Genomic DNA, 54,616 nt, shown 5'->3' with positions numbered 1-54,616 from the left:
TCAGCCGGGCGGTGCAGGCATGAGCCGGCTGCTGCGATCCACCGCCGTATTCAGTGCGATGACCTTCGTGTCCCGCGTGTCCGGGCTGGTGCGCGACCAGATCTACGCCATCGTGTTCGGGGCGAACCCGGCAATGGACGTGTTCGTCGCCGCCTTCCGCATCCCCAACTTCATGCGCCGGCTGTCCGCCGAGGGCTCGTTCTCGATGGCCTTCGTGCCGGTGCTGGCCGAATACAAGGAAAAGCACGGGCCGGCGGCGGTGCGCGAACTGATCGACCGGGTGACCGGCACCCTGCTGGCCGGGCTGCTGGTAGTCACCGCCGTGGTGCTGCTGGCGGCACCATGGTTGGGGCAGTTGATCGCGCCGGGTTTCGTCGCTGGCAGCGCGAAATACGACTTGTTCGTCGAGATGCTGCGGATCACCTTCCCGTATGCGCTGTTCATCTCGCTGGCGTCGCTGGCTGGCAGCATTCTCAACAGTTACCAGCGCTTCGCGGTGCCGGCGCTGTCGCCGGTGCTGTTGAACCTCGCGATGATTTCGGCGGCACTGGTGGCTGGGACGTGGTTCGATGGCTCGGTCAAGGTGCTGGGCTGGGGCGTGTTCGCCGCCGGCATCCTGCAACTGGTGTTCCAGTTGCCGTTCCTGTCACGGCTTGGCCTGCTGCCGCGCCCACGGCTGGATCTTGCCCATGCCGGGGTGCGCAAGATCCTGAAGCTGATGGTGCCAACGCTGTTCGGCTCGTCGGTGGTGCAGTTCAACCTGCTGTTCAACACGATGGCGGCATCGTTCCTGATCGGCGGCAGCATGACCTGGCTGTACTACAGCGACCGCCTGCTGGAGTTCCCGCTGGGCATGTTCGGGGTGGCGATCGGCTCGGTGATCCTGCCGCACCTGTCCAGCCGGCATGCGGCCAGCGATCCCGATGGGTTTTCGAAAGGGCTGGATTGGGGCTTCCGGCTATGCCTGCTGGTCGGCTTGCCGGCCTGCGCGGGATTGGTGCTGTGCGCTGAACCGCTGATCGCCACGTTGTTCCAGTACCGCAACTTCGGCGAGCTGGACGCGCGCATGGCCAGCTGGAGCCTGATCGCGCAGTCCACGGCGGTACCGGCCTTCCTGCTGGTCAAGGTGCTGGCACCGGCGTTCTATGCGCGGCAGGACACGCGCACGCCGGTGCGTGCTGCAGTGGTGGCGGTACTGACCAATGCGCTGTGTACGGTCGGGCTGTTCGCCGGCCTGCTGTATGCCTCGTCCACGGGGCAGGCGGCGCTGGCGGCAGCGGGTGGCGGGTGGCGGCAGGCATTGGCCAGCATCCACGGCACGCATGCCTTGCTGGCGCTGGCGATCGCCATTGCCGGTTGGGTCAATGCACTGCAATTGGCCTGGTTGCTGCGCCGGGCCGGTGTGTATCGCCGCCAGCCGGGCTGGGGCCGTTTTCTCGTGCAGTTGATGGCGGCAATGCTGGCACTGGTGCTGGTGGTGCTGGCATTGCGCTTTGCCTGGCCGGAATGGAGTCAATGGGACTGGTGGGAGCGCGGCTGGCGGCTTGCCGGCACGGTGGGTGCGGGCGCGGTGGCGTATGCCGGCGTGTTGCTGGCGATGGGCATGCGCCTGCGCGACCTGCGCCATTGAGAACGGCCTGGTTGCTGCGCCGCCGCTATACTTCATGCCATCGTCCCTGATGAAGAGCCCGGCCATCCGTGGCCGGACTTTCCAATTGTCATGAATCTCCTGTTCCGCGATGCCGGCTCCTCATCGGAGCGTAGTGGGGTGCTCTACCCCGAAGGCAGCGTGGTCTGCATCGGTGCCTTCGACGGCCTGCACCTGGGTCATCGCGCGCTGGTGGGCCGCGCGGTCGCGCGTGCGCGTGAACTCGGCGTGCCAGCGGTGGCGCTCAGCTTCGAGCCGCTGCCGCGCGAGTTCTTCGCGAAGGATGCCAAGCCGCCGCGCCTGATGCTGCCGCGCGGCAAGCTGGAAGGGCTGCGCGGTCTTGGCGTTGATGGCGTGGGCCTGCTGCGCTTCGATGCGAAGCTGGCCGCGATGCCGGCGGAAGATTTCATCCGCAAGCTGCTGGTGCAGCGCCTGCATGCGCGTGAGGTCTGGGTTGGCCCGGATTTCCGCTACGGCAAGGGTCGCACCGGCGACATCGCGTTGTTGCAGGCGATGGGCGAAACCCTGGGCTTCGCTGCGCACGCCATTGATCCGGTGCATTGCCCGGATGGCGAGCGCGTGTCCAGCACCCGCATCCGCGCCGCGCTGGTCGAGGGTGACTTCGCCCATGCCGCGCGCCTGCTGGGCCGTCCCTATGCCATCGCCGGCCACGTTGTGCACGGCAAGCAACTGGGCCGCACGCTGGGTTTCCCCACTGCCAACCTGCGTTTCGGCGGCAAGACGCCTGCACTGCGCGGCATCTATGCAACATGGGTACACGGTGTGGCAGACGCACCATGGCCGTCGGTGTCCAGCTTCGGCACCCGGCCCACGGTGGCCGGCGTGGAGCCGTTGCTGGAAGCCCATCTGTTCGACTTCGAAGGCGATCTGTACGGGCGTCGCATTGAAGTCGAGTTCGTCGCCCGCCTGCGCGACGAGGAAAAGTTCCCCGACCTGCCGTCACTCGTTGCACAAATGCAGCGTGATGATGCGCAGGCGCGTGCCATTCTTCATCAACACGAACCACAGCGAGCCATCGCGTGAGCGACAAGACTGACAACCCTTACAAGTCCACCATCCTGCTGCCGGAAACCGCGTTTCCGATGCGCGGCGACCTGCCCAAGCGCGAGCCGGATACGCTGGCGCGCTGGGAGTCAGAAGGGCTGTATGCGCAGATTCGCGAGGTCGCGCAGGGCCGCCCGCAGTTCGTGCTGCACGATGGCCCGCCGTATGCGAATGGCGCGATCCATCTGGGTCACGCGGTCAACAAGATCCTCAAGGACATCATCGTCAAGTCGAAGACGGTGGCTGGTTTCGATGCGCCCTACATCCCGGGCTGGGACTGCCACGGCCTGCCGATCGAGATCGCCATCGAAAAGAAATGGGGCAAGGTTGGCGTGAAGCTGGACGCGGCGGCGTTCCGGCAGAAATGCCGCGAATACGCGCTGGAGCAGATCGACGTGCAGCGCCGCGACTTCAAGCGGCTCGGCGTGCTCGGTGACTGGGAGCGTCCGTACCGCACGCTGGACTTCCGCTTCGAGGCCGATGAAATCCGCGCACTGGCGAAGGTGGTGGAAAACGGCCACCTGCTGCGCGGCGTGAAGCCGGTCTATTGGTGCTTCGACTGCGGCAGTGCGCTGGCCGAGGCCGAAATCGAATATCAGGACAAGGTCAGCCCTGCGGTCGATGTGGCCTATGCCGCGCGCAATCCGCAACAGGTCAGCCGCGCGTTCGGCAGCGAGTTGCCGGAAGAGGTTGAAGTCGCGTTGCCGATCTGGACGACCACGCCGTGGACGCTGCCGGCATCGCTCGCTATTTCGCTGGGGCCGGAACTCGAATACGTGTTGGTCGAAGGCCCGGCCAAGGCCGACGGTACGCGCCGATGGCTGGTGCTGGCCGAAGCGCTGGCCGAGAAGGCACTGAAGCGCTATGGCGTGGATGAAGTGACTGTTCTTGGTCGCGCGCAGGGCGAAAAACTCGAAGGCATGTTGTTCGCGCATCCGTTCTATGCGGAGCGCGACATCCCGATCCTGCTGGGCGATCACGTCAGTGCCGAGGATGGTACCGGCGCGGTGCATACCGCGCCCGGTCATGGTCAGGAAGACTTCGTGGTGGGCCAGAAGTACGGCCTTGTCGAGAAGTACACGGCGGCGCAACTCAACCCGGTAGATGGTCGCGGCGTGTATCTGCCTTCGACGCCGCCAGCGGGCGAAGTCGATCTGACCCAGTTGCACGTGTGGAAGGCCAACGACGCCATCGTCGAAGTGCTGCGCGGCAACGGCGCGCTGCTGGCGTTTGCGCCGCTCAAGCACAGCTATCCGCACTGCTGGCGGCACAAGACGCCGATCGCGTTCCGCGCCACGCCGCAGTGGTTCATTTCGATGGAACAGGCTGGCCTGCGCCGTGATGCGCTGGACGCGATCAAGGGCGTGAAGTGGTACCCGGAATGGGGTGAGGCGCGCATCGCCGGCATGATCGAAGGCCGCCCGGACTGGACGATTTCGCGCCAGCGCACCTGGGGCGTGCCGATTGCGTTGTTCGTTCATCGCGAAACCGGCGATATCCATCCGCGCAGCGTGGAACTGATGCGCGCGGTTGCCGACAAGGTGGAGCAGGGCGGCATTGACGTCTGGTATGCGCTGGATGCCGCCGAGTTGCTGGGCGATGAGGCATCGCAGTACGAGAAGATCACCGACATCCTCGATGTCTGGTTCGACTCCGGCGTGACACACGAGGGCGTGCTGCTGGAGCGGGCCTTAAGCAAGCCGGCCGACCTGTATCTGGAAGGTTCCGACCAGCATCGCGGCTGGTTCCAGAGCTCGCTGCTTACCGGCGTTGCCATCGACAAGGCTGCGCCGTATCGCCAGTGCCTGACGCACGGTTTCACGGTCGATGAGCATGGCCGCAAGATGTCGAAGTCGCTGGGCAACGGCATCGAACCGCAGGACATCATGAAGACCTTGGGCGCGGACATCCTGCGCCTGTGGATCGCCAGCGCCGACTACAGCAACGAGATGTCGCTGTCGCAGGAAATCCTGAAGCGCAATGCCGATGCCTACCGCCGCATCCGCAACACCGCGCGCTTCCTGCTGGGCAACCTGCACGGCTTCGACCCGGCGCGTGACCTGCTGCCGCTGGATGAGATGGTGGCGCTGGATCGTTGGGCCGTGCATCGCGCATGGCAGGTGCAGGAGCAGATCGCCGCCGCGTATGCGAATTACGACTTCGCCGCCGTGGTGCAGGCGCTGATGAACTTCTGCAGCGTTGACCTTGGTTCGCTGTATCTCGATGTCACCAAGGATCGCCTCTACACCATGCGCGAGGATTCGCGCGGGCGGCGCAGCGCACAGGGCGCGATGTTCCGCATCGCCGAAGCCTTCGTGCGCTGGATCGCGCCGATCCTGAGCTTCACCGCAGACGAGATGTGGGGTTATCTCCCCGGCGAACGTGCAGGCAACGTGCTGTTCACCGTCTGGTACGACGGTCTTGCGCCGCTGCCGGACGATGCACCGCTGTCGGTTACCGATTTCGACGGCCTGCTGCAACTGCGCGAGCAGGTGGCGAAGGCGCTGGAACCGATGCGCGCCGCAGGGCAGATCGGTGCGGCGCTGGAAGCCGAAATCGAACTGCGTTGCAACGTGGCCGACCAGAACTGGCTGCTGCCGGTTGTCGATGAACTGCGCTTCCTGCTGATAAGCGGTGACGTGCGCATCGTGCCGGATGCGCAGGCCAGCTTCATCGGCGTGTTCGCGCAGCCGACTGCCAAACCCAAGTGCGTGCGCTGCTGGCACCATCGCAGTGATGTGGGCATGCACGCCACGCATCCGCTGCTGTGCGGGCGCTGCGTGGGCAATGTGGACGGGCCGGGCGAGGAACGGAAGTACTTCTGATGGCAACCGTGAAGCCCAATGCACTGCCGTGGCTCGGCGTTTCCGCGCTGGTGCTCGTCCTCGATCAATGGACGAAGGCATGGGTGCTGAAATCACTGCCGGAATACACCGCAGTTCCCGTCATCGATGGTTTCTGGAACTGGTACCGCACCTACAACACCGGCGCGGCCTTCAGCTTCCTGGCTGATGCCGGCGGCTGGCAGAAGTGGTTCTTCATGGCGCTGGCCTTCGGCATCAGCGGGCTGATGGCGTGGATGCTGTCACGCATTGCGCGCGGCGACTGCAAGCAGGCGCTGCCGCTGGCGCTGGTGATCGGCGGCGCGCTGGGCAATCTCATCGACCGCTTCGCGCATGGCCATGTCGTCGATTTCATCCAGTGGTACGTCGGCGAACACTACTGGCCGTCCTTCAACCTCGCCGATTGCGCGGTGGTCGGTGGTGCCATCGGCATCGGCCTGTTCGGCCTGCTGTCCGGAAAGTCGAAGAAGGCGGGATAATCACGGCATGGATGTGTTGCTCGCCAATCCCCGTGGTTTCTGTGCCGGCGTGGATCGCGCCATCGAAATCGTCAAGCGCGCCATCGAGACGCTGGGCGCGCCGATCTACGTGCGTCACGAAGTCGTCCACAACCGCTTCGTGGTGGATGACCTGAAGGCGCGCGGCGCGATCTTTGTCGAAGAACTGGATGAAGTGCCGGACGGCAACACGGTGATCTTCAGCGCCCACGGTGTGTCCAAGGCCGTGCGCGAGGAAGCCGACCGGCGCGGCCTGAAAGTATTCGACGCCACCTGCCCGCTGGTGACAAAAGTCCATCTGGAAGTCGCGCGCCAATGCCGTCATGGCCGCGACATGGTGTTGATCGGCCACGCCGGCCATCCGGAAGTGGAAGGCACGATGGGGCAATGGAGCCGTGAAGGCGGCACCGGTACGATCCATCTGGTCGAAGACATCGACGATGTCGCCACGCTGGCACTGGCGCAGCCCGAAAACTGCACGTTCACGACCCAGACCACGCTCAGCGTGGATGACACCCGCGACATCATCGCCGCGCTGAAGGCGAAGTTCCCGGCCATCCAGGGCCCGAAGAACGACGACATCTGCTACGCCACCCAGAACCGACAGGACGCCGTGCGCGAACTGGTGGGCGAGGGCTGCGACGCCGTGCTGGTGGTCGGCTCGCCCAATTCCTCCAATTCCAACCGCCTGCGCGAACTGGCGCAGCGCGAAGGTGCCGCCGCATGGTTGATCGACGGTGCAGACGAAATCGACCCCGCTTGGATCGCAGGCCGTCGCCGCATCGGCGTGACCGCCGGCGCCTCCGCCCCGGACGTGCTGGTGCGCGGCGTGCTGGAGCGCCTGCACGACCTTGGCGCGGCCAGTGTCCGCGAGCTGCACGGTGAGCCGGAGGACATGGTGTTCGCCCTGCCCAAGGAACTGCGCCTGCGGCTGGTGGACTGACCCGGTTGCCGTTAGAATGGCAGCCCCGCCGAAGTAGCTCAGTCGGTAGAGCAACTGATTCGTAATCAGTAGGTCGGAGGTTCGATTCCTCTCTTCGGCACCAGTGTTGCAGGAAGCCCCGCGAAAGCGGGGCTTTTCGTTTGCGGTCTCGGCAAATGCGACGGTCGGCGGCTACAGTGTCGCTTTCCGCAGCACGCATCCTTCGCATGTCGAAAAGCAGCAAAACTCGTACCACCTACGTCTGTTCCGACTGCGGGGCCGATCACGCCAAGTGGCAGGGCCAGTGCGAGGCCTGCGGCGCATGGAACACGCTGGCGGAGATCGCGCTGGAAAGCGCCGTGCAGGCCAAGTCCCCGGCTTCGCGTCGCAGTGGCTGGGCGGGCAAGTTGGATGCGCCGAAGATCACTGCGCTGGCCGATGTACGCATCGACGCGCAGGCGCGCGCGTCCACCGGCATCGGCGAGTTCGACCGCGTGCTGGGTGGCGGCTTGGCCGAAGGTGCGGTGGTGCTGGTCGGCGGTGATCCCGGCATCGGCAAATCGACCTTGCTGTTGCAGGCGCTGGCGAAGATGGCACCGGCCTTGCCCGGTCTTTATGTCACTGGTGAGGAATCGCTGGCGCAGGTCGCTGGCCGCGCGCAGCGGCTGGGCCTGCCGCTGGAGGGCTTGAACGCGCTTGCGGAAACCTGCGTCGAACGCATCCTTGAGCAGGCGATTGCATCGAAGCCGCGCTTGCTGGTCGCCGATTCCATCCAGACCCTTTGGACGGATACGCTGACCGCCGCGCCCGGTTCGGTGAGTCAGGTGCGCGAGGCGGCAGCGCGGCTGGTGCGCTACGCCAAGGAAACCGGCACCGCAGTGTTCCTTGTTGGTCATGTGACGAAGGAGGGCGGCATCGCCGGTCCGCGCGTGCTGGAGCACATGGTTGATGCGGTGCTGTATTTCGAGGGCGATGCCGGCAGCCGCTTCCGCGTGCTGCGCGCGTTCAAGAACCGCTTCGGCGCGGTCAACGAACTGGGCGTGTTCGCGATGTCCGACGGCGGTCTGCGCGAAGTGTCGAATCCTTCGGCGATCTTCCTGTCCGGCACCGGCGCGCCGCAGCCCGGTAGTTGCGTGATGGTCACGCGCGAGGGCACGCGCCCGCTGCTGGTGGAAGTGCAGGCGCTGGTGGATGCCTCGCCGCTGTCCAATCCGCGCCGGGTCGTCGTCGGGCTGGAAGGCAACCGGCTGGCGATGCTGCTGGCGGTGCTGCATCGCCACGGCGGGGTGATGGTGGGCGACCAGGACGTGTTCGTGAACGTGGTCGGCGGTATCCGCGTGCAGGAAACCGCCGCCGACCTGCCGGTGCTGCTGGCGGTGCTGTCCTCGTTGCGCGATGCGCCGTTGCCCGAGAAAACCATCGCGTTCGGCGAAGTCGGTTTGTCCGGTGAAATCCGCCCGGTGCCGAACGGCGAGGAACGGTTGAAGGAAGCGGCGACGCATGGCTTCAAGCGCGCCATCGTGCCGAAAGCGAATGCCCCGAAGTCGGGCAGCTACAAGGGCATGGAGGTGATCGCGGTGGAGCGACTGGCGGACGCGCTGGAACAGGCCTGAGCGTTCTGCCTCAATGCCCGCCACCAGCGGCACCACCGATCTTCGCCGAAAATGGCGGCTTCGCCAGCCACACGAACAGGATCACGCCGAGGAAGATGATCCCGAGCAGGTGGAAGATTTCATTGAAGCCGATCTGCGCGGCCTGATTGGAAATCATCCGTTCCAGTACTGCCGCGCCGCGTTGCAGGTCGCCGCCGCCCAGCTGCATCACCTTTTCCATCGTGGCCGGATCCTGGGCGGAAATCCTTTCGGTCATGTGCGCGTGGTGTACCGCGCCGCGTTCGGTCCACGCATAGGTGGTCAGCGATGCGGCGAAGCTGCCGCCCAGCGTGCGCACGAAGGTGGCAAGGCCGGAGCCGGCGGCGATTTCGTGCGGTTCAAGATCGGACAGCAGGATTTGCAGCACCGGCATGAAGAACAGCGCCACGCCGATGCCCTGGAACAACTGCACCCATGCCACATGGGCGAAATCCACGTCGAGGTTGAAGTGCGAGCGGGTGAAGCTGGTCAGCGACATCGCGATGAAGGCGAAGCTGGCGAGCACGCGCAGGTCGAAGCGGTTGGCGTACTTGCCCACGAACGGCGTCAGCAGCACCGGCAGGATGCCGATGGGCGCGGTGGCAAAGCCGGCCCAGATCGCGGTGTAGCCAAGATTGCGTTGCAGCCACAGCGGCACCAGGATGCCGACGCTGAAGAACGCGCCGTAGGCCACGGTCATCGCGATGGTGCCGGCGCGGAAGTTGCGATGGCGGAACAGGCGCAGGTTGACGATGGGATCCTTGTCGGTCAGTTCCCAGATCACGAACACCGCCAGCGAAATCGCGGAGACGATGGACAGCGACACGATCGTGGTGGAGGCGAACCAGTCCTCGTCATTGCCCAGGTCCAGCAGGATCTGCAATGCGCCCACGCCCAGCACCAGCGTGGCAAGGCCGATGTAGTCCATCTTCGGCTTTTCCAGCCGCTCGGGCCGGCCCTTCAACTGCCGGCCCACTACCATGCTGGCGAAGATGCCGATGGGGATGTTGATGAAGAAAATCCATTCCCAGCTGTAGTTGTCGGTGATCCAGCCGCCGAGGATCGGCCCGGCAATCGGCGCGACCACGGTCACCATCGCCAGCAAGGCGATGGCCTGCCCACGCCGCGCGGGCGGGTAGATCGACAGCAGCAGCGCCTGCGTGATCGGGTACATCGGCCCGGCCACGAAGCCCTGCAGTGCGCGCGCCACCACCAGCAGGCCCATGCTGTGGGCGATGCCGCACAGGAACGAGGCAAACACGAAGGCCAGTGTGGACCACATGAACAGCTTGCGTTCGCCGAAACGGCGCGCCAGCCAGCCGGTCAGCGGCAGGGCAATCGCGGTGCTGACCGCGAACGAGGTGATGACCCAGGTCGCCTGATTGGCGCTGCCGCCGAGGTTGCCGCTGATGGTGGGCAGCGAGACGTTGGCGATGGTGGTGTCCAGCACCTGCATGAACGAGGCCAGCGCCAGCCCCAACGTGGTCAGTGCCACGCTGGGCGGGCGGAAGTCTGCCGGCTTCGCCGCGGCTGCCGGGCCGGATGCTGCGTCTTGCGCGATGGTGGACATGCGGCGTCAGGTTTCGATGAAGGTGCAGGAGCGGCAGCGCGATGGCTGCCGGCTGGCGGTACCCGTCGCCACGAGGAGAGGGGGAGGGAACGGTGCGCCGCCAGCGCGACTCCTGCGTAAGGGGGTCAGGACTTGCGGCCCTGCGGCAGGTTGTCGCCGATGACTTTTTCGATCAGCGCATCGGCGTCGTGCAGTTGTTTTGCATACGCCTGCGTGGCGTGAACCGGCTGCGCGGGCAATGCGGCAGGCAATACGCCGCCATCCTGCTCGCGGATGCTCACATCGACAGACATGCTCATGCCAAGGCGCAATGGATGCTCGGCCAGTTGCTTCGGGTCCAGTTCGATGCGCACCGGCACGCGCTGCACGATCTTGATCCAGTTGCCGCTGGCGTTCTGCGCCGGCAGCAGGGCGAACGCGCTGCCGGTGCCCAGCCCGAGGCTGACCAGCTTGCCGTCGTATTCCACATCGCTGCCATAGACATCGGCGGTCAGTTTCACCGGCTGGCCCAGACGCATGTTGCGCAGCTGGGTTTCCTTGAAATTGGCATCGACCCACACCTGATCCAGCGGCACCACCGCCATCAATGCAGCGCCGGGCTGCACGCGCTGGCCAAGTTGCACCGCGCGCTTGGCGATGAAGCCATCGATCGGCGCGACGATCTGCGCGCGTTGCAGCGCCAGATACGCCTGCCGCAACTGCGCGGCGGCTGCCTGCACCTGCGGCTGGTTGGCAACGGTGGTGGCATCGATCAGTGCGCGGCTGCGCGACAACTGCCCGTGCGATGACGACAGCGCGGCTTCTGCTGCCTGCAATTGCGCGCGTGCATGCGCGAGTTCTTCCGATGACACCGCGCCGCTTGCCACCAATCCGCTGCGGCGGGCCACGTCGGCACGCGCCTGCGTAACGGCGACTTCGCGCGCGGCGATGTCGGCCTGCGCGGCATCCACGCTGCTGTACAGGCCGCGCACCTGACGCACGGTGCCGGCAAGATTGGCAACCGCCTGTTCGTAGGCGACCTTGGCGTCGTTCGGATCAAGTTGCACCAGCACTTGCCCGGCCTGCACCCGCATGCCGTCTTCAGCATTGATTGCCACCACCGTGCCCGGCGTCTGCGGGGTGATGCTGACGATGTTGCCCTGCACGTAGGCGTCGTCGGTGTCCTGATGCCAGCGCGCGACCAGCAGGTAATACGCCAGCCATGCGATGCCGGCCAGCAGCACGGCAAGAAGCAGGATCAGCAGCGCGCGCTTGCGCTTGCTGGTGGGTGGCTGGAGTGCGCTTTGCGAAGCCGGCAGCGAAGCAGCCGGGCCGGCGGATGTATTGGGCGTGGTTTCGGTGGTCATGGCTGCGACGGATTGGATGCGGTGATGGCGGGCGCTTCGACGGCAAGGCCACCGCCGAGTGCGCGATTCAGGTCGATGGCGGCGACGTAGCGCTGTGCGCGCACGCCGGCGATTTGCTGTTCAAGCTGCAGCAGCGGTTTCTGCGCGGCGAGCACATCGAGTTGGGTGCCAAGGCCGGCGCGATGGCGCTGGCCGGCAAGTTCATATGCGGATGCTGCGGCAGCGCGCGCCTGTTCCAGTGACGTGGCCTGCGCATCCAGCGCGCGGATCGCCTGCACGGCATCGGTGGTTTCGTGCAGGCCGGCAATCACGGTGCTGTTGTAATCGGCAACGGCGAGGTCGTAGTCAGCATCGCGCGCGGCAAGGTTGTTGCGCAACTGGCCGCCATCGAAGATCGGCAGGCTGATGGCCGGGCCACCGAAGCCCAGCAGCGAATCGCTGCGGAACAGATCATCGAAGTTCACTGCGGCAAGCCCCACCAGCGCGCTGATGTCGATGCTGGGCTTGAACTTTGCCTGCGCGGACTTGATGCCCTGCGCGGCGGCTTCCACCCGCCAGCGCGCGGCCACCACGTCGGGGCGATGACCCAGCAGTTCACTGGGCAGCGCGGCGGGCAGTGCCGGCGCGGGTGCCTGCAACAACTGCGGGCGCTGGATGGACAGGCCGCGATCCGGGCCCTGGCCGACCAGTGCCGCAAGCGCATTGCGCAATGCGTCGATCTGTTGCTGCGCAGCGTGTTGCTGCGCCTTGGCGGTGGCGATCAGTGTCTCGGCATTGCGCAGTGAGATGCGGTTGTCGATGCCGGCATCGACGCGCTGCTTGCCAAGCGCGTGCAGGCGTTCGCTGCGCGCCTGTTCGCGCTGGGCGATGTCGAGTGCGTCGAAGGCCTGTGCGAGTGCGACATAGCCGCGTGCCACGTTCGCCGCCAGCGCCAGCCGTGCGGCATGTGCATCGACCTCGCTGGCGCGGGCCTGGCCCAGCGCGGCTCTGTAATCGGCACGCTTGCCGCCCCAGATGTCCAGCGGCAGGGCGAAGTTCGCCATCAGCATCGCGTTGTGCATCAGCTTGCCGCCGATCTCCTCGCCGGCCAGTCCTTCGGGCAGTTGTGCCGTCGCGTACTGCCCACTTGCGCCCAGCGTCGGCTTGCGCGCGGCATCGGCCAGCCCGGCCTGTGCCTGCGCCTTGCGCACGCGCGCATCGGCGGCATCCAGCGAAGGCGCGCTGGCCAGTGCTTCGTCGATCAGCGCATCCAGTTGCGGGTCGCCCAGGGCTTTCCACCATTGCGCGTCGGGCCAGGCGGCATCGGAGATGCGTGCATCGGCCAGCGCGCGGCTGGCCTGCAGGGATGCGGTATCGCGCAGTTGTCCTTGCGGTGCGATGCCGCCGGTGGAGGCGCAGCCTGCCAGCAGCAGGCCAGCGGCCACGGCGAGCGCGAGGGGAAGGAATCTGGACATGGGTCAGTCCGTCGAAAGAAGGTTGTCGCGGGCCTGCTCCAGCAGGCGGGTCAGTTGCGCGCGGGTGGCATCGTCCATGCCGCGCAGCGCACGTTCGCGCACGCGCTGGCCGCATTGGTCAACGTCGCGCCACATCTCGCGCCCGGCATCGGTCAGGTGGATGTGCAGGGCGCGACGGTCGTCGGGATCGGCCACCCGCACCAGCAGGCCGCGCGCTTCCAGCTTGTCCAGCAGGCGGGTCATCGCGCCGGGGTTGAGGTCGGCGGCGCGGGCGAGCTCGGTGACGCTGGCGGTGCCTGCGGCCAGCCGCTTGATCGCGATGAACTGGCTGAAGGTCAGGTCATGGCCGGCGTCGGCCAGTTCCTGCGCCATCCGCGCCCACATGGCATCGCGCACTTGCCGGAACAGCAGGCCGAGGGCGGAGCCGGTGCAGGCTTCAGTTGGCGTGGCGGGCGTGTTCATGGGGCGGCATCTTGCTCGCCCATGCAATAGTTGTCAATGCAAATATTTTGCCTGCAAACGTATTCGAGCAGGCTCAACGCCAACAACGAAACCCAACGGCGGTGGTAGATGCGGAGCTTGCTCCGCATTCGGCTCAGCCCGTGCGATGCAGCACCAGTTCCAGCACGATCTTGCTGCCGAAGAAGGCCAGGATCAGCAGCGCCATCGCCGCCAGCGTCAATCGCACGGCGGTGGCACCACGCCAGCCGCGCCGCCACCTGCCCAGCAGTAGCGCGCCAAACACCAGCCACGACAGCACGCTGAGCACGGTCTTGTGGACGAGGTGCTGGCCCAGCAGGTCATCGACGAACAGCACGCCGGTGAGCAGGGTGGCGGTCAGCAGCACGAAGCCCACGGCAATGCTGCGGAACAGCAGGCTTTCAAGCTCGGTCAGCGGCGGCAGGGCGCGCAGCCAGCGGTGGAACTGGCGCTGGCGCAGCGCACGCTCCTGCGCCCACAGGAAGATCGCCAGCAGGGCAGACACCGCCAGCGTGGCATAGGCCAGCAGGGCCAGCCATGCGTGCAGTTGCAGCCGCCAGCCAAGTTCATTGGCGTTATCGGAATGTCCCTGCGCGTGATAGGCCAGCAGGCTGAGCGCCGCCAGCGGGAACACCACCACGCCGAGAGCCTGCATGCGCCCGAATGCGCCGTAGGCGGTGGTCAGCGCGGCCATGCCCAGCCCGACCAGCGACAGCGCGGCGAAGAGGTGCATGTCCGGCCCCTGCAGCAGACGCCAGGCTTCCGCGTGGGTTTCGGCATGGAACAGGACGGCCAGCACCGCCAGCGGAATCCAGCCCCGGTGCTGGACGGCATCGCGCGCGCTGGCGTGCCAGAGCAGCACGGCTGCGGCCGCATACAGTGCAGTGGCGATGAGAACCATTGTCATCCCGGAAGTGTCGCACAAAGCCCGGGTTTTGCGGCTGCGGCTATACTTCCCGGCCCCGCACGCACGCATCCCAGCAAGGTTTCACCAGCATGTTCGAATCCCTGACCCAGCGCCTGTCCGGCACCATCGAACGCCTGCGTGGCCGTGGCCGGCTGACCGAGTCCAACATCAGCGAAGCCGTGCGCGAGGTGCGCATCGCCCTGCTGGAAGCGGACGTGGCGCTGCCGGTGGTGCAGGCGCTGGTGCAGCGGATCAAGGTGCGCGCGGTCGGCCAGGAGGTCATGCGTTCGCTGACCCCAGGCCAGGTGCTGGTGCGCATCGTCCGCGACGAACTGGCGGCGGTGATGGGCGCGCAGGCGTCCGACCTCAATCTCAACGTGCCGGCACCCGCCGTCATCCTGATGGCCGGCCTGCAGGGCGCGGGCAAGACCACCACGGTTGGCAAGCTCGCCAAGCACCTCAAGGAAAAGCGCAAGAAAAAGGTGATGGTGGTCAGCGCGGACGTGTATCGCCCCGCCGCCATCGAGCAGTTGCAGACGCTGGCCGCGCAGGTCGGCGCGGTGTTTTTCCCGTCGGATGCGTCGCAGAAGCCGCAAGACATCGTGAACGCCGCCATCATCGAGGCGCGCAAGGTCTTCGCCGACGTGCTGATCGTCGATACCGCAGGCCGCACCAGCATCGACGACGCGATGATGACCGAGATCAAGGCGCTGCACGCCGCGGTCAACCCGGTCGAAACCCTGTTCGTGGTCGATGCCATGACCGGTCAGGACGCCGCGGTGACGGCCAAGCACTTCGGCGAAGCGCTGCCGCTGACCGGTGTGGTGCTGACCAAGACCGATGGTGATGCACGCGGCGGCGCGGCGCTGTCCGTGCGCTACATCACCGGCAAGCCGATCAAGTTCGTTGGCGTGGGCGAAAAGCCCGATGGCCTTGACGTGTTCCATCCCGACCGCGCCGCAGGCCGCATCCTCGACATGGGCGACGTGCTCTCGCTGGTGGAGCAGGTCGAGGCGCAGGTCGATCAGGACAAGGCCAGGAAGCTTGCCGAGAAGGTCGCCAAGGGCAAGAAGTTCGACCTCAACGACATGCGCGACCAGCTGGAGCAGATGCAGAACATGGGTGGCCTGCACGGGCTGATGGACAAGCTGCCCGGCGTCGGCCAACTGCCGGAGGCAGTGAAGCAGCAGGTCACCGGCAAGGAAGTGCCGCGCATGATCGCCATCATCAATTCGATGACCAAGAAGGAACGCCGCAACCCCGACCTGCTCAACGGCTCGCGCCGCGCCCGCGTCGCCCGTGGTTCCGGCCTGACGCCTGCCGATGTCAACAAGGTCATGAAGCAGTATCAGCAGATGGAAAAGATGATGGGCAAGCTGGGCCGCGGCGGCATGAAGGGGATGATGCGCGGCCTGTCCGGGATGATGGGCGGGCGCAGCGGCATGCCGATGAGGTGACGCAGGGCAGCAAGTCCCGCTATACTTGCCGGCTTACCCGGCCATTCCGGCCGCTGGGCAATACCGAGAAACTGCAATGGTCAAGATTCGCCTTACCCGTGGCGGCGCCAAGAAGCGCCCCTTCTACCACATCATCGTCACCGACAGCCGCAGCGCCCGCGACGGCCGCAACATCGAGCGCGTCGGTTTCTACAACCCGGTGGCGCAGGGCGCGGAGAAGCGCGTCGAGCTGAACGTCGAGCGCGTGAAGCACTGGGTGGACAACGGTGCGCAGCTGACCGACAAGGTGGCTGACCTGTACAAGGCCGCCGCCAAGGCAGCCTGACGAAACGAGCTGCGCTCGGCGCTTCGCTGACGCAGCTTGCTTGAGATTCGCATGAACGCACCGGACGCCGGTCAACGGACGACTTCCGAAAGGATGATCCCCGTGGGCCGGTTGCACGGTGCGTTCGGTGTGCGCGGTGAAGTGAAGCTGGAAAGTTTCACCGATCCCGCCCGCGCCATCGCCAAATACCAGCCATGGACACTGCGTGATGCACGCGGCGTCGAGCGCGTGTGCGATGGCGCGAAGCTGCGCGAAGGCGTCAAGGGCCTGATCGCCATGCTGCCCGGCATCGCCGACAAGGACGCCGCCGATGCGCTGCGTGGCACCGACGTGCTGGTGCCGCGTTCCGCGCTGCCGCCGCCCGCGCCCGGCGAGTACTACTGGGTCGATCTGGAAGGGCTGCGGGTGGTGAATGTCGAAGGCATCGACTTCGGCACCGTCTCGCATCTGTTTTCCACCGGTGCCAACGACGTGCTGGTGGCGCAGGGTGAGCGTGAGCGCATGATTCCGTTCGTGCAGCCGGATTACATCCGCAGCGTCGATTTCGATGTCGGCATCGTCACCGTCGATTGGGATGCCGACTTTTAAGCCCTCCCCTTCAAGGGGAGGGTTTGGGTGGGGATGGTGTTCAATGACGGGATCACGACAAACCCCATCCCCATCCCGGCCTTCCCCTTGAAGGGGAAGGAGAACACCATGCGCTTCGACATCATCAGCCTGTTCCCCGAATTCGTCGCCCAGCTTGCCGCGCATGGCGTGGTGGGGCGCGCCGGCGAGCGCGGCCTGCTGTCGATCCACGGCTGGAACCCGCGTGACCATGCCGAAGGCAATTACCGCCGCGTCGATGATCGCCCGTTCGGTGGCGGCCCCGGCATGGTGATGATGATCGAGCCGCTGCGCGCCGCCCTGTGTGCCGCGCGCGAGGCTGATCCGAGGACTGCTAGGACGATCTACCTCAGCCCGCAGGGGCAGCGTCTTGACCAGCGCAAGGTGCGCGAACTGGCAGCGGAGCCGCGCCTGATCCTGCTCTGCGGCCGCTACGAGGGCGTGGATGAGCGCCTGCTGCAGGCCGAGGTGGATGAGGAAATCTCCATCGGCGACTATGTGCTGTCTGGCGGCGAACTGGCGGCGGCGGTGCTGGTCGATGCCGTGGCCCGGCTGCAGGACGGCGCGCTGAATGATGCCGAATCCGCCGTGCAGGACAGTTTCGAGGGCGATGGCCTGCTCGATTGCCCGCATTACACCCGCCCGGTCGAGCACCCGCTGGGCGCGGTGCCGGACGTGCTGCTGTCCGGCAATCACGCAGAAATCGCCCGCTGGCGCAGGCAGCAGTCGCTGGGCCGGACGTGGCTGCGACGCCCGGACTTGCTGGATGAGGCGGCGCTGTCGAAGCAGGACAGGGCGCTGCTGGAGGCGTTCCGGGCCCGCTACCTGCAGGCGCCGACCGCACTGGACGATGACACCTAAGCCTCTGGCGCCGCAAGGAAAAATGCCGCTATAATGCGCGGCTTCGCTCCGCCCGGCCTTGCCGGTTCGCTCCAGTTCCAGGCTTCACCAGTGCCATGACGCGGGTCCACGTGCACTCGCGCAACAACGACTCCAACAGGCGCGTGCAATGCACGCAACATAATTTCCCAAGGTTGATACTCCAATGAGCAAGCCCTCGATCCATACCCTCGTCCAGGACTTCGAAGCCGCCCAGGTTTCGCGCAAGCTGCCTGACTTCGGCCCAGGCGACACCGTCGTCGTCAACGTCAAGGTCAAGGAAGGCAATCGCGAGCGCGTGCAGGCCTACGAAGGCGTGGTCATCGGCAAGAAGAACGCCGGCCTGAACTCCGCGTTCACCGTGCGCAAGATTTCCCACGGCTTCGGCGTGGAGCGCGTGTTCCAGACCCACAGCGCCACCATCGACTCGGTGACGGTGAAGCGTCGCGGTGACGTGCGCGCCAGCAAGCTGTACTACCTGCGCGGCTTGGAAGGCAAGAAGGCGCGCATCAAGGAAGACCTGGCCGGCAACGCCAAGGCGCGCGCCAAGGCCGCTGCCGAAGCCGCCGAAGCTGCTGCCGAGTAAGGCAGGCGATCTTCCGCACGACGGCCACCTTCGGGTGGCCGTTTGCGTTTGGGGATAGTGATCGTGTCGATGCCGATGCAAACCGAAACCACCGCCTGCGTGCGCCTTGACCTGTGGCTGTGGGCCGCGCGCTTCTTCAAGACCCGCGCGCTTGCGAAGCAGGCCATCGAAACCGGCAAGGTCGAAGTCGGCGGACAGCGCGCGAAACCCTCCCGCAGCGTGCGCGTGGGCGATGCGCTCATCGTGCAGCGGCTGGATGAGCGTTTCGAAATCGAAGTGCTGGCACTGCGCGACGTGCGCGGCCCGGCCAGCGTCGCGCAGACGCTTTATCGCGAATCCGCTGCGTCAAAGCTCGTGCGCGAACAGGGCAGGGCGCTGCGTGCCGCAGAACGCGCGGGCTTCAAGCCACCGGAAACCAAACCCGACAAGCGCGCGCGGCGGTTGATCCGCGCGCTGGGTGATCTCGACGCGCTTTGATTGCGATGGGCGGACTCACCCGAGCCGCCGCATAAAACGCGGCGACCGGGATGATCGATCAGGGCTTGTCTGCAGGAATCCCGAGTTTTTCCTGAAGCGCTTTGGCGTCAAGGAGTTTGTAGAAATCCTGCGCTCCCTCGAGCACTTCCTTCGATGCGAAAAGTTGCTGCCCCGCAACTTGCCCGAAAAGCTGGAACGCAGTTTCGAATGCACTCGCGCCTTCATATTTGAGTGCTTCCGATGCTTCTTTCTGGCAGGCCTCTCCGACCAGTCTTTCGAAGAGAGAGGCCATCTTTTGGTCGATTGCCGAACGCTGTTCCGGGGAAATGTTGGCGTAGGGCATGATTGTGGGATTGAGTGCTATGGCGGAAAAAATCCACTCCATCAACTGCTGTCTGTCCTGGTCATTGGATGCGTTGACGAGGCATTTCCCGAACGCATCACCAAAGACGCCTGCATGGGCAGCAGGCATGACGGCGAGCAGCCCGAGGAGCATGAGTTTCCTTGCCGCGCCGGCCGCCTGCATATCAGCGCTTGCCACCCAGCAGGCCACCACCGATCTTCAATAGATCGCCGAGGCCGAGTTCACCATCACCGTCCTGATCCAGCACCGCACCGAGCAGGCCACCGCCGAGGCCTCCCTGCTGGCGCACCTGCTGCTGTTCCTGGCCGAGGATGCCGCCCAGCACCTGCGGCGAGGCTTGCTGCTGCTGGCCGCCGAACATCTGCTTGGCCAGATACGCCATCACGATGGGGGCAAGGATCTTCAGCAGCATCTGCGCCTTGTCATTGCCAAGGCCGGTGGCTTGGCCGAGACCTGCTTCCGCGCGCGGCAGCTGGCTGCCGAAGATGTGGCCAAGCTGGCCCAAGCCGTCGGTCTGCCGGCTCTGCTGACCGCCGAGCACCGCGCCGAGGATGTCGCCGAGGCCGCCGCCGGTGTTGTGGTCGCGGCCCAGCGCGCCGAACAGTGCTTCCGCGCCCTGCGGCTGGCTGGCGTTGCGGCCCATCGCGCCGAGGATCATCGGCAGCGCGGCGGAAATTGCGCCGGCGGTCTGTGCCTGCCCGGTGCCGAGTTGCTGGCTGATCTGTTGCAGGGCGGGGCCGGACAGCTGGGAGAAGATTTCGTCGGTGAGCGAAGACATGGAATCGGAATCCTGCGTGGGTGCCGTAACGGCGGGTGCGGGCAACATAGCAAACCCGGACGGTGCGTGCGGGGTTTCCCGCAGCGCCCGCCCGGGCCTTCAACCGCGCTTCAGCCGGCGAGCTTCTTCAGTGCGGCGGCAACGCCTGCGCCATAGGCCGGGTCGGCCTTGGTGCAGTTGTCGATGTGGCGCTGCTTGATGAAGTCCGGCGCATCGCCCATCGCGCGGGCGGTGTTGTCGAACAGCGCCTGCTGTTCCGATGGCGTCATCAGCCGGAACAGGTCGCCGGGCTGCTTGTAGTAGTCGGCATCGTCCTGCCGGAAGTCCCAGTGATCGGCGTTGCCGTTGATCTTCAGCGGTGGTTCGCGGTACTGCGGCTGCTGCTGCCACTGGTGGAAGCTGTTGGGCTCGTAGTGGGGCAGGCCGCCGTAATTGCCATCGACGCGGCCAATGCCGTCGCGATGGTTGCTGTGTACCGGGCAACGCGCGGCGTTGACCGGGATCTGCTGGTAGTTGGTGCCAAGGCGGTAGCGCTGCGCATCGGCATAGTTGAACAGCCGCGCCTGCAACATGCGGTCGGGCGACACGCCGATGCCCGGCACTAGGTTGCCCGGTGCGAACGCGCTCTGTTCCACATCGGCATGGAAGTTTTCCGGGTTGCGGTTCAACTCGAACTCACCGACTTCGATCAGCGGGTAATCCGCATGCGGCCACACCTTGGTCAGGTCGAACGGGTGATAGGGCACCTTTTCGGCATCGGCTTCCGGCATCACCTGCACGTACATCGTCCACTTCGGGAAGTCGCCGCGTTCGATGGCCTCGAACAGGTCGCGCTGGTGGCTCTCGCGATCCTTGCCGATCAACGCGCCAGCTTCGGCATCGGTCAGGTTCTTGATGCCCTGCTGGGTGTGGAAATGGAACTTCACCCAGAAGCGCTCGCCGGCCTCGTTCCAGAAACTGTAGGTATGCGAGCCGAAGCCGTGCATGTGGCGGTAACTGGCGGGAATGCCGCGGTCGCTCATCACGATGGTGACCTGATGCAGCGCTTCCGGCAGCAGCGTCCAGTAATCCCAGTTGTAGGTGGCGCTGCGCATGTTGGTATGCGGGCAGCGCTTCACCGCCTTGTTGAGGTCGGGGAACTTCAGCGGGTCGCGGATGAAGAACACCGGTGTGTTGTTGCCCACCATGTCCCAGTTGCCTTCCTCGGTGTAGAACTTCAGCGCGAAGCCGCGGATGTCGCGCTCGGCGTCCGCCGCGCCGCGCTCACCGGCCACGGTGGTGAAGCGGGCGAACATTTCGGTTTTCTTGCCGACTTCCGAAAAAATCTTCGCGCGGGTGTACCTGGTGATGTCGTGGGTGACGGTGAAGGTGCCGAACGCGCCGGAACCCTTCGCGTGCATGCGCCGCTCCGGGATCACCTCGCGCACGAAGTTGGCGAGCTTTTCGTGCAGCCACACGTCCTGCGCCAGCAACGGGCCGCGCGGGCCAGCGGTCAGGCTGTTCTGGTTGTCCGGCACGGGCGCGCCGAAGTCGGTGGTGAGGTGGGTCGGCGGCAGGTCGGTGGGCTTGCGCATCGCGGGCTCCAGTTGGCGGGGATGGGCCAACATTAGGGGCCTTGATCGATCAATGGAAATCGATTGATGGGATCGGATTGATAGTCGATGACTATGTCAGCGCCTTCAATCGATACAAGGCTTCCAGCGCCTGCTTCGGCGTGAGGTCATCCGGGTCGATGCCAGCCAGCGCGTCCAGTGCGGCGGATTGCGGCGAGAACAAACCGATCTGTTGCGGTTGATCCAGCGCAGGTGCGCTCATCGGCACGCTGGGCGCGTCGCGGTTCTGCGATTCCAGTTCCGCAAGCCGCGCGCGCGCCTGTTGCAGCGCAGGCTTAGGCAGGCCGGCCAGCGCCGCCACCTGCAAGCCGAAGCTGCGGTTGGCCGGGCCGGGGCGCACCGCGTGCATGAATACCAGTGCCTCGCCGTGCTCGATGGCGTCGAGATGCAGATTGGCGATGCCGCTTCCCGGTTCCGCCAGCGCGGTCAGTTCGAAGTAATGGGTGGCGAACAGCGTGTAGCTGCGATTGCTCGATGCCAATTGCCGTGCCACCGCATCGGCCAGTGCGAGGCCGTCGTAGGTGGACGTGCCGCGCCCGATTTCGTCCATCAACACCAGCGAGTGTTCGGTGGCGTGATGCAGGATGTAGGCGGTCTCGCTCATCTCCACCATGAAGGTGGACTGCCCGCGCGCAAGGTCATCGCCTGCACCGATGCGGGTCAGGATGCGGTCGATCGGGCCGATGACGGCCTTCGACGCCGGCACGAAGCTGCCGATGCAGGCCAGCAGCACGATCAGCGCGTTCTGGCGCATGAAGGTGGATTTACCGCCCATGTTCGGGCCGGTGATGACGTACATGCGGGTATCGCCATCGAACACCAGATCATTCGGTTCGAACGGCGCATCGCGCAGCGCTTCAACCACAGGATGACGGCCACGTTCGATGGCGATGCCGGGCTCTGTGCGCAGCGTCGGCATGCTCCAGTCCAGCGCCTGCGCACGCTCGGCGAAGCCGGCCAGCACGTCAAGTTCGGACAGCGCCAGCGCGCAACGACGCAGCGGTTCCAGCACTTCGTTGAGCAGGTCGAGCACGCCTTCGTACAGCAGCTTTTCGCGTGCCAGTGAGCGCTCGCGCGCGGACAGCACCTTGTCCTCGAAGCCCTTCAGTTCCTCGGTGATGTAGCGCTCCGCGCCGGTCAGTGTCTGCCGCCGCGTGTAATGCACTGGCGCCTTGTCGCTCTGGCCCTTGCTGATCTCGATGTAATAGCCATGCACGCGGTTGTAGCCGACCTTGAGGTTGGCGATGCCGGTGGCCTCGCGCTCACGCGCCTCCAGGTCGATCAGGAACTGGTCGGCATGGGTCGAAAGCCGGCGCAGTTCGTCGAGTTCGGCGTCGTAACCCTCTGCAATCACGCCGCCGTCGCGGGCAAGCAGCGGTGGCTGGGTGACGATGGCGGCACGCAGGATGCGGGCGCTGGCATCGTGTTCGCCAAGTTCGGCATGCAGTGCCTGCAGGCGTGGAGAATCGAGTGGCGCAAGGATTTCGCGCACCGCCGGCAGCAGCGACAGGCCATCGCGCAGGGTGGAAAGATCGCGCGGGCGCGCGCTGCGCAGGGCCACGCGCGAGAGGATGCGCTCCATGTCGCCAAGGCTGCGGAAGGCTTCGCGCAGCAGATCGTCGGCGCGATGTTCAAGCAGCGTCTGCACGGCATGGTGGCGCTGCCCAATCACCTTGTGGTCGCGCAGCGGGCGATGCAGCCAGCGCCGCAGCAGGCGGCCACCCATCGGGCTGACGGTGGAATCCAGCACGCCCAGCAGCGTGGCTTTCACGTCGCCGTCAACGCGCGAATCCAGTTCCAGATGGCGGCGCGTGGCCGCGTTCATGGCGATGGCGTCATCGCTGGTTTCAAGCGCGATTGCGCGCAGGTGCGGCAGGCGCTGCTTCTGGGTTTCCTCGACATAGCCCAGCAGCGCGGCAGCGGCGGCGATGGCCAGCGGCTTGTCGTCGATGCCGAAGGCTGTCAGGTCGTGCACGCCGAAGAACTGCAGCAGCTGGCGGCGACCGGAATCGGCATCGAACAACCACGGCGCACGCCGGCGCAGGCCGCGTGCTTCCTGCACGCAGGTGGGCCAGCCTTCCTCGTCCGGCACCAGCGTTTCCGCCGGTTGCAGGCGCGCGAGTTCGGCTTCCAGTGCGTCATCGCTGGTCACTTCATTTGCCCGCAAGCGACCGCTGGACAGGTCGGCCCATGCAAGGCCATAGCCCTGCTTGCCGCGCGAGACCGCAAGCAGCAGCGTGTCGCGGCGCTCGTCCAGCAAGGCTTCGTCCGTCACCGTGCCGGGGGTGACGATACGCACCACTTTGCGTTCCACCAGCCCCTTCGACGTGGCCGGGTCACCGATCTGCTCGCAGATGGCGACCGATTCACCCAGCGCCACCAACCGGGCGAGGTAGCCCTCATAGGCGTGGTGCGGCACACCCGCCATCGGGATCGGCTGCCCGGCGGAACTGCCGCGCTGGGTCAGGGTGATGTCCAGCAGTCGCGCGGCCTTGCGGGCGTCGTCATAGAACAGCTCGTAGAAATCGCCCATCCGGAAGAACAGCAGCACGTCCGGGTGCTCCGCCTTGGCGGCGAAGAATTGCTTCATGAGGGGCGTGTGCTGTTCGAGGGACATTCGGACGCGGCGGGGAAGGGGCCGGATAGTGTGCCCGATCCCCCGGTTTCGCCCGAAACCAGCGCTGGACACGCTGGCGTATGGATGTGTTAACGTCGCGTTACGCAGCGAAACGGCTGCGCGCGGCCAACCCCCACGGGCCGACCTGATGCGCAACTGCCCGGCACCCGCCGGTGTGGTTGCTTCATGTCTGATCCTTTTCACGATGGGGGAGTTCCATGAGCCGTACGCAACCGCAACGCAGTTCCCTGGCTGTCGCCGTTTTCGCCGGCCTGGCATCGATGGTCTGCATGCCCGCACTCGCGCAGGACGCAAGTGGCGCGAAGCAGGAAGAAGCCAAGACCCTCGACAAGCTCGTCGTCACCGCGCAGAAGCGCGAGGAAGCGCTGCAGGACGTGCCGATCGTGGTCACCGCGCTGACCCAGCAGACGCTGCAGGACACCGGCGTGCGCGACATCAAGGACCTGCAGGTGTTGGTGCCCGGCCTGACCGTGACCAGCACCCAGAACGAGGCAATCACCACCGCGCGCATCCGTGGCATCGGCACGGTGGGCGACAACATGGGCCTGGAATCCTCGGTTGGCGTGGTGATCGACGGCGTGTACCGTCCGCGCAACAGTGTTGGCTTCGGTGACCTTGGCGAACTTGACCGCATCGAAGTGTTGAAGGGGCCGCAGGGCACCCTGTTTGGCAAGAACACCTCGGCGGGCGTCATCAATGTGGTGACCCGCAAGCCTGATTTCGAACTCGGCGGCGCGGGTGAAGTGACCCTCGGCAATTACGGCGCGCTGGGACTGGCGGGCTGGTTCAACGCACCGTTGGGCGATTACGCCGCGTTCCGCGTGTATGCGGCGCATCGTGACCGCGATGGCTGGATGGATGTGGTCACCGGTGCCGGCCCACGCACCGAAGACAAGGATTACGACCAGAACTTCCAGACGTTCCGCGCCAAGCTGCTGATGGTGCCGACCGACCGCGTGGAAATCGTACTGTCGGCCGACATGACCAAGCGCGACGAGAACTGCTGCACCGCCGTGCAACTGGTCAGCGGTGGCACGGCGACCATCATCAATGCACTGGGTGGCGGCAATGCCATCGCGGCCACCGGCGCGGCCGATCCGTGGGCGCGTGTTGCCTACAGCAACCGCAGCACCGCGCAGAAGATGGACGACAAGGGCGTGCAGGCGGAAATCACCATCGGCATGGATGCGCTCGGCGGTGCCACTTTCACTTCGATCACCGCCGGCCGTGACTGGGATGCCATCAATGGTCGCGATTTCGACTTCAGCACCGCCGACCTGATCTACATGAACCCGCAGCAGGACGAGTCCTTCAACCGGTTCAAGACCTTCAGCCAGGAGTTCCGCCTGGCCGGTTCCACCGAGAAGATGGATTGGCTGGTTGGCCTGTTCTATGCCGATGAAGACCTGAACCGCACCGAGAGCTACCGCGTGGGGGCAGCTTATGAGCCTTACCTGTCCACCCTGGTGAACTCGCTGGTGGGCAGTGGATTGCAGCCAACGTTGAATGCCATTGCCGCGTCGCAAGGCTTGCCGGCGGGCACCTTCACCTATAACACGGCGGGCGGGGCGACCTTCCTTTCGCAGGTTGCCGGGCAGACGTATGGCACCCTCTTCGCGGGCCTTGGCGCACTGGACAAGTACGCGCAGAACGCCAAGAGCACGGCGCTGTTCACCAACAACACGTTCCACGCCACGGACGCTTTCGACATCACCCTGGGCCTGCGCTACACCAGCGAGAAGAAAACGCTCGACGCGATCTATGACAATCCGAACGGCAGCATCGGCTGCGCCGCCACGCTGGCGAATGTCGGCGGTCGCGTGGGCGCGGCACTGGCACAACGCATCAGCAATTTCTCGAGCTTGCCGGCATCAGTGCAGGCAGCGCTCGTGGCTGCGGTTGCACCGGCCATCGCCGGCCGCATGTGCCTGCCATGGACCAATGTCCAGCACGATGGCGATGTCACCCACCAGTCGCGCACAGAGAAGGAATGGTCGGGCACGCTGAAGTTTGCCTATCGCTGGAACGACAACGCGATGACCTACTTCTCCGCAGCACGCGGCTACAAGGCGGGCGGCTTCAACCTGGATCGCACGCAGGAGGGCATCACCCCGACCACGACCGATACCTCGTTCCCTGGCGAGTTCGTGGACAGCTACGAGCTGGGTGCCAAGACCACCTGGGCCGGCGGCAACCTGCTGCTGAACGGTGCGCTGTTCCACCAGACCTACACCGACTTCCAGCTCAACAGCTTCCTGGGCACCAGCTTCGTGGTGCGCTCGATCCCGAAGGTCGTCTCGCAGGGCCTGGATGCCGAATTGCTGTGGCAGGCCACGCCGGGCCTGATGCTGCAGACCGGCCTGATGGTTGCCGATACCAAGTACGGCAAGACCATTCCGGGCTGCGACTTCGTGGGGCCGGGCCAGACCACGACGGCATGCCCCTCGATCGGCCAGCTGTACAAGCTGCCGGGGGCGCAGATGAGCTTTGCGCCTGACCTGTCGGTGTCGGCTTCGCTCACCTACGAGTGGGACATCGGTGCCAACCTGGAGGGCCGCTTCAACATCGGCGGCAAGTACGTGTCCGAGTACAACACCGGCTCCGATCTGGACACCGAGAAGTTGCAGGAGGCATACGCGGTGTTCAATGCGCGCGTCGGCATCGGCTCGCGCGACCGCAAGTGGCAGCTGGAGTTGTGGGGCACCAACATCTTCGACCAGGACTACGTGCAGGTGGCGTTCGATGGCCCGTTGCAGGCAGTTGGCACGCCGGAGCCCAACCAGCCGATGAACACCTTCAATGCCTTCCTCGGCGCACCGCGCATGTATGGCGCAACCTTGCGCTTCAACTTCTGACGGCTTGCCGTCAGTGCTTCGCAAGACAGGCCCGCACCGCGGGCCTGTTTTGTTTTGCGCGCGCATGCGCTACAACGCGGCAACACGTTTCGATGGCAGGTTGATGGCCGCTCCCTCCGATACCCAACTCAACGCGCTGGCGCAGGCCGTGGGCGAACGCCTGCTGACGACGCGGCAGATGCTGGTCACCGCCGAAAGCTGCACTGGTGGCTGGATTGCCAAGTGCATGACCGACGTACCCGGTTCTTCCGCGTGGTTCGATTGCGGCATGGCGGTCTATAGCTACGAGGCCAAGCAGGCCATGCTGGGCGTGCGCCCGCAGACGCTGGAAACCTTCGGCGCGGTCAGCCGGGAAACGGTGATCGAAATGGTGTCCGGCGCGCTGGTGCATTCCGGTGCCAGCATCGCAGTGGCCGTCACCGGCATCGCCGGCCCGGGCGGCGGCAGCCCCGACAAACCCGTCGGCACGGTCTGGATCGGCTGGAAGCGACGCGGCGGCTACGCCAGCGCGGAGGTTTTCCACTTCGACGGTGACCGCGACGCCGTGCGCCGACAGACCGTGGCAGCCGCGCTGCGGGGGTTGGAGGGCGTTTAGGCGATCAGCCTTCCGTTCGATATTCCAGCAGATCGCCCGGCTGGCATTCCAGCACGCGGCAGATTGCCGCCAGCGTTTCGAAGCGCACGCCTTTCACATGGCCCTGCTTGAGCAGTGAAAGATTGGTTTCGCTGATGCCGATGGCATCGGCCAATTCCTTCGACCTCATCTTGCGCCGCGCCAGCATCACGTCGAGGTTGACGATGATCGGCATCAGACGATGCTCCGTGCGTCATCAGCGGCCTCGGCAGCCAGCCGCATCAGGTGTGCCACGCTGTACAGGCACAGGCAGGTAATCATGACGATGTAGAAGCTGCCGAAGGGAAGCGAGAACGTACCCGGTTGCGAACCTGCCTCGGTTGCCAGTGAATCTGCCAGCAAGCGCACGAACACGCTGACAAGCAACGCATTCGCCAGGCTTAGGAAAGCATGCGCCACCGGCAGGGTCAGCGCTTCTTGGCGATAAAGGCGATTGCCCAAACGCCGCAGTGCAAGCAGGGGCAGCAGGTAAGCGAGTGTCCAGCAAGCACTTGCAAGCATCCACTGGTTTCTGGCGTTCGCGTCCATTCCGTGCGTCATGCCAAGGAAGCCCGTGCTTTCTGCAGACGCATGCCAAGGCGCGGACAGCATGATGACTCCCCATAGGGTGACGCAGAACATCCCCAGCGATGCCAGCGACATCAGGTGGTAGCCGTGGCGCTTGATCTTGTTTTCAGCACTCATCAGACGAAATCCTCGTTTTCAGCCTTCAGACGTGCGGCTTCGGCTCGCTCGCGGCGCAATTCGCGCAGTGCCATGACGGCAAGCAATGTGCCGGCAATGCCGATGGCATGGATCAGGACGATGCGACTGTCGATGCTGCCCGTCAGCGGCGTCCACGAAAACAACCAAACGAGGGCATAGAAGCCGAGTAGCAGGCTGGACAGGACAGTCAGGGTGGTACTGGCAACCAGTTTCATGTGTTGTTCCTCTTCCAAGCCTTGTAAAAGACGATGAATAATCTTCGCGAAACATAAATTAATTTCGATTTATGTCAAGTGGCTTGCATTGGGTGATTTGTTAGTAGTATTACTACTAACCATGGAACTGACCGACACCCAGCGTGCCATCCACGCCTTCCTCGCCGAACGCATCGAGGCCGACGGCTTCGCCCCTTCGCAGGCGGAAATCGCCCGCGCCTTTGGCTTCAAGGGGGTGCGCGCCGCGCAGTACCACCTCGAAGCGCTGGAGGCTGCCGGCATCGTTGAGCGCAGCCCCGGCCGTGCCCGCAGCCTGCGCCTGCTGCAACTGCCGAATGGCCCGCAGCAACTGGCACTGCCAGCCCACGATGACGCCTTGCAACTGCCGGTGCTGGGGCAGGTGGCCGCAGGCATTCCCATCGGTGCCGATATCGGCAGCGAGCAGGTGCTGCTGATGGATCGCGCGCTGTTCACGCCCACGCCCGATTACCTGTTGAAGGTGAAGGGCGACTCCATGCGCGATGAGGGCATCTTCGACGGCGACCTGATCGGCGTGCATCGCACGTCCGAGGCGCGCAACGGGCAGATCGTGATTGCCCGTATCGACGATGAAATCACGGTCAAGCTGCTGCGGATCGGGCAGGGCGGGATTCGCTTGCTGCCGCGCAACCCGGACTACGCGCCGATCGAGGTGCAGCCGGGGCAGGATTTCGCCATCGAAGGGTTGTACTGCGGCCTGGTGCGCCCCAATGCCTGAAATCCCCGACCTCGCGATGCGGCATTCCCTGATGCCACCCGCCACTGATTTGCGACATTTTTTCGATCACGGCCCGCCGCGTCGCAGCCTGTGCGACCAGCCCCGTCTAGCCTGAGCACATTCCCGGATTCAATCACCGACTTGAGGAGCACCACGATGGACGAGAACAAGAAGCGCGCGCTTGCTGCGGCACTGGGCCAGATCGAAAAACAGTTTGGCAAGGGCTCGGTGATGCGCATGGGCGAGCGCACGGTGGAGGCGGTGGAAACCGTCGGCACCGGCTCGCTGATGCTGGACATCGCGCTGGGCATTGGTGGCTTGCCCAAGGGCCGCGTGGTGGAAATCTACGGGCCGGAATCCTCCGGCAAGACCACCCTGACCCTGCAAGCCATCGCCCAGTGCCAGAAGGCAGGCGGCACCTGCGCCTTCATCGACGCCGAGCACGCGCTGGATCCGATCTATGCGCAGAAGCTGGGCGTGAACCTTGACGACCTCTACCTGTCGCAGCCAGATACCGGCGAGCAGGCGCTGGAGATCGCCGACATGCTGGTGCGCTCCAACGCGGTGGACATGGTGGTGGTCGATTCGGTCGCCGCGCTGACCCCGAAGGCGGAAATCGAAGGCGATATGGGCGACCAGCTTCCCGGCCTGCAGGCCCGCCTGATGAGCCAGGCGCTGCGCAAGCTGACCGGCAACATCAAGCGCAGCAACTGCCTTGTCATCTTCATCAACCAGCTGCGCCAGAAGATCGGGATCATGATGCCCGGCCAGAGCAATGAAGTGACCACCGGCGGCAATGCGCTGAAGTTCTATGCCTCGGTGCGCCTGGACATCCGCCGCATTGGCAGCATCAAGAAGGGCGAGGAAATCATCGGCAACCAGACCCGGATCAAGGTGGTCAAGAACAAGCTGGCCCCGCCGTTCAAGCAGGTCATCACCGAAATCCTGTACGGCGAGGGCATCAGCCGCGAGGGTGAACTGATCGACATGGGCGTGGAAGCCAAGCTGGTCGAGAAGTCCGGTGCCTGGTACAGCTATGACGGCGAGCGCATCGGCCAGGGCAAGGAAAACGCCCGCCAGTACTTGAAGGAGAACGTGGCCGCAGCGCAGAAGCTGGAAGCCACCCTGCGCGAGAAGTACGTGCCGGAAGATGCGCCGCGCGGTGAAGTGGAAGACGCGGGCTGAAGCAAGGGCAGGGCAGGCACATGGCCACCGATGCGAGTTTCATCGACTACATCCGCGAGCAGGCCGGTCTTGGTGACCGGCTTGCTGCCAGGCGGATGTTCGGCGAATACGGCCTGTATCTGGATGGCAAGGTGCTGGCCTTCGCCTGCGACAACAGCCTGTTCCTGAAACCCACCGAGGCCGGGCGTGCGTTGTTGCCGCAGGCTTCGGTGGGGCCACCCTATCCGGGCGCGAAGGACTATCTGGTGCTGGACGAATATCTGGACGATGGCGACCTGCTGCGGCAGGCGCTGCTGGTGACTCATGACGCACTGCCCGCCGCCAAGCCCAGGCCCGCGAAAAGAGCGGGCAGGGCGGCGAAACGGCCCGGCAGGGGAGCCAAGGCATGATGAGGCCGGGCGGTGACGGCGATGCGGCGTCCTCGTCAGCGTCGAAGCGCCGTCGCCGCCCGGAACCATCCCCCACCCAGCGCGCCCTGAGCCTCTTGACCCGGCGCGAGCATTCCCGGCTGGAACTGGCGCGAAAGCTCATCGTGCGTGGCGTCGATGCCAATGAGGCCGATGCCCTGATCGACAAACTGGCCGATGCCGGCTGGCAGAATGACAGCCGTTTCGCCGAATCACTGGTGCGCAGCCGCGCGTCAACCGGCTATGGGCCGCGCTATATCGAAGCCGAGCTCGCCACCCATGGCTTGAGTAGCGACGCCATCGCCGCCGCCATGGACAGCTTCGAGGATGACTGGAACGAAGTCGCGGCCGACCTGCTGCGGCGTCGCCATCCGCAAGCGCTAACCGATGACCGCAACGCCCACCGCAAGGCGGCGGATTTCCTGCTGCGGCGGGGGTTTTCGATGGAGCAGGTTCGATTTGCGATAAACGCTGGCTAGGCATTCGCTCGATCCGGACTTTTCGGGCTGCTTTGAAAGTCGTCTGGGTGCAGGTCGGGTGGGTGGCGTTCGAGCGCGCCATGGATGGTGCGCGTCCGCGCATCGGAGCCGGATGCGGAGCCTAAGCGGCGAATGTCACCCACCCGGATCTGCGCCCTGCGATCAGCCATCAGGCATGCGTTCCCGCTGCCAAGCCTGAACTCGCCTGTAAACTAGCCGGAATTGGGTTGCCAACTCGGCTCCGCGCCCGCATCGTGACGGGATCGCGGTACGCCCGTTGCATCCGCCTTTCCAGCATCCGCCAGAATGACCACGCCTTCCAAAACCAGTACCGCTCAGATCCGCCGGGACTTCCTCGACTTCTTCGCAGCCAAGGGCCACACCATCGTGCCGTCCGCGCCTCTGGTGCCGGGCAACGACCCGACCCTGCTGTTCACCAACTCCGGCATGGTGCAGTTCAAGGACGTGTTCCTGGGCGCGGAGAAGCGCAGCTACGTCCGCGCCGCCGACGTGCAGCGCTGCCTGCGCGCGGGCGGCAAGCACAACGACCTCGACTCGGTGGGCTACACCGCCCGCCACCACACCTTCTTCGAGATGCTGGGCAACTGGTCGTTCGGCGACTACTTCAAGAAGGACGCCATCGCGTGGGCGTGGGAACTGCTGACCGAGGTCTGGAAGCTGCCCAAGGAGCGCCTGTTGGCCACCGTCTATCACACCGATGACGAGGCCTATGACATCTGGTTGAACGACATCGGCCTGCCGCCGGAACGCATCATCCGCATCGGCGACAACAAGGGCGCGCCGTTCGCCTCCGACAACTTCTGGCAGATGGCCGATACCGGCCCCTGCGGCCCGTGCTCGGAAATCTTCTACGACCACGGCCCGCACATCCCCGGTGGCCCGCCCGGATCGCCGGACGAAGACGGCGACCGCTACATCGAAATCTGGAACAACGTGTTCATGCAGTTCGACCGCGCAGCCGACGGCACCCTGACGCCGCTGCCCGCGCCCTGTGTCGATACCGGCATGGGGCTGGAGCGCATCTCCGCGATCCTGCAGCACGTCCATTCCAATTACGAAATCGACCTGTTCCAGACGCTCATCAAGCGCGCTGCCGAACTGACCGGCACGGAGGACCTGGACAACAAATCGCTGCGCGTGATCGCCGACCACATCCGTGCCAGCGCCTTTTTGATCGTCGATGGCGTGCTGCCGTCCAACGAAGGCCGTGGCTACGTGCTGCGCCGGATCATCCGCCGCGCCCTGCGCCACGGCTGGATGCTGGGCGTTCGCACGCCGTTCTTCCACAAGCTGGTGGCGACGCTGGACGAGTTGATGGGCGATGCCTATCCGGTGCTGCGCGAAGGCCGTGCCACCGCCGAGCGCGCCCTGCTGGCCGAGGAGGAGCGCTTCGCTGAAACGCTGGATTCTGGCATGCGCATCTTCAACGATGTTGCCGCGAAGTCAGGCGGCACGATCCCCGGTGCGGATGCCTTCCGCCTGTACGATACCTATGGCTTCCCGCTCGACCTGACGCAGGACATGGCGCGCGAACGCGGCATGACCGTCGATGTGGCCGGTTTCGACGCGGCGATGGCGCAGCAGAAGGAAACCGCGCGTGCCGCTGGCAAGTTCGGCGGCGGCGTGCAACTGCCTGCGGAACTGGTGGCGCAACTCACGCCGACCAAGTTCCTCGGCTATGACAGCCTTTCCGCAGAAGGCTTGCAAGTCGTCGCGCTGCTCAAGGATGGCAAGCCGGTCGATGCCGTCAATGCAGGCGATGAGGCCATCGTCATCCTCAACGCCACGCCGTTCTACGCCGAATCCGGTGGTCAGGTGGGCGATACGGGTGAACTCACCGCAGCCGGCGTCCGCTTCGCCATTCATGACACCCTGAAACTGGCCGGCCAGTTTCACGCCCACGTCGGTGCATTGCTGGCCGGCGCATTGAAGAAGGGCGACACGCTGGCAGGCTCCGTCGATGCCGCGCGCCGCGCCGCCACCGTGCTCAACCACAGCGCCACCCACCTGCTGCACGCCGCCCTGCGTAACGTGTTGGGGACGCATGTCCAACAGAAAGGCTCGCTGGTTGCGCCGGATCGCCTGCGCTTCGACTTCTCGCATTTCCAGCCGATGACGGCGGCAGAACTGGCCGAGGTCGAGCGCCGGGTGAATGCCGAAGTGCGTGCCAACCACGAAGGCGAAATCCGCCACATGGGCATGCAGGAAGCGCTGGACTTCGGCGCGATGGCGCTGTTCGGCGAGAAGTACGGCGAGGAAGTGCGCGTGCTGCGCTTCGGCCCGACTTCGACCGAACTGTGCGGCGGCACCCACGCCAGCCGCACCGGCGACATCGGCCTGTTCAAGATCGTCTCCGAAGGCGGCGTGTCCGCCGGCGTGCGCCGGATCGAGGCCGTGACCGGGCAGGGCGCGCTGGATTTTGTCGCCGAAGAAGAACGCCGGCTGGACGATGCCGTCGCCCTGCTGGGCGGCACGCATGCGGACGTGGCCGACAAGCTGCGCGCACTGCTTGATCGCCAGAAGAAACTGGAACGCGAACTGGAAGCATTGAAGGCGAAGGCGGCGTCCAGTGCCACCGGCGACTTGGCCGGGCAGGCGCGCGAGGTAAACGGCATCAAGGTGCTGGCCGCACGGCTGGAAGGCTTCGATGCCAAGGCCCTGCGCGATGCGATGGACAGGCTCAAGCAGCAACTGGGCGATGCGGTGATCCTGCTGGCTGGCACCGAAGGCGGCAAGGCCGCGCTGGTGGCTGGCGTCAGCGGCGCGGCGCTGGGCAAGGTCAAGGCCGGGGAACTCCTGGGCGATGTTGCCGGTCGCATCAATGGCAAGGGCGGCGGTCGTCCGGACATGGCGCAAGGCGGCGGCGAGGATGGCCCGGCGCTGCAGGCTGCGCTGGGCAGCGTCGAGGAGTGGGTGCGCGCGCGCATTCCGGTTTGACCGGGCGCGCTTGTGCAAGCTGAACGAAGCCCCGTATGATCGGGGCGGATTGGATGCAATGGCTCCAGCAGCAGGAGCCGCGACAGGGGAGTTGCAATGCTGATCTTGACCAGACGAGTAGGCGAGACCTTGATGATCGGTGATGCCATCACCGTGACCGTGCTTGGCGTGAAGGGCAACCAGGTGCGCATCGGCATCACTGCGCCGAAGGACGTGGCCGTGCATCGCGAAGAGATCTACCAGCGCATCCAGCACGGCGATGAACCTGCTGCAGAAACCGGCAACGGAGACTGATTCCGCGTCAAGGGGTTTGCCGGATCGCGGGCAAGCCTGTATCCTTCGCCGCTCGCGATTTCGCCCGACGGAGACTTGCCCGAGAGGCCGAAGGGGCTCCCCTGCTAAGGGAGTATGGGGTCAAAAGCTCCATCGAGGGTTCGAATCCCTCAGTCTCCGCCACTCTGGCGAAACGCGATGCACGGCAACAGGTTTTCGTTGACGTGAATGCGGTACCACCGCATAATTCCGCTTCTGCGCCCGTAGCTCAGTTGGATAGAGCACCAGGCTACGAACTTGGGGGTCGGAGGTTCGAATCCTTCCGGGCGCGCCACTAAAAAGGCACAAGGGTCAACGAGTTACCGCTCGTTGGCCCTTTTGCTTTTGGGATCTCGCGAGGGCTCTGTGCCCATCCTGTGCCCACGCCGTGCCTACGGTCTTGGCTGATCGTGCCCAAAATCGAAAAATGGTCATTTCGCTTGGTGGTCGCTTCTAATGAGATTGAAGCAAGGCATCATCCAAGTGAGTCGGGGGGCGCGTGCAAAGAAGAGCCAATAGAGCACCTGCTAGCCATGCCGTGGTCCACGAGGCCAACGTCCAGCCTCACAGCCGCGTCAGGCCATCGTGGCGCCGCCAGAAGTTGCCCGGTTCCTGATCATCTGCGCCTGGGTCGCGCTCAATCGATGCAATCGGTGGGTCAGTCAGTAATGGCAGTGCAAGTGTGCAGGGTAGAAATACCATCGACCAGGAAGGGTTCATCAAGTTGTTCCTGTCGCAGTTGCAGTTTCAGGATCCGCTTGAGCCTGTGGACAATCGTGAGTTCCTGGCGCAGTTGGCCCAATTCAGCAATCTGGAGCAGTCAAGGCAATTGAGCCTGAACTCCGAAAGCCTGTTGACGATGACATCGGCGAGTCAGGCGTTGAGTTTGTTGAACCGGGCTGTCGATGTCATGCAAGCCGGCGGCATGAGTGCCGCAGGGACGGTCACAGTCAGCTCCTATTCGACGCACAAAATGCGGCGAATAGCCGGGCTATTCGCCGCGCGATGTTTCGAACATGGACATTCGCGCGCGTCGCTGATGTGCGCTCTTGACAGGCGAGTTCAGTAAGCGTAATAAGGATCATAAATAAGCCGTTATCAGCTTAAAATATCAAATATGAGCCATGCGTCGGAAAGAAACTGACTTTGCCACACCTGCGACCTTGAAGACCGCGGGCCATCTCGGTGAGCTGGTTCGTCAGGCGCGGTTGGCGCGGTCGTGGACGCAGCAGGCGCTGGCCGAACGGGCCCGCATCAGCCTGGCCACGCTCAAGCGCCTGGAGGGCGGTGCGGTCGAAGTCTCACTGGGCGGATGGCTTGCGGTGTTCGAGAGCTTGGGTCTGTTGTCCCTGCTCGGCGCGCTGAGGGATCCCGCCTCCGCCGCCTTGCTGGACACCACCAAGGCCAAGCGTGTGCGCCTCGGCCAACGTGACGAACTGGATTTCTGAGCATGGTCGAACGCACGGTCTTCATCCATCTGCCCGGTGAGGCGGAGGCTGTCCCGGCCGGGCGCCTGTCGATGATCGAGCAAGGGCTGCAGGTGCAGGCCTCGACGTTTGCCTATGGCCGCCGCTATGTGACGCGCGCCAATGCCTTGCCGGTCGATCCAGTCGCGCTGGAATTGGTGCCGGGGCGAAACCACGAGGAACGCGTGCCGGCGGGTGGGTTGGCCATGTTCGGCGCCCTGCGTGATGCGACACCTGACGCCTGGGGGCGTCGCGTGATCGAAAATCGGTTGCGGGCGCCACCCAACGGTTTGCCGGAATCCGTCTATCTGGACCACGCCGGGCCGCACCGCGCCGGTGCACTGGATGTGCGCGAGACGCCGACCAGTCTGCCGACAGGCGGCGCGCTTCCGTCAGTCCTCGACCTGCGCCATCTGCTGGATGCAGCGGCACGAATCGAGGAAGGTGAGCTGGTGCCGGCCCACCTGGAGGTTTTCTTCGCCGGCGGACCTTCCGTGGGCGGTGCGCGGCCAAAGGCGGTGGTGACCGTCGACGGTGGGGAGTGGATCGCGAAGTTTCCGGCCAGGAACGACGCGTTCAACGTGCCTCTGGTAGAGCGCGCCACCCTGGAGTTGGCGCGAGAGGCAGGTCTGGCCGTGCCGCGCACGCGCATGGAATCGCTGGCTGACGGACGGCAGGTGATGCTGATCGAGCGTTTCGACCGTGAGCCGCTGGACCGCGGCATCGGGCGTCTCCACATGGTCAGCGCGCTCACGCTGCTGGCGCTGCATGAGCAGGATTCGCCGGATTCCAGCTACGCAGCCATATCCGATGCGATGGGCCTGCACGGAGTGAGTGGTCAGATCGCGTCCGATCGTAACGAGTTGTTCGGGCGGATGGTGTTCAACATTCTGGTGTCCAACGACGACGACCACCTGCGCAACTATGCGTTTCTCTTCGATGCGGAAGGTGGAGGCTGGCGGTTGAGCCCGCTGTATGACGTGGTACCCAAGCCGCAGGTGGCGCAGGAGCGGATGCTGCACCTGTCGATCGGGCCGCAGGGTCGGTTGGCACGGCTGGACAACGCGCTGGCGGGAGCCGGGCGGTTTGGCCTGCTGCCGCCGGACGCGGCACGGGTCATCGAACGCGTGGTGCGCGCAGTACGCAGTTGGCGCGAGACGTTCGAAGGGTTGGGTGTTTCGGTGCGGGAGTGCGATCGGGTCGCCAGTGCCTTCCGCCGCGCGGTCGATATCGGCATGCGAGACGTGGATCGGAAACTCTGATGGCTGCTCTGGGATTGCCCGTCGGCATGATTTTTGACCTCCAAGCACCGCCCGGATTGCGAACCCGTGCCGTGCACTTGGTGGTCGTTTCCGTGCCACGGTCTGTGCCCATTCCGTGCCAACGGGCACCGTCACGGGAAAAATCGGCACGTTCCGGGGTCAAATGTGTTGTGGATAAGATCAAGCAATATCAGTGACTTGCCATTTGTCACCGAGTGCGGCTGATTGATGCCGTACCGCCCCGACCCACAATCACCGCCTACGAACTTGGGGGTCGGAGGTTCGAACCTTCCGGGCGCGCCACCTATTGTAATGCCGACCTTCGGGTCGGCATTCCTGTTTTCAGCCTGTCGAATTGCCTGCATCGCGCTGCGGCGGCGAGAACGGAATCGTGTCCGGGGCCACCGCGCCGCCGCTGATGATGAAGCTCATCGCCTGATCGACAGTCCAGTCGGTGGGCGTGATCTTTTCCACCGGCACGATTTCCAGATAGCCGGAGGTCGGGTTGGGGGTGGTGGGCACGTACACGGCGGCGAGTTCGCGCCCGGTACCGGCTTCGCGGATCACCCGGGTGACAAAACCAATCGATTTCATTTCCGTGTGCGGGAAGTCCACCAGCACCACGCGCTGGGTGCCATCGGGTTTGGTTTGCAGGATGTCCAGCAGTTTGCGCGCGCTGCCGTAGATGGTGCTGGCCAGCGGAATGCGCGCGACCATCGCCTCGAACCAGCGCAGCAATGTTTGCCCGATCACGCGCCTTGCCAGCCAGCCGGCCAGCAGGATCACCAGCAAGGTGGCGACCAGCGCGATGGCATTGAGCACCCAGGGCTCGACCAGCCAGCCGAAGGTCTGCGGGTTGCGCTGTGCGATGCCGTGCAGCGCGGGCTCGACCAATGGCTTGCCAAGGTCGCCCAACAGCACGAACAGGAACTTCACCACCACCCAGGTCAGCCACAGTGGCAGCAGGGTCAGCAGACCGGTCAGGAACAGGCGTTGCAGGCGTTGGCCCAGGGAAGGGCCGGGGGCAGGGGATGCGGACATGCACGCATTCTAGCCGTGCGCGCGGCTCAACTCCTGCGCGCCAGGTGAATACCCACGTCGGGATAACCCTGCGCCGCTTCGAGCGGCTCCTGCTTGCCGCTGGCCATGCGTCGATTGCAGGCGGTATCCGCGCACAGGGTCAGCCAGCCGGAAACCTGCACCGGCTGCGCGCGCAGTTCGCCTGCACTCGGCAGGCGGTAGTGATGGCCGTCCTGCGCACCCAGCCACGCGGCATAGACCTGTGCATCAATGGCAGACACGCAGGTCACCGGCCTTGCATTGCTGCCAACGGTGCGCCAGCTGCGCTTGCGACCGAATACCCCCTTGCCGCAATCGGCAGGTGCGCGCCCGGTGGCGGCTACGAAGCGCGCATAGTCGGCGCGGGTCACGGTGACGATCTGGATCGCAGCCTGCGGCAACGGCGCATCTACTTGCGTGCTTGCGGCAGCCGTTGCATTGCCACCCCGCACGCTTGCGATGCGTGACTGCAATGCACGTTGACGTTTGGCGTCCAGCCCCAGCCAGTTGCTGCTGGCCAGCAGGGTGCTGGCTGCAGGCGCATCCGGCACTGCCAGCAATGCGATCAGTCGGGTGTCGAGTGCGTTGTCCAGCCGCTTGCGCAACTGGTCGATGGCGATGCCGGTGCCGCCGCGCCTGGCATCCAGTTCGCGCGCACGTCGGAACGCCAGACGTGCCGCTTCGGCATCGCCCGCCCGCATTGCGCTGGTTGCGGCTTCGCCCAGCGCATCGAACAGCAATGCGGTCACGCGCTGGGTGTCGGGATGGGTGGCATCCATGCGCCATGCGGCATCCAGGCTGTCCCATGCATTGCCGTTGGGCGGTGCCAGCAGCTTGCGTTCACGCAGCTGGTGCTCGGCATTGGCGATGTAGGGCGCGACCCCGTCGGATGCGATGTCCTTGCCTTGCGCGGGAAGTACGGGCGCATCGGAACGGACGACGGTGCTCCGGCTTGTTTGCGGCGGTACGTGAATCACGTCGTCCTGTGCCAGCACGAAATACGCCAGCGCGGCGCACAGCGATGCAAGCCCCGCAGCGCCGATCGCCCAGGTGCGCCAGCGTGACGGCGATGATGTCCGGACATCGGCATCGTGCGCGGGCACCGCGACCGGCACGAATGCCTTGCCTGCACGTTGTGCAAGTGCGTCCAGCGCGCCCAGCATTTCCTGCGCGCTGGCAAAGCGCTGCTCCGGCTTCTTCGCCATCGCGGTATCGATGAAGCCTTGCCAGTGCTTGAGGATGGCGGGCAGGCGCGGGATCGGTTCCTGCACATGCTTGAGCGCCATCGACAGCGCATCGGGCGCGCCGTAAGGCAGGCGACCCATCAGCATTTCCCAGCTCAATACGCCAAGGCTGTACAAGTCGGCACGGCGATCCACGTCCTGCCCGCGCGCCTGTTCCGGCGGCATGTAGGCGGTGCTGCCCACCGCCAGCCCGGAATGGGTCAGGCGCGGGTTGCTGCCACGCCGCAGGGCGATACCGAAATCGGCCAGCATCGGCCGGTCGGCATCGTCAAACAAGACGTTTTCCGCCTTCACGTCGCGATGCACCACGCCGCGCACATGCGCGTAATCCAGTGCCTGCAACAGTGCGCGCAGGATCGTCGCCGCCTTTGGCTGGTCGCCGGCCATCCGGCGCTGGGCAAGATGCCCGCGCGACAGGTACGGCATCGAATAGAACGGCCTGCCATCGGCAGTGCGGCCAACTTCATGGATGCCGACGATGTTGGGATGTTCCAGGCGCGCGATGATGCGTGCCTCATTCTCGAAACGGGCGCGGCTGACTTCGTCAGCAAGTGCCTCAGCCAGCATCACCTTCAGCGCGACCTTGCGCTGCAGCGAGGTCTGTTCGGCCAGATACACGGTGGACATGCCGCCGTGACCGATCACGCGGATGATGCGATAGCCGTCGATGCGTGGATGCGCGTTGTCCACCAAGCGTTCAACCCCCTGCGGTTCCACCACCCCGAGCATACGATGCGCAGCCGTGCAGGTGAACCCGCCCGCGCATGCGGGTCGGGCATGCCGGGATGCTCAGACCAGCAGCAGCGAGGACATTTTCCTGCGGTAGCGGCTCACGAGGTCTTCGTCCTCGACCACGCGGAAGGCGTCGATCAGCGATTTGCGCGCAAGGCCATCGGCATAAGTGCGGTCGCGTTGCAGCATCTCGATGAACTGCTGCAGGCCGGCTTCGGCATCACCCGCGACCAGTTCGCGCACGCCCAGCAAGTGGCGGGCATGCAGGTCGCCCGGGTTGGTGGCAATCGCCGCCTGCAGGACCTCGGCGGGCGGCGCGTCCTGCAGCAGGGCGGCAAAGCCCAGCCGCGCGCGCGCCTTGACCGCACGGTCATCGGTGGACAGGTTGGCCGGCAGCCTGTCCAGCAAGTGTTCGGCCTCGCTTGCTGCGCCGGTTTGCAGCAGCGCCAGTGCCAGGTCGAGCTTCAGCTCGTCCTTGTCCGGTTCGGTTTCGATGGCCTTGCGCAGGCGTATCACCTCGGCGTGTGGATCAAGCGGCGGCGCGACTTCGGGGGCATCGTCCACTGGCGGTGCAGCGGGTTCGATGCCGACCTGTTGCAGCATCTCGCGCAACTGGCCTTCCGGCAGCACGCCCGGAATCGCGCCTAGCAACTGGCCGTCCTTGAACAACACCATCGTCGGCACCGAGCGGATCTGGAAAGCGGCAGCCAGTTCCTGCTCCTTGTCCACATCAACCTTCGCCACCACGAACGCGCCGTGATAGTCGGCCGCCAGCTTGTCCAGGATCGGGCCGAGCGTCTTGCACGGGCCGCACCAGGTGGCCCAGAAGTCCACCAGCACCGGCGTTTCCAGCGACTTGCGGATCACCGCGTCCTCGAAGGTCGCGGCGCTGGCATCGAATACATGCGGGTTGCTGGCGTCGGTCATCGGTCTTTCTTCTGGAGTGATGCCGGGAATATGGTGGCAGATCGCGGGATTCACAAGTCGATGCCAAAAATACTTGCTGGCATATGTCTGGCTATCAGCGGTCGATTCGCGCCGAAATACCGCGAGATATTTCCTGCGGGTGCTTAATGTCTCAGAGGATGCCGGGAATGCGTATGGCTAGCGCGGCCGCTTCTGCGGCGCAATCCTTGTTCGGCTTCAGGCCCTTGGCCTTGGCCTTGGCCACGTCGGCCGCGGCGAGGCTCACATCCTGCTGATATGCGGCATTGTTCTGGAGCAACGCGAAGGTTGCGGCGGCCACAACCTTGCCTTCGATGATGTCGCTCTGCCAGTGTGCGTTGCATACCACGCGGCTTTCGCCGTAGGCGAGCCCACGTGCGAATAAGGCATCGGCATTGGCCGGCCAGACTTGCGCCAGTACTAGCGCTTGGGTCCAACCGATGGCGGCGCCAAAGACGTCGCAGCCAAAGCCTGAGGAGAGGATTTAGGACTGAATTAGTGGCTGGATCCTATTTTTAGGGTCCCTAGCCTAAAACGACGGGTTGGTGCGTTCTTAACCTCAGAATCCGCCGGCGTCGTTCTCTTCGATGTACTCGACTCGCGCCGCGTCCAGAACGCGCTGGGGCTCCGTTCCGAGCATGTCGTAGGGGCGTTCGTCGTCCAGGAGAACGTGCGGTGAGTGGAACCATTCGATTTCACCCCAGCCCGTCGTTCGACCGTCCTGATCCAGATATGGGCCGAACTCCCGCAGAATCGACAGAATCTCAGCGAACTGAGCGATTGGCTGTCCATCTGGTTGGAACTGCCAGCTAGGGAATCTGAAGTGATGGTGCGGTTCGGTCAGGTACACGGCCAGCAGTCGACCTGCTTTGCGCAGTTCCGTGGCTCGCGCGCCAAGTGTTTCTGAAAGCTTCTCGTCAACTTGTCCCGCTGTTGGCCAGTCGCGGGACAATTCGGCTCGTCGCGCGGCAGCGGCTTCCTCGATTGATAGAGGGCTTAGTGCAGCCGGATTCGAACTCATGGATCAGTTCCTCTACAGGCTGGGATGGTCGTTGGTCCCGGAGTTCAAAGCTTGGGCATCTTGTCGAAGGCTTTGTAGAGCTAACGGGCAACTTGTTCAACTGTAAGGACGCCGTATTGCCAGTTGGATTGCGCTACATGTGCTGCGAGTGGCGTATGCGGGCACAGTCATCCGCCAGGCGACAGTGAGAACCGGGCGAATTCTTGGCGGCTAACGATGCATTGGGGCGATTTGTCGGAGCCTGTACGAATAGCGGGCAATTGTTGGTCTACAACTGGGTGTTTGTTGGCTGGCGTCGGGGCGATTCCTTGGCGGCGGACAGAAATGCTACAAGCCGCGTAGGAGGCGGCGAGGACATGATACAGTCACATCAGACTATTTCGCATAATGCACAAAGCGTAAGGATTTGCATTGATGCTTTGACCTTCTGAAACCCGCGCCGTTGCTTGCGGAGCGTGAAATATACCTGCTGTCAAGAGTAGGGCGGCGGCGGTCGCTGCCAGCCTGCGCCACACTGATTTTTCTTCGCGGCTGATTGCTCGGGCCTCGCCGACGATGCCCAGCACTTTTGCCAGCGGTTCGCCGGTCAACCCAGCAAGCGCAGCGCATCGCACTGCATCGGGCAATTGAACGCCTTTCCGCCATGACGACACTGCGGATCGACTTACATCCAGTGCGTCGGCCAGTGCCATATCTGTAGCAATTCCCTGCTTTCTCTTGGCTGCGTCTAGTAGCTCGCTGACGTTCATGTTCTGTCCCTATTGACAAGATGTTCTGCCCTACAGTACAACGCGACCCTGTTCTGCGATGCAGAACATCGATCACGCCACCGGGGCGGGTCGCAGGGCAGGGGGCCGGATTCCCCTAGGCATCTCCCCTTGCCGCGCTCTGTCCGTCTCGGTGGCCTTCTCAAAGGGGCAGGGGATGGAACTGCAATCGCTTGATTCGGGAATCGATGCGCTGGCGCTGGCGCAAACGTCCTTCTTCATGGGCATCTGCGTCGGCATCGTCATTGCAGCGCTGATCTGGTGGCAGGCCACCAAGGGGCGTGACTGGTGATGCTCGTTCTCTATACGACGCACCCGGCGCAGGTGCTGGCCTTTCGCATTATGCGAGGGCTGTTCGCGTGATCGTTCGCCTTTACACCTGCTATTGCTGTGACAAGGGCTGCGAATGGCTCGCGCCTGACGGTCGTTGTGGGGATTGCACGTATTGCACGCCGGAAGAAGTCATGGGCGAAACGTCCGATGGGTGACGTGATTTGCCGCGAATACGGCGAGCTTATCGACGGCTGGCAGCGCACCGATGCCGAGCTTCGCTACCTGTTGAGCGTCGTGGAGCCTTCCGACGTGCAACGCGAGCAGATGGCTTTCCTGCGTGCCGAGCGTGAGGAATGGGTGGCGGCAATGCGCCGCTGCCCGAAGTTCGTACAGCCGGGGCGCATTTCATGAGCGAAACCGCTGCCAAGGGACTCCCCTTGTCTAACAGGGGAGTCAGTGAATCTGAACGAATCGGCACGGTCGTGGACTGGCTGGCTGTTTCTGTTGATCTGCTCTCTGTTCTTGAATCCCGCGAAGTGGTGGGCGATGCGCAGGAGCTATTGCAGGATTTGAACGGCACGCTGGGCCTAAGCGTGCAGGAAGTCGCGCAGCACATCGCGGATCACTTCTTTCCCGGCGTGTTCGCTCTGGGCGAGCAACGCCCCGGCACCTTCTATCGCTGGCGCGTCCGGCTGGAAAACGCGCAGGGCAACCATGTCGGCTTGATCGAGCTTGGAGGCCGTGAGTGCGTTGTCGATGGTCAGCCGACTATTAGCACGTATCGCAAAGACGGCACGCCTACTGCGCGCATTGAGCTTACCGGCGACGGCTGCCGCCTGTATGAAACCAGCAGTGGCAGTGACCATGCTGAGCGGTGGTCGCTGCTCGCTTCACTGCTGGGCTGCTGCGATGCGCGCATCACGCGCATCGACATAGCGGCAGACGACTTTGAGGGCCAATACCCGGTGAGTTGGGCCATGCAGCGCTATGACGGCGGTGACTTTGACAAGCGCGGCCAGAAGCCCAAGGCGCGGTTTATCGATGACATGGGCAACAAAACCGGCAAGACCTTGTATGTCGGCAGTCGCGCATCAGAAAACCAGCTTCGCGTTTATGAGAAGGGCAGGGAACAGGGCGACATGGAAAGCGAGTGGGTGCGCTATGAGGGCGAATTCCACGCCTCTAACCGCCGTGAGCTACCGCTCAACATGTTGATCGACGGCGCAGCCTACCTTGTGGGCGCGTATCCGGTTCTCGACTTCGTTGCCGGTATCGGTGAACGCCTCCGCGTTGCAACCGAGCAAGTCATTGCAAATTGCAAGCGTGCAGTGATGCACTTCCGTAAGCAGTACGGGCCAATGCTCAATGCCATGTTGTATGCCGCTCAGGGCGATGAAGAGACACTCGGCAGGCTCGTTGCCGGAACGGCACGAAGAAAGTTGCCTAAGTGGTGTCCATCGCCCGATCAGGCCGTTCAATTGCTGACGGTAATCCTTTTCGCCCCACAGGGGCAACAACAGGCCGAGAAGGCCGCAACGTCCTAGGAGGACACCATGAAGCTGCAAATCGAAATCACCGCACCGAATGCCATCACGAAATCCGGCATTAGCAAGCGCGGTAAGCCTTACCAGATTATCGAGCAGTCCGGGATGATCACTTACCCGAACGGCGAGCGTCGGCGTTCCTCGCTGCAGCTGGAAGACGGCGACAACGATTTGCCGCTGGGCATTTATGAGCCGAAGGACGATGCCGTGTACCCGGGCGGTTTCGGCAAAGTCGAAATCAGCATGCGCGCTCGGAATTGGCAGCGCGTCGAGCAGGGCAAGGCGAAGTAATCGCCATGCCTCGCGTCCTCGCCTGTCTCGATGAAACGCCTGCGCAGGATGGTTCCTGCGCGTATCAGGCATGGGTCGATCAGGCGAGCTTTTCCGACTTCCTGCCAACGCATGAACAGGCCAATGCGGTGGGGGTGGCGTTCCTCGGGGCGCTGGTGGTTGTGGCCTTTGTCAAACGTGCTTTTAAACCTCAACGATAGGAGTTCTAAAGATGGATCGTTCCAAGTTCGAAAAGGCTTCGCAGACTGCGAAGCACTACATGGGCCGCGCTGTTTCGGTCGGTACTGGCCTGCTGGCCTCGGGTATGGCGCTGGCGCAGAGCAACGGCCCTGACGTTTCCAGCATCGAATCCGAGTTCTCGACGTACAAGGTCGCCGTGGTCGGCCTTGTCATCGCCTTTGCGGTTGTGCTTTGGGCCATCAAGGGTGCCGGCCTGCTCAAGCCGCGCTAATCGCCCTCGGGCGATATGGAAGGGGCTTCGGCCCCTTTCTTTTTCAGGGAGAACGGAAATGTTCGCGGAACTGTTTCCATTGATCGAATTGATTTGGTGGATGTGCGCGGCGGTCGTGGTTTCGACGGGATGGGACGAATGAGCATCGAACGCGCTTATTTTAGGATCACGCGCCACGCACGCGCTGCGCGGTTCTGGTTGCTTCTTGTTTTGGCTGCTTTGACATGGTTGGGTGTCGGGCAGGCTCGCGCAACGGATTGCAGTTCTTATGCAGTCGGCTGCACGGTACAAGATGCGATCGATCAGTGCGAATATGAAACTGATAATTGGCCTGTATCTTCTAGCTACCAACATTTACAGTCACGTTGCGCTGTGAGCGGCGACGTTAACAGTTCCGGTTATGTTCGATCCACTTTTTGTTCTTCGGTTAACAGCTGCGCCGGCGCTTCTGTTAATACATCAAGCCAATATTTCAAATACGGATGCCCGGCAGGAACTCAATTTAATTCGTCGCTTAATAGGTGTTCGTTACCGAAGCGCAGCGATGAGGAATGCTTGGCGCTTAATGGCGACATTTCATCTCAAGGGCCAATTACTCGTACTTGGTCAAGTTATTGCCATGATTCTGGCTGTAGTAGCGTTATCGATAATCCCGAAATCATTACTAATTCTCTTGGCACTACCTTCTACCGTGGCATGCTTCGTTATACCGGCGCATGCGCTGTAAAGCCTGCCGATCCTGATATTGCCGACGGCAAGCAAGACGACAACACGCCGCGCGAGGAATGCAAGGCCGTTGCTGGTCAAACCATGTGCATCAAGCCGGACGGGCAGCAATGCGCGACCGCTAGTACTGGCAAAAAATTTTGTTGGCGTCCGGGCGAGACAGGCGAGAAGGGCGACGAAAACACGTTGCAAGTGAAGGGGCCGGGTACCGACGTGCCATTGCCGAAGAAACCGGCTACCGATGACGGCGACACGTACGAGCCTATCGATGATCCGATCACTACGACGACAACGAAGGGCGATTCATCGATCACCACCACCATCCAGAATTACAAGACACAGAACAACACCGAGGCTGGCGGCAAGGACGGCGGCAAAGAGGGCGGCGAGGAAGGCGGCGACGAAAACGGCTCGACCGGCGGCACTACTTGCGATAGTCCACCTGTTAGCAGCGGTGATCCTCTCTTATCGCAAATTGCGATGCAGGCGTGGCAAACACGCTGCGCGATAACGGCTCGCAACAAGCTGCAGGATGATCAAGCGAATCAGCTTGCTGGCGAGGGGGATGGTCTCGACGGTGTGAGCGTCGGCAGTATCTTCGACGGCGGCGGCGGGGTTCCAACGCTCAATGAGGGCTTGTTAGGCAGCGGTGGCGGGCAGTGCAGCTTCGGCGTGCCGCTTGAGCTTATGGGCGAGCCGATCACGTTGCCCGCCGAGTTTTGGAGCCTTGCAAGTTGGATCGGATTTCTAATCGTCGCGCTCGCCTATATCTGGGTGGCCGTCAAGCTCGGGAGTTAAAAAATGCCTGCACTTGCTGCACTTCTCGCGGCCCTTGGGCCTTGGATTTCCCGCTTCTTCATGGCGAAGGGTGCCATGATGTTTGCCGGGTTTCTTGGTCGTTTAGGCATCGTCATCGGTACTAATGAACTTGCAATGGAACCGCTGACAAATCTTGTTGTTTCCAAGTGGGCAACGATGCCGGCATCAATGCAGTGTTGGTTAGCGTTGTTCGGCGTCACGAAGGCCGTGTCCATCATGCTTTCAGCCATGACGCTCATTAGCGCCAAGAAGCTGTTTTTCTCCAAGGCCGACTAATGAGTGTCGACATTGCACAAACCGCCAGCATCACACTCATCACGGCGGTGCCGGGATCAGGCAAGACGCTTCGCGCAGTGTGGTTCATGCGTCAAGCCATCGAACGGGGCATGCAGGTTTTCGTCTGCAACGTCAATGGCCTTAAGCTGCCCGAAGTGATCGACTTTCCCGATCCAACGAAGTGGGAAGGTCTCCCCGCAGGCTCTTTGCTGGTCATTGACGAATGCCAGCGTTTTTTCCGTGCTGAACGCGGCGTGCCGTCCTACATCGCGGCGATGGAAACCATTCGCCATATGGGTATTCGTCTGGTTCTGCTCACGCAGCACCCGGCGCTGATTCATCCGAATATTCGTGCTCTCGTTGGTTATCACGAACATTTGGTGCGCGAGAACGGTAAAGAGTCGGCCATCATCTACAGTCGCAGCCGCGTCATCGACAACGTGCGCAGCGACAAGGCTCTTGCTGTCGAGGATCACCATAGCTGGGCATTTCCGAAGGACTGCTACGACCTCTACACCTCTGCCGAAGTACATACTGTCAAACGTACCGTGCCACACAAGTACAAGCGTGCTGCACTTCTCGCGCTTATCGCAGCGGTGATCTTGGGCGGCGTGGTGTTGCAGATCAGGCGCGCTGTTTACGGCGATGAAAGCCAGCCGGTCCAAGCGGCGCAGAACGCGCCTAGCGTTCTAGCCGCTGACCGGGCTGGCGACAAGCGGGAAAGGATCGACACGGCTGCTCAATACGCCGCACAAGTTCAACCGCTCATTGCCGATGCGCCTTTCACTGCACCCGGCTTCGTGAACCGCGAATTCGCTAGCGATCCGCAAGTTTTCTGCATGGCGAGCGGTCACCAGCGAGGCAAGACATGGATCACTGAAAGCTGCACGTGCCTGACGGAGCAGGGGACGCGCTACGAGCTTGACCTCGACCAGTGCGCCGACATTGCCCGTTATGGCGGTCGCTACAATCCCTACAAGCGGCCGCTTGAGCAGCAGATGCAGGGGGAGGCAACCGAGGGGCAGGTGGCGGCACAAGATGCGCAGCCGTCGCCTCCGGTGCCGGCTTCATCGTTCGGCAGTGTCGCGGCCTACGGTGCGGATGGCTTGGGCGCGTATTGAAGCTGGCTTGCTGGGACATACATGCGTGTCCCGTCATCATTCCAGCATTCGAGGCTGCCATCTTCGAGTTCATGCACTACCACGCTGCACGGTGGTTCCAGTTCAAATGTTGTCATGGCTTCTTCCGGCTTGGGCCAGTGCCACAACAGCCATGCAACGCAAGCGGCGAGCGCAAGTGCAAGGCCGCGCCATTGTAGGTTTCGCATCTTCTTTTTAGTCCTGCACGTTGTTATCGGCGTCCGGCACGTCGTGTCTCCGCGCAAGCTCTTCGAGCGCGAATTGCACAACATACGGTGCGGGCCGGTGGTCGGCAGATTCGTCGGCGAGGTAGTAACGCATCATCCGCTCGCTCACGCCAATGCGCCGCGCAGCCTCGCGTTGAGATAGTCCAGCATCAACGAGCAGCGACCGGAGGTATTCTTGGCGCGGGTCGTGTCCTGATGCGTCTGGCTGCCTGTTCGGCAGTGAATGGGCGCTCATGCGGGCAGCGGGTGATGCTTAAACATGTAATCAAGAGCACGCGATGCGGCCAGCGCGTCGTTATTGTTGATCACATCGTCGAAACATTCGGATTTGAGCGCGGCATACTCATCAGCAGTCAAGCGTGCGGTATTGCTGATCTTCTTCCCACCCGTCGTTTCAGCGCAGAGCTTCACGCCGTCACCGTCATTGTAAACGGCAACAGACGTGCCGTTGATCCACGCACCGCCCAGAAACTCCACGAACTTGTTCATCTGCTACTCCTTTTTTCGCCTCGCCGGGATGGCTGGCACGGGAGTAATTATAGGCAATTATTGCCTAATGTCAATGCCTTAAACTTACCGATCATCTCCTAAAATCAACCGTTCGTCGGGTGTCTTGCTTTTTATGAGCGTAGCTCATGGTGGCGCTTCACGCTTCATGCCCTTGCGACGGAATCACGCGCTGGGGTCATGTCGAATACCGATCAAGTGAACGCCTGAACCAATTCACCTCCCTGCAAACCCGCTTTTAGAGTTCCAGCGCGGCCTTGTGTGCCTCGTTCTGGCGTTCTCGTTCATCGCGAATCGGGTTCTTGCTGGTGCGGCCCATGTCGTCGGTTGTGAGTGCCGGTACGGTTGTGCCGTTGTCGGCAAAGATGAGCCGGTCTCGCAGTTCCTGCATTTGGCGCAGCCATGCGCCGCCCTGAATCAAGCCGGGGCTGTAGGCCTGTCCGTTCGGGTCGATGAGGTTTCCGGTCTGATAGCAGAAGCCCCAGTCTTTCCACTGGGGCCAGCACTTCACGCCGGTTGAAAGGGCAGTCAAGGGGTTCACGCTGCAAACGCCTCTAGGTTCGATGGGTCATCAGATGCGGGCCTGCGCCCAAACTTCCAAGACAGCCACCACCAGAGCATTCGCCAGCCGTTCAACATCGCCCGCAGTTTTCGCATAATGCACATTATGTAAATAGATCAAGGTCGTGATTGCTGCTCCATCAGCTCCAAATGCAGGATTCGGCGGATTTCGAGGATCGACAGCGCGGTCTGCTGCACGCTGTGGCCGGAGGTGATGACCTTCTCCGACAGCGCGCCGGACAGATGCGCGCTGCGATATGGGACAAGGCCGTCGTCGGATTGTTCCAGCGGTACTGATGGATCGGCCTGCGCGATGATCGAGTGATAGCGCACGTTTGGCGAAATCGGCAGGTCGGCTGCGGCGCGCACGAACGGATCATGCTCGTCGAGGTTTTCAATGCCGTTGGGCAGGCGCATGCCGCTGTCTTCGAGGGATTTTGCAAGGCCGTCCCCGCCCGGCAGCATTTCGCCGAAGCCTTCCAGCAGGGTCAGCGGTAGCCGCACCAGCCGGGCGATGCCGCGACCGAGCCGTTGCCCGGCGACCGCAGTACCACGATGTGGCGTGGCGATGAAGATGGCGCGTTCGATGCCCGGGAACGGCTGGAACCGCAGCAGCCGTTCCAGCCGGCGGCGCACTTGTTCCTGCCGTTGCGGATCGATTTCGGCTGCCACCGCTTTGCTGCTTTCCTTGCGCGCCTGCTCCTGGCGGCGTTGTTCCTGCTCGGCCCATGCCTGGAGTTCATCGCTTGCGGTGGACACCATCAGGCGGGCGATCACGCCGCCCATGCTGTGGCCGATCAGCACCAGATCGCGCGATGCCGGCGCGCTGGCATCCGGGTCGAAGTGTTTCAGCGTGCGCGTGACCAGCCGGCGGATCGCGGCATGGTTGAGCACGATCGGCATGTTGGTTGGGTAATAGACCTGCCAGATCTGGTAGTTGCGCCGCAGTTCTTCATCCCCCTGGATCTCGTTGGCAAGGTTGACCCAGGCTTCCGGGCTGCTGGCGAGGCCGTGCAGCATCAGGATGATCCGGCGATTGGAGTCGTAGGGCTGCATCATGTACAGATGCGGGCGTTCGATGCCCTGCCCGCTGCCGAACAGCGTGTGCAGCGATTGCTTGTTGAAGCCGGAGCGCGCCAGCCACAGGCCGTAGCCGGCGGTGAAGTTGGCGGCAAGTGGCACGCGCTGGCCGTGGAAGACGGCAGCATCGATGGCATAGGGATCGTGTGCTTCGACGCGCACCTCGCGGGTTTCGAGCACGGCAGCGAGCGCTTCGGCGTCGGCCTTGCCATTGCCGAAACGGAACAGCACGGTCAGGCCGGGCGAAGGCATTTCGCTCCAGACCGGTGCGCGCCGCCGCAATTCACGCGCGGTGGCGGCATCCACTTCCTCCTCGCTGCCTCCTTCGTCTTCTGCCGGCGTGGGTGCGAGCGTAGGCGTTGAGGTGATCGGGTCATCCTCCATCACCGCCACCAGTTCGGCCCCGAAGCCTTCGCGACGCCATGTACTGAGGAAACCGGTGAACGAGAGCGAGGCCGCAGGCAGCAGTTCCTTCGGCATGCTCACGCCTTCGGGCATGCGGATGCCGGCCAGGTCGATGTGGAAAGTCCAGCCGGCCACATGGATGGTGTCTGGCTGACTGCCCTGCCCCGGCGCTCCGGGGGCGCTTCGGCTCTGCTCGAACAGCAGCGTGCTGGCTTCCTGCACGGCGTAGTTGTACCAGTCGCGCACCTGCACCTGGCGGTCTTCGAACGCGCGCTCGCCCGGCCTGCGCTCGGCAAAGAACAGATAGGCATAGGCGTGGCGAGCGGCTTCCATCATCGCGCCAAGCTGTGCGTCACCGGTATCGCCTTGCGCTTCCAGTGTCAGCGCATGCCGCAGCCAGAGTTCCGAAAGCGCCGAAAGCCGGCGTTCGTTGGTCAGGCCCGGGGCGGTGCGCATGGCTTCGATGCAGCTTGTGGTTGCGGCCGGGCAACCATCCGCATCCAGCCCGGATACGCGAATGGCCTGCGCGGTCTGCACGCTGAGCTTGCCGGTGGTCAGGATGTCGCCGCGCTGCTGGGCGATGTACTCGCCCGGCGTCATCGAATCCATCGTCACCACCGGCCTGAACTCGCGCACGATGGCGCAGCCGCCGAGCAACGGCAGCAATACGCCGGCGAGCAGCAGGCGATGCAGGTGATGCAGTCGGATCATCATGGCTGGACGTTCTGCCGGGCGTCGTCGATGCCGGGAATGCCGACGCGGATCGCACGCGGGAAGCCTTCCGGTGGGCCGGCGTAGGCTTTCGCGCGATCACTGACGTAGCCTGCCGCCTGCAGCGCGTAATAGTTGTAGCCGGGCACCAGCCCACCCTGGTCCAGTGCATATTCGGCCAGATGCCCGGACAGCAGCAGCCGGTAATCCAGCGGCAGCGATGGCGCGATGCCGCGCGCAATGTCATGCACAACGGTGGTGCAGTTGCTGGTCAGGGTGTTGTAGAAACGCGGCCTGTTGCGGATCGCCTCGGCTTCGCCGAGGTAGCCGAGGAACAGCTTGCGCACGGCGTCCCGGCTCAGGTTGAGCCGGTACAGATAGACGTCTTCGCCGCGTGCATTGGTGCGGGTACGCACGATGTCGTATTCGTCGGACGCAATCAGCACGGATTCGTAATTGCGGAAGAAGCCGGCGATGGCGGAGAAGGCTTCGCCCTGCTCCTTGCGGATTTCCAGCGAGAACACCACCTGGCGTCCGTCGTCGAAGCCGAACGACACCAGCGTGTGTGCGATGTGCGGCCCCATCCAGTACGACAGGATCAGGTCGGCGGAGGCGAGCTGGCTGAGGTCGTATTCGCGGGTTTCCCAGCGCACGGTGTAGTCGGTCTGGCTGCGCCAGTCGAAATTGCGCACGTTGTGCAACACCACGCGGTTGCGTGCGATGTCCGATTCAAGCAGCCGGGCCACGTCATCAGACCATGCACGTTGGTGCGCTGGCTTCAGCGTTCCCCACCATCCCAGCAGCGCCACCAGTGCAGCAACGAACACGATCTGCGTTGGCCTGTGCCAGCGGCCCAGCCATGGTGCAGCCAATGCGGCGATGGCGATTGCGCACCAGAGTGCGGGCAGTACCCAGCGCGGCTGCACCGGCGTGTGGTACCACAGGGCAAACACGCCCCATGCCGCAACCAGCAGCAAGGTGATGCCGAAGGCAGCAAGCCCCATGAACCGCAGCAATGCACGGATCATTGCGGCCACGGGCACTCCTGCGGGTTGTCGCGATGCGTCACCGCGACCGGTTCGAGGACCATGGGTATCACGCTCCCCTTGAGGGCGATGCCACCGATTATTACAGCACTTCAGGCAGCTGCGGCGGCTTCACCATCGGCATATGGCCCTGACCGGCTCCTCCAGCTTGCCCAACTGGTCGTAAGTGCGCCGCAGGCCGAGCTTCTGCAACTGGCGGTCACGGTGTTCGCGTGCGGCGCGGCAGCGTTCGTTGTCGGTCATCGCGGGCTTGCTGCGCCGGGCATGGCTGCGAACGCTGGTGGCGCGTGCAGGCTTCGGTTTCGGTGCGGGATCGATACGCATGGGCGGCGAGTCGGGCACCGGCTGGTAGTCGATGACCCGATCCAGCCGCTGGCCGGGCCGGCAAGGCTGCGCCTGGTAACTCACCGGCCCGGCGGACGAAGTGCAGCGGTACAGCTCCGCAGCGCTTGTCCCGGTGGGTGCGGCAAGCATCAGGATGGCTGCAGCGCAGGGTTGCCAGTGCATGTCTCGCTTCCGTTTCCTGTTTCGACAGCTGTAGTCTGGCGATGCAGGTTGACTGGCACAGTCAGGGAACTGCGGCGCGCGGGGTCGGAAAACCGCCCGATCTTCCGGTCTTCGGCATGCGACAGGTGTTGGAACCCATTCTTGCGTCAGTTGCGGGCGCGCGGCGTCCAGCGCCGCAGCAACAAGGCGTTGCCCACCACGCTGACGCTGGATAGCGCCATCGCCGCGCCGGCCAGCATCGGGTCGAGCTTGCCGAATGCGGCCAGCGGAATGCCGACAAGGTTGTAGATGAAGGCCCAGAACAGGTTCTGGCGAATCTTGCGATTGGTGCGTCGGGAGATGTCGATGGCGTCGGCCACCAGCATCGGGTCGGGCCGCATCAGGGTGACCGATGCCGCGTGCATCGCCACGTCGGTACCGCTGCCCATGGCGAAGCCGACATCAGCGGCAGCCAATGCGGGGGCGTCGTTGATGCCATCGCCCACCATGCCCACCGGGCCATCGGCAGCCAGCTCGCGCAGTACCGCGACCTTGCCGTCCGGCAGCACTTCGGCGCGCACTTCGTCTGGTGCAAGGCCAACCTGCGCGGCCATGCCCAGCGCGGCGGTGCGGTTGTCGCCGGACAGCATCAGCAGGCGCAGGCCCATCCGGCGCAGTGCGGCAATGGCGGCTGCGGACTGCGGGCGCGGTGCGTCCTCGAAACCCAGCAAGGCAAGCAAGCGCCAGCCCTGCCCGTCCTGCGATGCAAGCCAGGTCGGCGTGCGCCCGGCCTGCGCGGCGCGTTCGGCAGCTTGCGCACCGGCGCTGATGTCGATGCCAAGCGCCTGCATCCAGCCGGCATTGCCCAGCACGATGCGGCGTCCCTCCACCTGCCCCTGCATGCCGCGCCCGGCGATCGCATGGCTGTCACTCGCTGCGCGGATGGCGATGCCGCGTTCGCTTGCGGCATCCAGCACGGCGCGGG

General features: G+C 64.0%; 57 protein-coding genes and 3 tRNA genes. 35 read left to right on the top strand and 25 right to left on the bottom strand.

Annotated elements, in window-relative coordinates; all coding sequences use genetic code 11:
* Nucleotides 1-19 precede the first annotated feature (19 nt).
* The 7 genes from murJ (at nucleotide 20) to radA (ending at nucleotide 8,588) form a co-directional block, all read left to right on the top strand.
* Nucleotides 20-1,630 carry a murein biosynthesis integral membrane protein MurJ gene (gene murJ / locus QM612_RS02505; protein ID WP_415252317.1) on the top strand — a complete coding sequence of 537 codons (1,611 nt, stop codon included), beginning with the start codon at nucleotides 20-22 and terminating at the stop codon, nucleotides 1,628-1,630.
* 90 nt (nucleotides 1,631-1,720) lie between these two features.
* A complete protein-coding gene (locus tag QM612_RS02500; RefSeq protein ID WP_415252316.1) occupies nucleotides 1,721-2,692 on the top strand; it encodes a bifunctional riboflavin kinase/FAD synthetase in 972 nt (323 codons plus the stop codon).
* Nucleotides 2,693-2,751: 59 nt separating this feature from the next.
* Nucleotides 2,752-5,538 carry an isoleucine--tRNA ligase gene (gene ileS, locus QM612_RS02495; RefSeq protein ID WP_415252329.1) on the top strand — a complete coding sequence of 929 codons (2,787 nt, stop codon included), beginning with the start codon at nucleotides 2,752-2,754 and terminating at the stop codon, nucleotides 5,536-5,538.
* Nucleotides 5,538-6,035 (top strand): signal peptidase II, encoded by a 498-nt coding sequence (gene lspA, locus QM612_RS02490; RefSeq protein ID WP_415252315.1) that lies wholly within the window; start codon nucleotides 5,538-5,540, stop codon nucleotides 6,033-6,035. Before ileS ends, lspA begins: the two co-directional genes overlap by 1 nt.
* A 7-nt stretch (nucleotides 6,036-6,042) precedes the next feature.
* Nucleotides 6,043-6,996 (top strand): 4-hydroxy-3-methylbut-2-enyl diphosphate reductase, encoded by a 954-nt coding sequence (gene ispH / locus QM612_RS02485; protein WP_415252314.1) that lies wholly within the window; start codon nucleotides 6,043-6,045, stop codon nucleotides 6,994-6,996.
* 27 nt (nucleotides 6,997-7,023) lie between these two features.
* A tRNA-Thr gene (locus QM612_RS02480) sits at nucleotides 7,024-7,099 on the top strand.
* A gap of 103 nt (nucleotides 7,100-7,202) precedes the next feature.
* Complete coding sequence (radA, locus tag QM612_RS02475) at nucleotides 7,203-8,588, top strand: DNA repair protein RadA (RefSeq protein WP_415252313.1); 1,386 nt, start codon at nucleotides 7,203-7,205, stop codon at nucleotides 8,586-8,588.
* Nucleotides 8,589-8,598: 10 nt separating this feature from the next.
* Here the strand turns inward: radA and QM612_RS02470 are convergent, their stop codons facing one another.
* The 5 genes from QM612_RS02470 to QM612_RS02450 form a co-directional block, all read right to left on the bottom strand.
* Complete coding sequence (locus QM612_RS02470) at nucleotides 8,599-10,176, bottom strand: DHA2 family efflux MFS transporter permease subunit (protein WP_415252312.1); 1,578 nt, start codon at nucleotides 10,174-10,176, stop codon at nucleotides 8,599-8,601.
* Nucleotides 10,177-10,301: 125 nt separating this feature from the next.
* The gene (locus QM612_RS02465; RefSeq protein ID WP_415252311.1) at nucleotides 10,302-11,522 is read right to left on the bottom strand and encodes an efflux RND transporter periplasmic adaptor subunit; all 1,221 of its coding nucleotides are present in this window, start codon (nucleotides 11,520-11,522) and stop codon (nucleotides 10,302-10,304) included.
* Nucleotides 11,519-12,976, bottom strand: coding sequence for an efflux transporter outer membrane subunit (locus tag QM612_RS02460; RefSeq protein ID WP_415252310.1), 1,458 nt, complete (start codon nucleotides 12,974-12,976; stop codon nucleotides 11,519-11,521). The genes QM612_RS02465 and QM612_RS02460 overlap by 4 nt, the downstream gene beginning before the upstream one ends.
* Nucleotides 12,977-12,979: 3 nt before the next feature.
* On the bottom strand, nucleotides 12,980-13,438 hold the full coding sequence (locus tag QM612_RS02455) for a MarR family winged helix-turn-helix transcriptional regulator (RefSeq protein WP_415252309.1): 459 nt from the start codon (nucleotides 13,436-13,438) through the stop codon (nucleotides 12,980-12,982).
* A 133-nt stretch (nucleotides 13,439-13,571) separates the two neighbouring features.
* Nucleotides 13,572-14,363 (bottom strand): inner membrane protein YpjD, encoded by a 792-nt coding sequence (locus QM612_RS02450; protein WP_415252308.1) that lies wholly within the window; start codon nucleotides 14,361-14,363, stop codon nucleotides 13,572-13,574.
* An 89-nt stretch (nucleotides 14,364-14,452) separates the two neighbouring features.
* On the opposite strand from QM612_RS02450, the gene ffh reads away from it, so the two are divergent.
* The 6 genes from ffh (at nucleotide 14,453) to QM612_RS02420 (ending at nucleotide 18,693) form a co-directional block, all read left to right on the top strand.
* Nucleotides 14,453-15,820, top strand: a complete 1,368-nt coding sequence (gene ffh, locus QM612_RS02445) for a signal recognition particle protein (RefSeq protein WP_415252307.1) — start codon at nucleotides 14,453-14,455, stop codon at nucleotides 15,818-15,820.
* A 76-nt stretch (nucleotides 15,821-15,896) separates the two neighbouring features.
* Nucleotides 15,897-16,145 carry a 30S ribosomal protein S16 gene (rpsP, locus tag QM612_RS02440; RefSeq protein WP_415252306.1) on the top strand — a complete coding sequence of 83 codons (249 nt, stop codon included), beginning with the start codon at nucleotides 15,897-15,899 and terminating at the stop codon, nucleotides 16,143-16,145.
* Nucleotides 16,146-16,196: 51 nt separating this feature from the next.
* Nucleotides 16,197-16,733 carry a ribosome maturation factor RimM gene (gene rimM, locus QM612_RS02435; protein WP_415252305.1) on the top strand — a complete coding sequence of 179 codons (537 nt, stop codon included), beginning with the start codon at nucleotides 16,197-16,199 and terminating at the stop codon, nucleotides 16,731-16,733.
* Nucleotides 16,734-16,841: 108 nt separating this feature from the next.
* The gene (trmD, locus tag QM612_RS02430) at nucleotides 16,842-17,612 is read left to right on the top strand and encodes a tRNA (guanosine(37)-N1)-methyltransferase TrmD (RefSeq protein ID WP_415252304.1); all 771 of its coding nucleotides are present in this window, start codon (nucleotides 16,842-16,844) and stop codon (nucleotides 17,610-17,612) included.
* 184 nt (nucleotides 17,613-17,796) lie between these two features.
* Nucleotides 17,797-18,216, top strand: a complete 420-nt coding sequence (gene rplS / locus QM612_RS02425; RefSeq protein ID WP_415252303.1) for a 50S ribosomal protein L19 — start codon at nucleotides 17,797-17,799, stop codon at nucleotides 18,214-18,216.
* A gap of 69 nt (nucleotides 18,217-18,285) precedes the next feature.
* Nucleotides 18,286-18,693: an RNA-binding S4 domain-containing protein gene (locus QM612_RS02420; RefSeq protein ID WP_415252302.1), complete on the top strand. Its 408-nt coding sequence runs from the start codon at nucleotides 18,286-18,288 to the stop codon at nucleotides 18,691-18,693.
* Between the two features lie 58 nt (nucleotides 18,694-18,751).
* Here the strand turns inward: QM612_RS02420 and QM612_RS02415 are convergent, their stop codons facing one another.
* The 4 genes from QM612_RS02415 to mutS all read right to left on the bottom strand — a co-directional run bounded on the left by QM612_RS02415 (nucleotide 18,752) and on the right by mutS (nucleotide 24,065).
* Complete coding sequence (locus tag QM612_RS02415) at nucleotides 18,752-19,246, bottom strand: hypothetical protein (RefSeq protein WP_415252301.1); 495 nt, start codon at nucleotides 19,244-19,246, stop codon at nucleotides 18,752-18,754.
* On the bottom strand, nucleotides 19,221-19,835 hold the full coding sequence (locus tag QM612_RS02410; protein ID WP_415252300.1) for a DUF937 domain-containing protein: 615 nt from the start codon (nucleotides 19,833-19,835) through the stop codon (nucleotides 19,221-19,223). The genes QM612_RS02415 and QM612_RS02410 overlap by 26 nt, the downstream gene beginning before the upstream one ends.
* Nucleotides 19,836-19,945: 110 nt before the next feature.
* Entirely contained in the window at nucleotides 19,946-21,409 is a 1,464-nt protein-coding gene (locus tag QM612_RS02405; RefSeq protein WP_415252299.1) for a catalase, read from the bottom strand.
* A gap of 91 nt (nucleotides 21,410-21,500) precedes the next feature.
* Entirely contained in the window at nucleotides 21,501-24,065 is a 2,565-nt protein-coding gene (mutS, locus tag QM612_RS02400) for a DNA mismatch repair protein MutS (protein WP_415252298.1), read from the bottom strand.
* 218 nt (nucleotides 24,066-24,283) lie between these two features.
* Here mutS and QM612_RS02395 point away from each other — a divergent pair, with 218 nt between their 5' ends.
* Entirely contained in the window at nucleotides 24,284-26,941 is a 2,658-nt protein-coding gene (locus QM612_RS02395; RefSeq protein ID WP_415252297.1) for a TonB-dependent receptor, read from the top strand.
* 103 nt (nucleotides 26,942-27,044) lie between these two features.
* Nucleotides 27,045-27,536 carry a CinA family protein gene (locus tag QM612_RS02390; RefSeq protein ID WP_415252296.1) on the top strand — a complete coding sequence of 164 codons (492 nt, stop codon included), beginning with the start codon at nucleotides 27,045-27,047 and terminating at the stop codon, nucleotides 27,534-27,536.
* 4 nt (nucleotides 27,537-27,540) lie between these two features.
* Here the strand turns inward: QM612_RS02390 and QM612_RS02385 are convergent, their stop codons facing one another.
* Genes QM612_RS02385 through QM612_RS02375 form a run of 3 tightly spaced genes read right to left on the bottom strand, consistent with a single transcriptional unit; the run spans nucleotide 27,541 to nucleotide 28,495 of the window.
* The gene (locus tag QM612_RS02385; protein WP_415252295.1) at nucleotides 27,541-27,750 is read right to left on the bottom strand and encodes a helix-turn-helix domain-containing protein; all 210 of its coding nucleotides are present in this window, start codon (nucleotides 27,748-27,750) and stop codon (nucleotides 27,541-27,543) included.
* On the bottom strand, nucleotides 27,750-28,259 hold the full coding sequence (locus tag QM612_RS02380) for a hypothetical protein (protein ID WP_415252294.1): 510 nt from the start codon (nucleotides 28,257-28,259) through the stop codon (nucleotides 27,750-27,752). Before QM612_RS02380 ends, QM612_RS02385 begins: the two co-directional genes overlap by 1 nt.
* Nucleotides 28,259-28,495 (bottom strand): hypothetical protein, encoded by a 237-nt coding sequence (locus QM612_RS02375; protein ID WP_415252293.1) that lies wholly within the window; start codon nucleotides 28,493-28,495, stop codon nucleotides 28,259-28,261. Before QM612_RS02375 ends, QM612_RS02380 begins: the two co-directional genes overlap by 1 nt.
* 121 nt (nucleotides 28,496-28,616) lie before the next feature.
* Here QM612_RS02375 and lexA point away from each other — a divergent pair, with 121 nt between their 5' ends.
* From lexA to QM612_RS02320, 11 genes are all read left to right on the top strand, one after another.
* The gene (gene lexA / locus QM612_RS02370) at nucleotides 28,617-29,252 is read left to right on the top strand and encodes a transcriptional repressor LexA (protein WP_415252292.1); all 636 of its coding nucleotides are present in this window, start codon (nucleotides 28,617-28,619) and stop codon (nucleotides 29,250-29,252) included.
* Nucleotides 29,253-29,408: 156 nt separating this feature from the next.
* On the top strand, nucleotides 29,409-30,437 hold the full coding sequence (gene recA / locus QM612_RS02365; RefSeq protein WP_415252291.1) for a recombinase RecA: 1,029 nt from the start codon (nucleotides 29,409-29,411) through the stop codon (nucleotides 30,435-30,437).
* Between the two features lie 20 nt (nucleotides 30,438-30,457).
* Nucleotides 30,458-30,826, top strand: a complete 369-nt coding sequence (locus QM612_RS02360) for a TfoX/Sxy family protein (protein ID WP_415252290.1) — start codon at nucleotides 30,458-30,460, stop codon at nucleotides 30,824-30,826.
* Nucleotides 30,826-31,323 (top strand): regulatory protein RecX, encoded by a 498-nt coding sequence (locus tag QM612_RS02355; protein ID WP_415252328.1) that lies wholly within the window; start codon nucleotides 30,826-30,828, stop codon nucleotides 31,321-31,323. Before QM612_RS02360 ends, QM612_RS02355 begins: the two co-directional genes overlap by 1 nt.
* Nucleotides 31,324-31,629: 306 nt before the next feature.
* Nucleotides 31,630-34,281: an alanine--tRNA ligase gene (gene alaS / locus QM612_RS02350; protein WP_415252289.1), complete on the top strand. Its 2,652-nt coding sequence runs from the start codon at nucleotides 31,630-31,632 to the stop codon at nucleotides 34,279-34,281.
* Nucleotides 34,282-34,377: 96 nt separating this feature from the next.
* Complete coding sequence (csrA, locus tag QM612_RS02345; protein WP_415252288.1) at nucleotides 34,378-34,575, top strand: carbon storage regulator CsrA; 198 nt, start codon at nucleotides 34,378-34,380, stop codon at nucleotides 34,573-34,575.
* 69 nt (nucleotides 34,576-34,644) lie between these two features.
* Nucleotides 34,645-34,737: transfer RNA gene (locus tag QM612_RS02340), tRNA-Ser, on the top strand.
* A 74-nt stretch (nucleotides 34,738-34,811) separates the two neighbouring features.
* Nucleotides 34,812-34,888, top strand: a tRNA-Arg gene (locus tag QM612_RS02335).
* 345 nt (nucleotides 34,889-35,233) lie between these two features.
* Nucleotides 35,234-35,662, top strand: coding sequence for a flagellar hook assembly protein FlgD (locus tag QM612_RS02330; protein WP_415252327.1), 429 nt, complete (start codon nucleotides 35,234-35,236; stop codon nucleotides 35,660-35,662).
* A 55-nt stretch (nucleotides 35,663-35,717) separates the two neighbouring features.
* On the top strand, nucleotides 35,718-36,041 hold the full coding sequence (locus QM612_RS02325) for a helix-turn-helix domain-containing protein (protein ID WP_415252287.1): 324 nt from the start codon (nucleotides 35,718-35,720) through the stop codon (nucleotides 36,039-36,041).
* A gap of 2 nt (nucleotides 36,042-36,043) precedes the next feature.
* Nucleotides 36,044-37,321, top strand: coding sequence for a type II toxin-antitoxin system HipA family toxin (locus QM612_RS02320; protein WP_415252286.1), 1,278 nt, complete (start codon nucleotides 36,044-36,046; stop codon nucleotides 37,319-37,321).
* A 342-nt stretch (nucleotides 37,322-37,663) separates the two neighbouring features.
* Here the strand turns inward: QM612_RS02320 and QM612_RS02315 are convergent, their stop codons facing one another.
* From QM612_RS02315 to QM612_RS02290, 6 genes are all read right to left on the bottom strand, one after another.
* The gene (locus QM612_RS02315) at nucleotides 37,664-38,362 is read right to left on the bottom strand and encodes a DUF502 domain-containing protein (protein WP_415252285.1); all 699 of its coding nucleotides are present in this window, start codon (nucleotides 38,360-38,362) and stop codon (nucleotides 37,664-37,666) included.
* A gap of 26 nt (nucleotides 38,363-38,388) precedes the next feature.
* Complete coding sequence (locus QM612_RS02310) at nucleotides 38,389-40,341, bottom strand: bifunctional serine/threonine-protein kinase/formylglycine-generating enzyme family protein (protein WP_415252284.1); 1,953 nt, start codon at nucleotides 40,339-40,341, stop codon at nucleotides 38,389-38,391.
* 72 nt (nucleotides 40,342-40,413) lie between these two features.
* Nucleotides 40,414-41,283, bottom strand: a complete 870-nt coding sequence (gene trxA / locus QM612_RS02305; RefSeq protein WP_415252283.1) for a thioredoxin — start codon at nucleotides 41,281-41,283, stop codon at nucleotides 40,414-40,416.
* Between the two features lie 151 nt (nucleotides 41,284-41,434).
* Nucleotides 41,435-41,650 carry a hypothetical protein gene (locus tag QM612_RS02300; protein ID WP_415252282.1) on the bottom strand — a complete coding sequence of 72 codons (216 nt, stop codon included), beginning with the start codon at nucleotides 41,648-41,650 and terminating at the stop codon, nucleotides 41,435-41,437.
* Nucleotides 41,651-41,860: 210 nt separating this feature from the next.
* Nucleotides 41,861-42,322 (bottom strand): hypothetical protein, encoded by a 462-nt coding sequence (locus QM612_RS02295; protein ID WP_415252281.1) that lies wholly within the window; start codon nucleotides 42,320-42,322, stop codon nucleotides 41,861-41,863.
* Nucleotides 42,323-42,687: 365 nt separating this feature from the next.
* Complete coding sequence (locus QM612_RS02290) at nucleotides 42,688-43,071, bottom strand: DUF3693 domain-containing protein (protein ID WP_415252280.1); 384 nt, start codon at nucleotides 43,069-43,071, stop codon at nucleotides 42,688-42,690.
* A gap of 175 nt (nucleotides 43,072-43,246) precedes the next feature.
* Between QM612_RS02290 and QM612_RS02285 the strand changes: the two genes are divergently transcribed.
* The 9 genes from QM612_RS02285 (at nucleotide 43,247) to QM612_RS02245 (ending at nucleotide 48,590) form a co-directional block, all read left to right on the top strand.
* Nucleotides 43,247-43,381 (top strand): hypothetical protein, encoded by a 135-nt coding sequence (locus QM612_RS02285; RefSeq protein ID WP_415252279.1) that lies wholly within the window; start codon nucleotides 43,247-43,249, stop codon nucleotides 43,379-43,381.
* A gap of 188 nt (nucleotides 43,382-43,569) precedes the next feature.
* Nucleotides 43,570-43,773, top strand: coding sequence for a hypothetical protein (locus tag QM612_RS02280; protein WP_415252278.1), 204 nt, complete (start codon nucleotides 43,570-43,572; stop codon nucleotides 43,771-43,773).
* Nucleotides 43,770-44,906 (top strand): replication initiation factor domain-containing protein, encoded by a 1,137-nt coding sequence (locus QM612_RS02275; protein ID WP_415252277.1) that lies wholly within the window; start codon nucleotides 43,770-43,772, stop codon nucleotides 44,904-44,906. The genes QM612_RS02280 and QM612_RS02275 overlap by 4 nt, the downstream gene beginning before the upstream one ends.
* Before the next feature lie 9 nt (nucleotides 44,907-44,915).
* A complete protein-coding gene (locus QM612_RS02270; protein WP_415252276.1) occupies nucleotides 44,916-45,197 on the top strand; it encodes a single-stranded DNA-binding protein in 282 nt (93 codons plus the stop codon).
* Between the two features lie 5 nt (nucleotides 45,198-45,202).
* Nucleotides 45,203-45,397 (top strand): hypothetical protein, encoded by a 195-nt coding sequence (locus QM612_RS02265; RefSeq protein WP_415252275.1) that lies wholly within the window; start codon nucleotides 45,203-45,205, stop codon nucleotides 45,395-45,397.
* A gap of 11 nt (nucleotides 45,398-45,408) precedes the next feature.
* Nucleotides 45,409-45,648 (top strand): hypothetical protein, encoded by a 240-nt coding sequence (locus tag QM612_RS02260; RefSeq protein WP_415252274.1) that lies wholly within the window; start codon nucleotides 45,409-45,411, stop codon nucleotides 45,646-45,648.
* A 138-nt stretch (nucleotides 45,649-45,786) separates the two neighbouring features.
* Nucleotides 45,787-47,172 (top strand): hypothetical protein, encoded by a 1,386-nt coding sequence (locus QM612_RS02255; RefSeq protein WP_415252273.1) that lies wholly within the window; start codon nucleotides 45,787-45,789, stop codon nucleotides 47,170-47,172.
* A 3-nt stretch (nucleotides 47,173-47,175) separates the two neighbouring features.
* Nucleotides 47,176-47,469, top strand: a complete 294-nt coding sequence (locus tag QM612_RS02250; protein WP_415252272.1) for a DUF2523 family protein — start codon at nucleotides 47,176-47,178, stop codon at nucleotides 47,467-47,469.
* Nucleotides 47,469-48,590 carry a zonular occludens toxin domain-containing protein gene (locus tag QM612_RS02245; RefSeq protein WP_415252271.1) on the top strand — a complete coding sequence of 374 codons (1,122 nt, stop codon included), beginning with the start codon at nucleotides 47,469-47,471 and terminating at the stop codon, nucleotides 48,588-48,590. The genes QM612_RS02250 and QM612_RS02245 overlap by 1 nt, the downstream gene beginning before the upstream one ends.
* Before the next feature lie 213 nt (nucleotides 48,591-48,803).
* Here the strand turns inward: QM612_RS02245 and QM612_RS02240 are convergent, their stop codons facing one another.
* From QM612_RS02240 to QM612_RS02210, 7 genes are all read right to left on the bottom strand, one after another.
* Nucleotides 48,804-49,070, bottom strand: coding sequence for a helix-turn-helix domain-containing protein (locus QM612_RS02240; protein ID WP_415252270.1), 267 nt, complete (start codon nucleotides 49,068-49,070; stop codon nucleotides 48,804-48,806).
* Nucleotides 49,067-49,324: a hypothetical protein gene (locus QM612_RS02235; protein WP_415252269.1), complete on the bottom strand. Its 258-nt coding sequence runs from the start codon at nucleotides 49,322-49,324 to the stop codon at nucleotides 49,067-49,069. Before QM612_RS02235 ends, QM612_RS02240 begins: the two co-directional genes overlap by 4 nt.
* 256 nt (nucleotides 49,325-49,580) lie before the next feature.
* On the bottom strand, nucleotides 49,581-49,883 hold the full coding sequence (locus QM612_RS02230; RefSeq protein ID WP_415252268.1) for a hypothetical protein: 303 nt from the start codon (nucleotides 49,881-49,883) through the stop codon (nucleotides 49,581-49,583).
* Nucleotides 49,884-50,020: 137 nt separating this feature from the next.
* Complete coding sequence (locus QM612_RS02225; protein WP_415252267.1) at nucleotides 50,021-52,102, bottom strand: esterase/lipase family protein; 2,082 nt, start codon at nucleotides 52,100-52,102, stop codon at nucleotides 50,021-50,023.
* Nucleotides 52,099-53,127, bottom strand: a complete 1,029-nt coding sequence (locus QM612_RS02220) for a DUF4105 domain-containing protein (protein ID WP_415252326.1) — start codon at nucleotides 53,125-53,127, stop codon at nucleotides 52,099-52,101. The genes QM612_RS02225 and QM612_RS02220 overlap by 4 nt, the downstream gene beginning before the upstream one ends.
* Before the next feature lie 129 nt (nucleotides 53,128-53,256).
* Nucleotides 53,257-53,652: a DUF4124 domain-containing protein gene (locus QM612_RS02215; protein WP_415252266.1), complete on the bottom strand. Its 396-nt coding sequence runs from the start codon at nucleotides 53,650-53,652 to the stop codon at nucleotides 53,257-53,259.
* A 146-nt stretch (nucleotides 53,653-53,798) separates the two neighbouring features.
* Nucleotides 53,799-54,616: HAD-IC family P-type ATPase (locus tag QM612_RS02210; RefSeq protein WP_415252265.1), on the bottom strand; the 818-nt coding region annotated here is incomplete at its 5' end.

This window comes from Thermomonas sp., from assembly GCF_047606765.1.
Classification (GTDB): Bacteria; Pseudomonadota; Gammaproteobacteria; order Xanthomonadales; family Xanthomonadaceae; genus Thermomonas.
This window is presented reverse-complemented; position numbering and strand designations above follow the sequence as displayed.

Coding starts and splice junctions, on each gene's coding strand:
- QM612_RS02295 (WP_415252281.1), bottom strand. CDS start 42,322: ATGAGTTCGAATCCGGCTGCACTAAGCCCTCTATCAATCGAGGAAGCC.
- QM612_RS02215 (WP_415252266.1), bottom strand. CDS start 53,652: ATGCACTGGCAACCCTGCGCTGCAGCCATCCTGATGCTTGCCGCACCC.
- murJ (WP_415252317.1), top strand. CDS start 20: ATGAGCCGGCTGCTGCGATCCACCGCCGTATTCAGTGCGATGACCTTC.
- QM612_RS02465 (WP_415252311.1), bottom strand. CDS start 11,522: ATGACCACCGAAACCACGCCCAATACATCCGCCGGCCCGGCTGCTTCG.
- csrA (WP_415252288.1), top strand. CDS start 34,378: ATGCTGATCTTGACCAGACGAGTAGGCGAGACCTTGATGATCGGTGAT.
- QM612_RS02265 (WP_415252275.1), top strand. CDS start 45,203: ATGCCTCGCGTCCTCGCCTGTCTCGATGAAACGCCTGCGCAGGATGGT.
- trmD (WP_415252304.1), top strand. CDS start 16,842: ATGCGCTTCGACATCATCAGCCTGTTCCCCGAATTCGTCGCCCAGCTT.
- QM612_RS02235 (WP_415252269.1), bottom strand. CDS start 49,324: ATGAACAAGTTCGTGGAGTTTCTGGGCGGTGCGTGGATCAACGGCACG.
- QM612_RS02220 (WP_415252326.1), bottom strand. CDS start 53,127: ATGATCCGTGCATTGCTGCGGTTCATGGGGCTTGCTGCCTTCGGCATC.
- recA (WP_415252291.1), top strand. CDS start 29,409: ATGGACGAGAACAAGAAGCGCGCGCTTGCTGCGGCACTGGGCCAGATC.
- QM612_RS02320 (WP_415252286.1), top strand. CDS start 36,044: ATGGTCGAACGCACGGTCTTCATCCATCTGCCCGGTGAGGCGGAGGCT.
- QM612_RS02395 (WP_415252297.1), top strand. CDS start 24,284: ATGAGCCGTACGCAACCGCAACGCAGTTCCCTGGCTGTCGCCGTTTTC.
- QM612_RS02250 (WP_415252272.1), top strand. CDS start 47,176: ATGCCTGCACTTGCTGCACTTCTCGCGGCCCTTGGGCCTTGGATTTCC.
- alaS (WP_415252289.1), top strand. CDS start 31,630: ATGACCACGCCTTCCAAAACCAGTACCGCTCAGATCCGCCGGGACTTC.
- rplS (WP_415252303.1), top strand. CDS start 17,797: ATGAGCAAGCCCTCGATCCATACCCTCGTCCAGGACTTCGAAGCCGCC.
- QM612_RS02245 (WP_415252271.1), top strand. CDS start 47,469: ATGAGTGTCGACATTGCACAAACCGCCAGCATCACACTCATCACGGCG.
- trxA (WP_415252283.1), bottom strand. CDS start 41,283: ATGACCGACGCCAGCAACCCGCATGTATTCGATGCCAGCGCCGCGACC.
- QM612_RS02500 (WP_415252316.1), top strand. CDS start 1,721: ATGAATCTCCTGTTCCGCGATGCCGGCTCCTCATCGGAGCGTAGTGGG.
- QM612_RS02405 (WP_415252299.1), bottom strand. CDS start 21,409: ATGCGCAAGCCCACCGACCTGCCGCCGACCCACCTCACCACCGACTTC.
- QM612_RS02240 (WP_415252270.1), bottom strand. CDS start 49,070: ATGAGCGCCCATTCACTGCCGAACAGGCAGCCAGACGCATCAGGACAC.
- QM612_RS02355 (WP_415252328.1), top strand. CDS start 30,826: ATGAGGCCGGGCGGTGACGGCGATGCGGCGTCCTCGTCAGCGTCGAAG.
- QM612_RS02375 (WP_415252293.1), bottom strand. CDS start 28,495: ATGAAACTGGTTGCCAGTACCACCCTGACTGTCCTGTCCAGCCTGCTA.
- QM612_RS02455 (WP_415252309.1), bottom strand. CDS start 13,438: ATGAACACGCCCGCCACGCCAACTGAAGCCTGCACCGGCTCCGCCCTC.
- QM612_RS02290 (WP_415252280.1), bottom strand. CDS start 43,071: ATGAACGTCAGCGAGCTACTAGACGCAGCCAAGAGAAAGCAGGGAATT.
- QM612_RS02285 (WP_415252279.1), top strand. CDS start 43,247: ATGGAACTGCAATCGCTTGATTCGGGAATCGATGCGCTGGCGCTGGCG.
- QM612_RS02255 (WP_415252273.1), top strand. CDS start 45,787: ATGAGCATCGAACGCGCTTATTTTAGGATCACGCGCCACGCACGCGCT.
- rpsP (WP_415252306.1), top strand. CDS start 15,897: ATGGTCAAGATTCGCCTTACCCGTGGCGGCGCCAAGAAGCGCCCCTTC.
- lexA (WP_415252292.1), top strand. CDS start 28,617: ATGGAACTGACCGACACCCAGCGTGCCATCCACGCCTTCCTCGCCGAA.
- radA (WP_415252313.1), top strand. CDS start 7,203: ATGTCGAAAAGCAGCAAAACTCGTACCACCTACGTCTGTTCCGACTGC.
- QM612_RS02380 (WP_415252294.1), bottom strand. CDS start 28,259: ATGAGTGCTGAAAACAAGATCAAGCGCCACGGCTACCACCTGATGTCG.
- mutS (WP_415252298.1), bottom strand. CDS start 24,065: ATGTCCCTCGAACAGCACACGCCCCTCATGAAGCAATTCTTCGCCGCC.
- QM612_RS02390 (WP_415252296.1), top strand. CDS start 27,045: ATGGCCGCTCCCTCCGATACCCAACTCAACGCGCTGGCGCAGGCCGTG.
- QM612_RS02450 (WP_415252308.1), bottom strand. CDS start 14,363: ATGACAATGGTTCTCATCGCCACTGCACTGTATGCGGCCGCAGCCGTG.
- QM612_RS02315 (WP_415252285.1), bottom strand. CDS start 38,362: ATGTCCGCATCCCCTGCCCCCGGCCCTTCCCTGGGCCAACGCCTGCAA.
- QM612_RS02360 (WP_415252290.1), top strand. CDS start 30,458: ATGGCCACCGATGCGAGTTTCATCGACTACATCCGCGAGCAGGCCGGT.
- QM612_RS02470 (WP_415252312.1), bottom strand. CDS start 10,176: ATGTCCACCATCGCGCAAGACGCAGCATCCGGCCCGGCAGCCGCGGCG.
- QM612_RS02260 (WP_415252274.1), top strand. CDS start 45,409: ATGGATCGTTCCAAGTTCGAAAAGGCTTCGCAGACTGCGAAGCACTAC.
- lspA (WP_415252315.1), top strand. CDS start 5,538: ATGGCAACCGTGAAGCCCAATGCACTGCCGTGGCTCGGCGTTTCCGCG.
- ispH (WP_415252314.1), top strand. CDS start 6,043: ATGGATGTGTTGCTCGCCAATCCCCGTGGTTTCTGTGCCGGCGTGGAT.
- QM612_RS02410 (WP_415252300.1), bottom strand. CDS start 19,835: ATGTCTTCGCTCACCGACGAAATCTTCTCCCAGCTGTCCGGCCCCGCC.
- QM612_RS02385 (WP_415252295.1), bottom strand. CDS start 27,750: ATGCCGATCATCGTCAACCTCGACGTGATGCTGGCGCGGCGCAAGATG.
- QM612_RS02325 (WP_415252287.1), top strand. CDS start 35,718: ATGCGTCGGAAAGAAACTGACTTTGCCACACCTGCGACCTTGAAGACC.
- QM612_RS02225 (WP_415252267.1), bottom strand. CDS start 52,102: ATGATGATCCGACTGCATCACCTGCATCGCCTGCTGCTCGCCGGCGTA.
- QM612_RS02270 (WP_415252276.1), top strand. CDS start 44,916: ATGAAGCTGCAAATCGAAATCACCGCACCGAATGCCATCACGAAATCC.
- ffh (WP_415252307.1), top strand. CDS start 14,453: ATGTTCGAATCCCTGACCCAGCGCCTGTCCGGCACCATCGAACGCCTG.
- QM612_RS02280 (WP_415252278.1), top strand. CDS start 43,570: ATGGGTGACGTGATTTGCCGCGAATACGGCGAGCTTATCGACGGCTGG.
- QM612_RS02420 (WP_415252302.1), top strand. CDS start 18,286: ATGCCGATGCAAACCGAAACCACCGCCTGCGTGCGCCTTGACCTGTGG.
- rimM (WP_415252305.1), top strand. CDS start 16,197: ATGAACGCACCGGACGCCGGTCAACGGACGACTTCCGAAAGGATGATC.
- QM612_RS02460 (WP_415252310.1), bottom strand. CDS start 12,976: ATGTCCAGATTCCTTCCCCTCGCGCTCGCCGTGGCCGCTGGCCTGCTG.
- ileS (WP_415252329.1), top strand. CDS start 2,752: ATGCGCGGCGACCTGCCCAAGCGCGAGCCGGATACGCTGGCGCGCTGG.
- QM612_RS02275 (WP_415252277.1), top strand. CDS start 43,770: ATGAGCGAAACCGCTGCCAAGGGACTCCCCTTGTCTAACAGGGGAGTC.